The 57,671-nt window shown below is 36.4% G+C and carries 50 protein-coding genes and 1 other annotated feature (2 of these 51 cut by a window edge); of the genes, 3 read left to right on the forward strand and 47 right to left on the reverse strand.

Features of this window, described 5'->3' with window-relative positions; genetic code table 11:
* From MKY94_RS12580 to MKY94_RS12655, 16 genes are all read right to left on the reverse strand, one after another.
* Positions 1-277 carry the start of a hypothetical protein gene (locus MKY94_RS12580; RefSeq protein WP_191696829.1) on the reverse strand. Its footprint begins 380 nt before the window's first position, so the window shows 277 of its 657 coding nt (coding positions 1-277); its start codon is at positions 275-277; its stop codon lies beyond the left edge, outside the window.
* 85 nt (positions 278-362) lie between these two features.
* The gene (locus MKY94_RS12585) at positions 363-1,118 is read right to left on the reverse strand and encodes a prepilin peptidase (protein WP_342577129.1); all 756 of its coding nucleotides are present in this window, start codon (positions 1,116-1,118) and stop codon (positions 363-365) included.
* A gap of 9 nt (positions 1,119-1,127) precedes the next feature.
* Positions 1,128-2,687 carry a diguanylate cyclase gene (locus MKY94_RS12590; RefSeq protein ID WP_342577130.1) on the reverse strand — a complete coding sequence of 520 codons (1,560 nt, stop codon included), beginning with the start codon at positions 2,685-2,687 and terminating at the stop codon, positions 1,128-1,130.
* An 80-nt stretch (positions 2,688-2,767) separates the two neighbouring features.
* Positions 2,768-3,454 (reverse strand): potassium transporter, encoded by a 687-nt coding sequence (locus MKY94_RS12595; protein ID WP_342577131.1) that lies wholly within the window; start codon positions 3,452-3,454, stop codon positions 2,768-2,770.
* Positions 3,451-4,041, reverse strand: coding sequence for a hypothetical protein (locus MKY94_RS12600; protein WP_342577132.1), 591 nt, complete (start codon positions 4,039-4,041; stop codon positions 3,451-3,453). The genes MKY94_RS12595 and MKY94_RS12600 overlap by 4 nt, the downstream gene beginning before the upstream one ends.
* On the reverse strand, positions 4,041-5,015 hold the full coding sequence (pilM, locus tag MKY94_RS12605; RefSeq protein WP_342577133.1) for a pilus assembly protein PilM: 975 nt from the start codon (positions 5,013-5,015) through the stop codon (positions 4,041-4,043). The genes MKY94_RS12600 and pilM overlap by 1 nt, the downstream gene beginning before the upstream one ends.
* A 136-nt stretch (positions 5,016-5,151) precedes the next feature.
* On the reverse strand, positions 5,152-5,604 hold the full coding sequence (locus MKY94_RS12610; protein WP_342577134.1) for a prepilin-type N-terminal cleavage/methylation domain-containing protein: 453 nt from the start codon (positions 5,602-5,604) through the stop codon (positions 5,152-5,154).
* 88 nt (positions 5,605-5,692) lie between these two features.
* Positions 5,693-6,898 (reverse strand): type II secretion system F family protein, encoded by a 1,206-nt coding sequence (locus MKY94_RS12615; RefSeq protein ID WP_342577135.1) that lies wholly within the window; start codon positions 6,896-6,898, stop codon positions 5,693-5,695.
* On the reverse strand, positions 6,898-7,938 hold the full coding sequence (locus tag MKY94_RS12620) for a type IV pilus twitching motility protein PilT (RefSeq protein WP_151109310.1): 1,041 nt from the start codon (positions 7,936-7,938) through the stop codon (positions 6,898-6,900). Before MKY94_RS12620 ends, MKY94_RS12615 begins: the two co-directional genes overlap by 1 nt.
* A gap of 10 nt (positions 7,939-7,948) precedes the next feature.
* Positions 7,949-9,607, reverse strand: coding sequence for an ATPase, T2SS/T4P/T4SS family (locus MKY94_RS12625; protein WP_191963908.1), 1,659 nt, complete (start codon positions 9,605-9,607; stop codon positions 7,949-7,951).
* 25 nt (positions 9,608-9,632) lie between these two features.
* Positions 9,633-10,964: a VanW family protein gene (locus tag MKY94_RS12630; RefSeq protein ID WP_191963845.1), complete on the reverse strand. Its 1,332-nt coding sequence runs from the start codon at positions 10,962-10,964 to the stop codon at positions 9,633-9,635.
* A gap of 434 nt (positions 10,965-11,398) precedes the next feature.
* Positions 11,399-12,973: a hypothetical protein gene (locus MKY94_RS12635; protein WP_151109304.1), complete on the reverse strand. Its 1,575-nt coding sequence runs from the start codon at positions 12,971-12,973 to the stop codon at positions 11,399-11,401.
* 1 nt (position 12,974) lies between these two features.
* On the reverse strand, positions 12,975-13,394 hold the full coding sequence (locus MKY94_RS12640; protein WP_151109302.1) for a prepilin-type N-terminal cleavage/methylation domain-containing protein: 420 nt from the start codon (positions 13,392-13,394) through the stop codon (positions 12,975-12,977).
* Positions 13,395-13,400: 6 nt separating this feature from the next.
* The gene (locus tag MKY94_RS12645; protein ID WP_191963844.1) at positions 13,401-13,841 is read right to left on the reverse strand and encodes a prepilin-type N-terminal cleavage/methylation domain-containing protein; all 441 of its coding nucleotides are present in this window, start codon (positions 13,839-13,841) and stop codon (positions 13,401-13,403) included.
* 152 nt (positions 13,842-13,993) lie between these two features.
* Positions 13,994-15,697, reverse strand: coding sequence for a sensor domain-containing diguanylate cyclase (locus MKY94_RS12650; protein WP_342577137.1), 1,704 nt, complete (start codon positions 15,695-15,697; stop codon positions 13,994-13,996).
* A gap of 96 nt (positions 15,698-15,793) precedes the next feature.
* The gene (locus MKY94_RS12655; protein ID WP_342577138.1) at positions 15,794-17,014 is read right to left on the reverse strand and encodes a folylpolyglutamate synthase/dihydrofolate synthase family protein; all 1,221 of its coding nucleotides are present in this window, start codon (positions 17,012-17,014) and stop codon (positions 15,794-15,796) included.
* An 86-nt stretch (positions 17,015-17,100) separates the two neighbouring features.
* On the opposite strand from MKY94_RS12655, the gene MKY94_RS12660 reads away from it, so the two are divergent.
* Entirely contained in the window at positions 17,101-17,979 is an 879-nt protein-coding gene (locus MKY94_RS12660; protein ID WP_144535677.1) for a RimK family alpha-L-glutamate ligase, read from the forward strand.
* Positions 17,976-18,785 (forward strand): ATP-grasp domain-containing protein, encoded by an 810-nt coding sequence (locus MKY94_RS12665; protein WP_342577139.1) that lies wholly within the window; start codon positions 17,976-17,978, stop codon positions 18,783-18,785. Before MKY94_RS12660 ends, MKY94_RS12665 begins: the two co-directional genes overlap by 4 nt.
* Positions 18,786-19,046: 261 nt before the next feature.
* Here MKY94_RS12665 and MKY94_RS12670 read toward each other — a convergent pair whose 3' ends face one another.
* Positions 19,047-21,689 carry a valine--tRNA ligase gene (locus MKY94_RS12670; RefSeq protein ID WP_342577140.1) on the reverse strand — a complete coding sequence of 881 codons (2,643 nt, stop codon included), beginning with the start codon at positions 21,687-21,689 and terminating at the stop codon, positions 19,047-19,049.
* Positions 21,690-21,733: 44 nt separating this feature from the next.
* Positions 21,734-21,960, reverse strand: a binding site (T-box leader).
* A 73-nt stretch (positions 21,961-22,033) separates the two neighbouring features.
* Between MKY94_RS12670 and MKY94_RS12675 the strand changes: the two genes are divergently transcribed.
* Positions 22,034-22,225, forward strand: coding sequence for a hypothetical protein (locus MKY94_RS12675; protein ID WP_144535671.1), 192 nt, complete (start codon positions 22,034-22,036; stop codon positions 22,223-22,225).
* Here the strand turns inward: MKY94_RS12675 and MKY94_RS12680 are convergent.
* From MKY94_RS12680 to MKY94_RS12825, 30 genes are all read right to left on the reverse strand, one after another.
* Positions 22,202-22,975 carry a hypothetical protein gene (locus MKY94_RS12680; RefSeq protein ID WP_342577141.1) on the reverse strand — a complete coding sequence of 258 codons (774 nt, stop codon included), beginning with the start codon at positions 22,973-22,975 and terminating at the stop codon, positions 22,202-22,204. The genes MKY94_RS12675 and MKY94_RS12680 overlap by 24 nt on opposite strands.
* A gap of 297 nt (positions 22,976-23,272) precedes the next feature.
* A complete protein-coding gene (gene hemL, locus MKY94_RS12685) occupies positions 23,273-24,559 on the reverse strand; it encodes a glutamate-1-semialdehyde 2,1-aminomutase (protein WP_342577142.1) in 1,287 nt (428 codons plus the stop codon).
* Positions 24,559-25,542, reverse strand: a complete 984-nt coding sequence (gene hemB / locus MKY94_RS12690; protein WP_191696816.1) for a porphobilinogen synthase — start codon at positions 25,540-25,542, stop codon at positions 24,559-24,561. Before hemB ends, hemL begins: the two co-directional genes overlap by 1 nt.
* A gap of 5 nt (positions 25,543-25,547) precedes the next feature.
* Complete coding sequence (locus MKY94_RS12695) at positions 25,548-26,303, reverse strand: uroporphyrinogen-III synthase (protein ID WP_342577143.1); 756 nt, start codon at positions 26,301-26,303, stop codon at positions 25,548-25,550.
* Positions 26,296-27,225: a hydroxymethylbilane synthase gene (gene hemC, locus MKY94_RS12700; protein ID WP_144535661.1), complete on the reverse strand. Its 930-nt coding sequence runs from the start codon at positions 27,223-27,225 to the stop codon at positions 26,296-26,298. Before hemC ends, MKY94_RS12695 begins: the two co-directional genes overlap by 8 nt.
* A gap of 16 nt (positions 27,226-27,241) precedes the next feature.
* Positions 27,242-28,072, reverse strand: coding sequence for a cytochrome c biogenesis protein CcsA (gene ccsA / locus MKY94_RS12705; protein WP_144535659.1), 831 nt, complete (start codon positions 28,070-28,072; stop codon positions 27,242-27,244).
* 82 nt (positions 28,073-28,154) lie between these two features.
* On the reverse strand, positions 28,155-29,519 hold the full coding sequence (gene hemA / locus MKY94_RS12710; RefSeq protein ID WP_191696813.1) for a glutamyl-tRNA reductase: 1,365 nt from the start codon (positions 29,517-29,519) through the stop codon (positions 28,155-28,157).
* Positions 29,520-29,819: 300 nt separating this feature from the next.
* Positions 29,820-30,401, reverse strand: coding sequence for a ribosome biogenesis GTP-binding protein YihA/YsxC (yihA, locus tag MKY94_RS12715; RefSeq protein ID WP_144535655.1), 582 nt, complete (start codon positions 30,399-30,401; stop codon positions 29,820-29,822).
* Positions 30,402-32,738, reverse strand: coding sequence for an endopeptidase La (gene lon / locus MKY94_RS12720; RefSeq protein WP_186318091.1), 2,337 nt, complete (start codon positions 32,736-32,738; stop codon positions 30,402-30,404).
* 138 nt (positions 32,739-32,876) lie between these two features.
* Positions 32,877-34,148 carry an ATP-dependent protease ATP-binding subunit ClpX gene (clpX, locus tag MKY94_RS12725; protein ID WP_144535651.1) on the reverse strand — a complete coding sequence of 424 codons (1,272 nt, stop codon included), beginning with the start codon at positions 34,146-34,148 and terminating at the stop codon, positions 32,877-32,879.
* A gap of 314 nt (positions 34,149-34,462) precedes the next feature.
* A complete protein-coding gene (tig, locus tag MKY94_RS12730; RefSeq protein ID WP_144535649.1) occupies positions 34,463-35,743 on the reverse strand; it encodes a trigger factor in 1,281 nt (426 codons plus the stop codon).
* Between the two features lie 295 nt (positions 35,744-36,038).
* Positions 36,039-37,208 (reverse strand): anhydro-N-acetylmuramic acid kinase, encoded by a 1,170-nt coding sequence (locus MKY94_RS12735; protein ID WP_342577144.1) that lies wholly within the window; start codon positions 37,206-37,208, stop codon positions 36,039-36,041.
* Between the two features lie 44 nt (positions 37,209-37,252).
* The gene (locus MKY94_RS12740) at positions 37,253-38,200 is read right to left on the reverse strand and encodes a GNAT family N-acetyltransferase (protein ID WP_191696812.1); all 948 of its coding nucleotides are present in this window, start codon (positions 38,198-38,200) and stop codon (positions 37,253-37,255) included.
* 17 nt (positions 38,201-38,217) lie between these two features.
* Positions 38,218-39,186, reverse strand: a complete 969-nt coding sequence (locus MKY94_RS12745) for a BadF/BadG/BcrA/BcrD ATPase family protein (RefSeq protein ID WP_151109278.1) — start codon at positions 39,184-39,186, stop codon at positions 38,218-38,220.
* A gap of 64 nt (positions 39,187-39,250) precedes the next feature.
* On the reverse strand, positions 39,251-40,117 hold the full coding sequence (locus tag MKY94_RS12750; RefSeq protein ID WP_222123055.1) for a MurR/RpiR family transcriptional regulator: 867 nt from the start codon (positions 40,115-40,117) through the stop codon (positions 39,251-39,253).
* Between the two features lie 77 nt (positions 40,118-40,194).
* On the reverse strand, positions 40,195-42,021 hold the full coding sequence (locus tag MKY94_RS12755; protein ID WP_151109276.1) for a metallophosphoesterase: 1,827 nt from the start codon (positions 42,019-42,021) through the stop codon (positions 40,195-40,197).
* 11 nt (positions 42,022-42,032) lie between these two features.
* Entirely contained in the window at positions 42,033-42,953 is a 921-nt protein-coding gene (gene murQ, locus MKY94_RS12760) for an N-acetylmuramic acid 6-phosphate etherase (RefSeq protein WP_151113626.1), read from the reverse strand.
* Positions 42,954-42,963: 10 nt separating this feature from the next.
* On the reverse strand, positions 42,964-44,112 hold the full coding sequence (locus MKY94_RS12765) for a DUF1343 domain-containing protein (RefSeq protein ID WP_191696810.1): 1,149 nt from the start codon (positions 44,110-44,112) through the stop codon (positions 42,964-42,966).
* Positions 44,113-44,128: 16 nt separating this feature from the next.
* Positions 44,129-44,746, reverse strand: a complete 618-nt coding sequence (locus MKY94_RS12770) for a YesL family protein (protein WP_151109274.1) — start codon at positions 44,744-44,746, stop codon at positions 44,129-44,131.
* 55 nt (positions 44,747-44,801) lie between these two features.
* On the reverse strand, positions 44,802-45,692 hold the full coding sequence (locus tag MKY94_RS12775; RefSeq protein ID WP_144535639.1) for a carbohydrate ABC transporter permease: 891 nt from the start codon (positions 45,690-45,692) through the stop codon (positions 44,802-44,804).
* 12 nt (positions 45,693-45,704) lie between these two features.
* Entirely contained in the window at positions 45,705-46,583 is an 879-nt protein-coding gene (locus MKY94_RS12780; RefSeq protein ID WP_144537129.1) for an ABC transporter permease subunit, read from the reverse strand.
* A 166-nt stretch (positions 46,584-46,749) separates the two neighbouring features.
* Positions 46,750-48,351, reverse strand: coding sequence for an extracellular solute-binding protein (locus tag MKY94_RS12785; RefSeq protein ID WP_151109272.1), 1,602 nt, complete (start codon positions 48,349-48,351; stop codon positions 46,750-46,752).
* A 99-nt stretch (positions 48,352-48,450) separates the two neighbouring features.
* Positions 48,451-50,043, reverse strand: a complete 1,593-nt coding sequence (gene nagZ, locus MKY94_RS12790) for a beta-N-acetylhexosaminidase (RefSeq protein ID WP_151109270.1) — start codon at positions 50,041-50,043, stop codon at positions 48,451-48,453.
* A gap of 374 nt (positions 50,044-50,417) precedes the next feature.
* On the reverse strand, positions 50,418-51,947 hold the full coding sequence (locus MKY94_RS12795; RefSeq protein WP_340844563.1) for a family 10 glycosylhydrolase: 1,530 nt from the start codon (positions 51,945-51,947) through the stop codon (positions 50,418-50,420).
* Between the two features lie 362 nt (positions 51,948-52,309).
* Positions 52,310-53,302, reverse strand: a complete 993-nt coding sequence (locus MKY94_RS12800) for a DUF3196 family protein (protein ID WP_151109267.1) — start codon at positions 53,300-53,302, stop codon at positions 52,310-52,312.
* Between the two features lie 605 nt (positions 53,303-53,907).
* Positions 53,908-54,141 (reverse strand): hypothetical protein, encoded by a 234-nt coding sequence (locus MKY94_RS12805; RefSeq protein ID WP_151109265.1) that lies wholly within the window; start codon positions 54,139-54,141, stop codon positions 53,908-53,910.
* A gap of 243 nt (positions 54,142-54,384) precedes the next feature.
* Complete coding sequence (locus MKY94_RS12810; RefSeq protein ID WP_191696808.1) at positions 54,385-54,942, reverse strand: integrase; 558 nt, start codon at positions 54,940-54,942, stop codon at positions 54,385-54,387.
* Positions 54,943-55,255: 313 nt separating this feature from the next.
* Positions 55,256-55,558: a KGG domain-containing protein gene (locus MKY94_RS12815; RefSeq protein WP_144535633.1), complete on the reverse strand. Its 303-nt coding sequence runs from the start codon at positions 55,556-55,558 to the stop codon at positions 55,256-55,258.
* 89 nt (positions 55,559-55,647) lie between these two features.
* Positions 55,648-55,890 carry a KGG domain-containing protein gene (locus MKY94_RS12820; protein WP_144535632.1) on the reverse strand — a complete coding sequence of 81 codons (243 nt, stop codon included), beginning with the start codon at positions 55,888-55,890 and terminating at the stop codon, positions 55,648-55,650.
* A gap of 108 nt (positions 55,891-55,998) precedes the next feature.
* A protein-coding gene (locus MKY94_RS12825; RefSeq protein ID WP_225215944.1) for a DNA ligase D crosses the window boundary here: on the reverse strand, positions 55,999-57,671 show its 3' portion. The gene runs 166 nt beyond the window's last position; the window shows 1,673 of its 1,839 coding nt (coding positions 167-1,839); the start codon falls outside the window, past its right edge — the gene reads right to left on this strand; it ends in the stop codon at positions 55,999-56,001.

Raw genomic sequence — 57,671 nt, forward strand, 5'->3', positions numbered from 1 at the left:
TTGCACTTTCTTTCGTGGAAAACATTCCATATTGCCTAGCCTTGAAAGTCAGCGATGGATTTGCAGATACATCTATCTTATCTCCCTCGGGTGCATTTTCCTTTCCGGTTACTGGGGTCTCTGTTTCGTTCTTTTCTTTTCCCTCTCCCTCTAACTTTCGATCGTTAGCCATATTCAAAAATAAACCAAACAATAAAACACCTACCACACCTATAACAAGTCCTTGTAATCCTGCCAGCAAAACCATTTTTTTAGGATTTTTTTTTCTAAATGGCATACAATCACCTCTTTTTGACCACTTTACCATTCACCATATAAAAAAGGACAAGACCTTTGTCGGCCTGTCCTTAAAATTTATCGAGTTAAAAAAACAAATTGATATACCAATCGACAATTGACTCTGCGTAAAAATAAGAAATAATAGCGGCAACTGCAATAGACGGTCCAAATGGAATAGGTGTTTTTCTACCTTGCTTAGAGATTCGAAGCGTGATAACCCCAACCACAGTTCCAATAATAGAGGCTAAAAATAATGTCACTAAAGTAGGAGTTGTTCCTAACACAAGGCCGATGACGAAAAACAGCTTAATATCACCACCGCCCATTCCTCCTTTCGACACAATAGCGATTAAAAATAAAATCCCGAACCCAATGACCGCTCCAACAATGCTATCCCACCACGGGGTTAAAGGTGAAAAAAACCTACCAATCACCAATGGTATTAAAAAGAACAAAAGGATTTTATCCGGTATAAGCATATACGCGATATCTGAAACGGTGATAATTATTAATAACGAAATAAACAAAAGAGCAACAAGCAATTCCCATGTAAAACCAAGCTGAATATAAGCAAAGGTAAAAAATAGGCCAGTAGAAAGCTCAATAACAGGGTATACCCAATGGATTTTAGTTCCACAACCTCGACATTTCCCCTTCAAAAAGACATAAGAAAATACAGGCACTAAGTCTTTTGCTGTTAAATTTCTATTACATATAGTGCAATGAGAAGGTGGCCGAACAATAGACTCACCCTTAGGTACTCTTAGACCAACCACATTGTAAAAGGAGCCAAAAATCAATCCATATACAAAAATCAACACTGCAATTACTATTTCCATCCAAACACCCTATTTCCTGCTTTTTAAGCTTTCTTTATCTTCGTACATATTCAAGTCAGCTTCGTGAAAAAGATCCTCAAAAGTTACTCCTTGATCGGGGCAAAAGGATACTCCGATACTTGGTGTTATCTCAATCTGAATATTATTATATGTAAATTTATTTTCGCTAAATGTTCTACGCAATCTCAAGAGCCAAGCGTCAAATACTTCACGCGTTGGAAAATTGTCTAAAAATAATACAAATTCATCGCCACCAAAACGTGCTATTAAATCTCTTTCACTTACTGCATCTTTTAATAATTCCGCAGTATATTGGAGCACCTGATCCCCAATATTGTGACCAAAGCTATCATTAATCGTTTTAAAATGATTTAAATCTAGCAAAATAAAATATGCCTCAATTGATGGTCTTCTTGATAACTCTATGAGTCTCTTATTAATATGAGTGACAAAAAATGCCCGATTATGCAAATCCGTAAGCACATCATGGTAGGCCATATGCATAATCATCTTTTCCTTTTCAACCTCGCTAGTTACATCTCGAAGCATAGCGTAGTATGTTCTTTCCTTACCCGTGACTACATACTTAGCATCTATAGAAAAATGTAAGATTCCATCCATAAATAGATTATCTAATGCTAAGGGGTAATCTCGAAGCGTTCCTGTTTGTTGAAGTTCGTAAATTAGCCTCCGAACTACATTTTTGTTATGATCCGTCTGAGCATATTTCAGTAAGTTCTTATCTATACTATCACTCATATTAAGGAGAAATCTGCCTTGTTTATTAATCTCTAATATATCTAAGTTTCCATCTACAATTATGATAGGAATAGGACTAATATCGAACAGTGTTCGGTAACGCCTCGATATATTCGGTAACAAATCATTATGCAGGAAGGAAAATGCGATAAAAACAGAGAATACGATTCCTTCGTAGAGAAACGGATAAGGTGGTATATACTCTCCAAAATTTGGATACCCCAGCCCAATCTTTATTGTAAGAGATAATACCGTGCAAACTATCAAGAAATGTAACATTTTGTGTCGCTGTATATTCTTCGCCTTACGCAACCCGAGTAATAAAATTACTAACATCGATATATTCAAGATACCTGAAAAGGTCAACATGGTGTAATATACCCCGTTAAATACAGGCACATACCAAATACCTTTATGCTCATGTATAAAAGAAGGAAGCTCTCCCCATAAAAGTACTTGAACAACCAGCATCAATAAAAGAGGGAAATAAAAGATAAATGGATAACCAAACTTATGTAACCGCTTTTGTATGTTGGCAACATGGATATACAAATGAAAGGAGAACCCCACTATTAACAAACCAATAAGGCTAAAAACAACCCCCGATATTGGAGAGCTATATTCAATGGGGAGAAGATGCCGAAAGAACTCGATGAAAAAAAAGATACTGTAGGTTGTCAAAATGGCAGCTACCAATCTATTTTCCAGCCGCCTTGACTGCCGGGACATTACGACACATGCTAAACCAAACAAAAATAGGGCCGGAAGGATATATACAGCTATATAAATACACAATTGAGATATCGACATATATATTCTTCCAATCCATGCTTTATTATCTATTAAAATGAGAGAAGAGAAGATAAGATATACACAAGAAGAAGGTATAATTATTCATCCCCATAATAGAATGTGGTGACTTGAATAGTTGCACTTACAGCCTCCTGAGTATCTCTATCATAGAGTTCTTCTTCTCCAGCTAGTGAAAATTCAATTTCATCTATCCGATAAATACGCTCTAAGCTTTCAATCTCTTTGATAAATGTACTTAGGTGATCATAGTCCTTCGCCCACACTGTAATTTTAAATGTGATTAGCTTTAATTGGGGTGGGAGTGTAGTATTAGCTACTGGCGAGACTGGCGTATCAGGCGCTAACTCTCCATCTAAAAGTTCCTCCTCTGTTATAACTGGTTCATTTGAAGGTACCGCTGTTTCAGTAGTTGCCAATGAAGAATCCGCCACGATTTCATCATAATTATTAAAATCAATCGACTCTATCCTTGCCTCGCTAATTAGTTCAACTTTTTCAATTGATTGAACAAGCCTATCTAGTTCACGTGTAAGAGGAACTTTTTTTTCTAAAAGAAAAGTATTTTCTTCCTCCACTACCGATGTACTTAGCTGCGTACTAAGCAAGTCTATTTCATTACGGACATTGCTGATAATAACTTCTTTAGATTCCTTTTCTTCCTTCAATGGATTAATGAGAAAAAAGTATAAGGCACCGAGTAATACTGCTACTAGAGCAACTAACAGAAGATACCCTGTCTGTTTGTTACTTACTAATTCATTCACTTTTTGGGACCCCCTTCTCGTAAATAAGCATTCTCGATTTCTAAATATAAAATCACAGAATTTCTCCATTGTACATCAAAGTCAATCGTTTCACTTTCTGTATCGTGTTCTCCTAAGGGCTCAAAGCTAGAAAGTTTTTCAACCTTAACATCATGAAAATAAGAGCTATTTAACAGCTTTTCAATAAAAGCAGATATCTCACTCATTGTCTCAAAATCTGCCTTTAGTAAAACTCCTTCTTCATTAAACTCATAATTACGTAAAAAAGTGTTTACTACTAGTAAGGATTGAATTTCATCTATTAAAGGACTTACAGGGTATGAAACACTCTCTACAAAGGTAACGGAAGAAGAAAGATTTCCTTGATTTCCTGTTTTCATTGCATCAACCTCAGAGCTCAGCAAGTTCCTTTCCACAGAAATTTCTGTTTCCTTACTACTCAAAGTTTTCAAATCACTCTTTAAAGAAAAATATTGAATGCATAGAAAAATTAAAAGTAATCCTACTAAGATAGCTCCTATGATCACTAAAAGATTACTAGATTTTCGTCTTTCTATTGGAGGCAATAAATTAATTTCAGGAACCATTATAATGCCTCCTTATGTACAAGTCCGATAAGAGATATATATTTTGCTTTCAGATTTGGGTAAATCGCTTGAACATCACTATCATCTACAAATCGAATAGGAGTATCATAATTAGCACGCATTTGCGAAACAATATAATCGATTTCGGGAGAATCACCTAAAATAATAATTTCATTTACTTCTTTTTCTCCTTTATATAAAGAAAAACGATAGAAGTTTAATATACGGTCAATTTCTGCAATTTGATCGATCAGCTGAGCACGATATTCTTCCAAGTCACCTTCAAAATAAAATTCTAGATTTTGCTCCGTTTGCTCTCGAGGTTTCCAATCTAGTATTGAGGTTTCTATCGATTGGTAACGTAAAAATTCAAGCCTTCCAGGAGTATAAATAGAAATATTTATACCGTTAATCGACCAATCCGTAATTAGATAAATTTTACCTGTTACAAAACTTTTACTTTTATCCAAAAAGCGAATAGTTGAGAGAGCTTTTACATCTGCATGAGTTGGATGCAAAGACAAATCATCTAAAATGCCTGCCATTTTAGTCACTTCCTCAGAGGGAGCTGCAAAAAGTGTAGCTTCTCCATCGTTCGGTGTATCATCGTACACATCTATAAGAGGTTGCGTAAAAGGAAGATGTATTGTACGGCCAAGCTCCATTTCCACATATCCTTTTAACCTAGAGGATTCCATGTCACCCGGATGCTCAAATGTCTTCATCATAATAGAGCTATCTGGAACAAAAAAACGAACGTCAGCCTTTTTTATCCCCCATTTTTGGATAAGCTCTTTTAATAATTCAAACAAAGCCATTTCATCTTTAATGACATCTCCATCTATAATTCCAGGTGGTATACTAGACTCAAAAACCTCTCCTTCACTCACATTTGAAGTACTCATAACAATGGCTCTGATAACATATTCATTTATGTCTAAAACGACAAAACGCTTCTTTTTTTTATTGAACAATTTGGTCAATCCTCCATGGTTTACGTAAGTATGATTAATTTCACGTTTCAACAAATGAATGATTTCACTTGCTCAAAGGAGAGATTAATTGAATATTAATAGAAGTACAGCAGACTAATGCCTGCTGTACCATTTTTTATTGGTTCATTGCTTCATTAAGATTTTCTTCAGTAATTGAATTATCAGTACCTGCCACAAACCCATCAACTGAGAATTTTTCACTGTTATTAATATTCACAAGGTTTTCATATGTTACTGTCCAAACTCCATCAGCGTTCTTCGTAACAGAAGCCCCAGTCAATTCATCTTGAGGTATTCCTTCTACTACATCTTCCAACACTCCAGCTTCACAGGTAATAACACCGCTAGCGTCTGCTTCACCACAAGCACCATCAATTACTGCTAATTTTGCACCAGCTAATATATTTGATGCATCTGCTAAAATTGCTTTATCTCTAGAATTACTTATAATATTACCTATTGCTGGTACTGCGATTGCTGCAACTATGGCTAAAATTACGATAACGGCTAAAAGTTCAATTAAGGTTAAACCCTTTTGGTTTTTCAATAATTTTCTTGTCTTTTTCATTTTATTTCCTCCTTTAGTTGTTAACTCTAAATTTTCATGCATTCTATTCTTAGTAATTTTATTTCACCTCCTTAAATGGGAATTTACATCAAATTTGCTCGTACATACTAAACATCGGTATCATGATCGCCATTACAATTGTTCCTACTATTGCAGCTAAAAAGACAATCATTAATGGTTCAATTAAAGATTTGAGTGTATCAACCGTTCGATCCACGTCATCCTCATAAAAGTCTGCTATTTTTTCTAGCATGTAATCAAGTGATCCGGTTTGTTCTCCAATAGCTGTCATCTGCGTTACTAAAGGAGGGAAAATCCAACTTTTTTCCAAAGGAGCTGATAAAGTGCTTCCTTGTTCAAGGCTTGTCCTAGATTCACTAACTACTTTAGCCACAACAGGGTTACCTATTACTTTTTCAACTATTGTCAGTGCTTGTAATATAGGCACTGAGCTACTAAACAATGAGGAAAGCGTTCTAGTCATTCTTGCAATAGCTGATTTCTGAAGTAGATTCCCAAACACTGGCATTTTCAATAAAAAAACATTAAAAGAATAATAGAATTGTGTGTTCTTGTTGTAAAGCAAGTAAAAGCTTATTAATATGATAAAAATTGCGGCAAAATAGAAATACCAAGAGTTTTGCAGTGATTCACTGAATCCCATTACCATTTTCGTTATTAGTGGTAGCTCTGCCCCCATGTCATTGAACATGGTGACAAATTGAGGAACAATTGTAAGCATTAAAAATACAGATACAATAATCGTAAGTACTAGTAAAATAACAGGATACGCAAGTGTAGATTGAACCTTCTTTTTCAAGTTAAATTGCTTTTCATAAGAAAAGGCCAGTCTTTCTAATGATTCATCTAGGTTACCCGTCGCTTCTCCAGCTCGAATCATATTAACAAACAAAGCAGGGAAAACCTTAGGGTATTTAGCTGCTGCTTCTGAAAAAGAAAGACCTGAACGTACATCTTCTTCTACATCTCTCAGACCTTTTTTCAAAGGCTTGCTGGAGGTTTGGTCAGCTAAAATTTTGGTAGATTCCAAGATGGAGACTCCAGCACGGATTAGTGTAGCAAATTGTCTAGCGTAGATAACAAAATGTTCATTTTTAACCTTGCCACCAAGGGATAATTCTTTGTGAAGAATACTTTTAGACTCCTCAAGCTCCCTAGGATTAATTCCTTGAGATCGTAATTTAGCTACAGCTGCTTGTTTATTAGTGGCTTCGATAATGCCTTTTTTTAAACTTCCATGAGAGGTTCGACCGTTATACTTGAAAACTACCATTAATATTCACCTACATTTAAAAAGGGCTTAGCTACTTCTAGAGAAATCTTTCCGCTATTCAATAATGATTGAACTGATGCCTCTAAAGTATGCATACCTAATGCTCGACTCGTTTGCATGACGTTCTGGATTTGATGTACTTTTTCATTTCGGATAAGGTTTGCTACAGAAGGTGTTTGAACTAATATTTCTGTTGCCGCCACACGCCCCATGCCGTCATTTTGGATAAATAATCTTTGAGAAATAATGCCTTGCAAGACATTAGCTAGCTGAATACGAATCTGCCCCTGCTGGTGTGGAGGAAACACATCAATAATTCGGTCGATTGTAGTAGGAGCACTACTCGTGTGAAGCGTTGCCATTACTAAATGTCCCGTTTCCGCTGCCGTAATAGCGGTGGAAATTGTCTCCAAATCTCTCATCTCTCCAACTAAGATTACGTCTGGATCTTGCCTTAAAGCAGCTCTTAATCCATTAGCAAAACTTAAAGTGTCCGACCCTACTTCTCGTTGATTGATTACTGATTTCTTATGCTTATGAACATACTCAATTGGATCCTCTAACGTAATAATGTGCATAGCTTTTGTAGTATTAATATAGTCAATCATAGATGCCAATGTTGTAGACTTACCTGAGCCAGTTGGTCCTGTTACAAGAATTAAACCCTGAGGCTTGTCCGCCAATGAATATAAAACATTCGGCATTCCCAAGCTCTCTATTGCAGGAATCTTAGATTCAATCATTCGAGCGGCAATAGATACCTGCCCTTGTTGATGATATGCATTTATACGGAATCGACATAGACCTGGCAGCTCATAACTAAAATCGATTTCTCCTTTTTCTTCAAATTCCTCTATCTTAGAAGGCTCTAATACTTCTTTTAACATATCTGCTGTATCGATTGTGTTTAGCTGTATGTCTCCAAAAGCTTTTAATGATCCGTTCATTCGAAATACAGGAGGCAACCCAACAGTAAGATGTAAATCCGAAGCTTTGTCCTCAAAAGATTTTTCGAGTAAATAAATAATAGAATTTTTCATTTTTCACACCTCAATTTACAGTTGCCACGCGTAACACTTCTTCAGTCGTAGTTAATCCATTTTTAACCTTAAGCAGCCCATCCTCTAGCAGACTAGAGAACCCTGTTTTTTTCATATGCTCTTTAATTAATGATGGGCTTTTAGAAGTTAAAATAAGACCCTTAACAAATTCATCCACCACTAAAACCTCGTGAATTGCTAAACGGCCTCTATACCCAGTTTGGTTACAGGCAGGACAGCCTCTACCTTTTCGAATTTGTTCAATCTGTATGCCTCGTTCAGCAAAAATTTCTTTTTCTCTTTCATTTGGAGCTTTCATCTCTCCACAATCTCTGCAAATTTTACGTACTAAACGTTGTGCTACTATTCCTACTAATGACGAGGAAAGAAGGAATGGCTCAACTCCCATATCCTTAAGGCGAGACACCGATTCTACTGCGCTATTCGTATGAAGAGTACTTAAGACCAAATGGCCAGTCAATGATGCTCTTACTGCAATTTGAGCTGTTTCTAGATCTCGGATTTCACCAACCATTACTATGTCTGGGTCTTGACGTAATATAGATCTTAGCCCAACAGCAAAAGTTAAACCTACTTCTTCCCGCACTTGAATTTGATTGATCCCATCCAATTGATATTCCACCGGATCTTCTACCGTAATAATATTCACATTTTCATCATTTAACTGATTCAATGCAGCATATAGAGTGGAAGATTTACCAGAGCCAGTAGGACCAGTTAAAAGAACAATCCCATTTGGACGCTCAATCATTTTGCTAAAAGCAGTTAAATTACTATCATTGAAGCCTAGCTTTCCTAAGCTATTTAAAGCACTGCTTAGATCTAATATCCTCATTACAACCTTTTCACCATATATTGTTGGAAGAGTAGCTAATCGGATATCAATTGCTTTCATATTGACTGTCAGCTTGATACGTCCATCCTGTGGAATACGATTTTCGGTTATATTCAAATTCCCCATAATTTTTATACGAGCTAACACGACATTTTGCATATATTTTGGAAGAGAACGCTCTGACTTCAACATTCCGTCTACTCTGTAACGTACACGGAGATCATTCTCCTGTGGGTCAAAGTGAATATCACTTGCCCTTTGAGCAACTCCATTCGCAACGATTTGATTTACTAAACGTACGATAGGTGAATCCTCATCAGTAATCTGAGTATCATTTTCTATCTCTTTTGGTGACATATCGATCAATGCTTGTTCCATTGATTCCTGCAAGTCATAATATTTAGTTATAGTTCGATATATATCATCCTTAGCGGCAATACTTGTTTCGATTTGGCAGCCAGTTGCCATTCTAACTTCTTCAATTGCAAAATAGTCCATTGGATCAGCCATCGCAATTAATAATTTATTTCGGTCCTTTTTAAGTGGCATGATATATGTCCGCTTCGCCAATTCTTTAGGGACTAATTGAATCAATTCAGGTTCTATTGAATATTGATTTAGATTCACATGTGGAATTCCTAATTGGAATTCTAATACTTCTATTAATTGTTGTTCTGTTAAGAGGTTTTCTTTAATAAGAAAATCCCCTAACTTTTCTTCACGACTTTTATGTGTTAATGCATATTCCAACTGTTGATTGCTAATTACATTTGATTCTACTAATAAATCTCCTAAGCGTTTACGGGCATTCATTTTCACAGTTTACCACCCCTAAAAATTATTTAGATCCATCTATGATGTTTCCTGCCTTGTCATAATAACTTCCCTCAGGTAGTTCCTCTGTGTTTTCATTATTTGTTGTATTGGAAGTAGAAGGGGCTGTCGAGACCTCATCGCCCTCTTTCGAAATATCTGCTAAGCCATCTCCATTTAAATCAATTTCCAGGTCTGGATCCTGAACAGTCGGTGTTTCTGGTACAATCACTGATTTAATAATAATTCTATTTTTAGGAGGATAATAATCTTGTGATACGAGCTCTTCATTTTCAAACGGCCCTACTTTATCTGAAATTGTACGATAAACAGATACTCTCAATCCTGGCTTTCCCTCTTCTACTAGCTGTTCTTCACCTGGTGCTAAGTCAGGCGAATATCTATAAATGGTTCTTGGTTTAATTTCCTGCCGTCCTCTAACCTGATACTTTCCTTCAGTTTCAGTGGGGACAGCATAGATTTCTACTAAGAAACTGTTGTCCTTCACACTAAATTTTAAGCTAGCCGGTTGATCAGTCGTATTTATAAACTTAAAATCTTTACTATTACTAATTTCTGCTTCGATTCCTGCCTCCAAATAAGGTGGAAGCACTCCTTGAGAATGACGTTCCACTATATCAAAATCAGTTTTAAGTACTACACTGTATAGAACGGATGCCACAAAATTTAACGTTTCATCAGAGGGGGCAATATTTATTTTCTCTATTCTCTCTTTTAGAGAAAACACTTCCTCACTCCCGATAATTTGTTCATTAAGAACGGTAACGATATCATTTAAACTCGTAGTATTTATCAAAATTTCTTCGAGAGTAAAAGCAACACGCTCTAATGGTATTAGGGATAAGTCTATTGGAACGCTTTCTATAGGCTCACTAGAAAGGATTCCTACTTTTTCTCTTATATTCATTAAAGTTTGCTCTGCATTTAAGTGAGACTGTTTTTCTATTACCCTATTAACCTCTTGACTCATAGTAAATTCTATTGGTAAATGAACTACTGATGAAGTTTTCCAAAAAGTGAACCAGGATTTCTCTGTTCTTGACAAAAATTTATCGACAGTTTCTTCTACATTAAAAGTGAACCATTCTGCTTGCAGAGTTAATTCTTCTCCATTGTCATTAACTACAGGAATATTAGCCTCCCATTCGTTGATCTTTTTATTTAGGAAGGAAATTATTTCTGCCTTTTCTGAGGAATGGACCTCGAATCCTCCAATGGAAGAAGCAGGATTATTGTTAGCCTCGGCACTCAAGGGAGACAAACTTCGAATAGGAATTGAGATTAAAAAGAAAATGAATAGAAAATATAATAACTTTTTTTTAAAATTAAACTTCATAAATCGCACTCCTTTAAACCTATCCATGAAATAGTTAAAAAGAACCTCATAATTAGTCTTTTTAACTACATTCCTTCGAAATGAAGTACAGAATAATTTTTTTGATTCCATCTTTATAAACCTTTTTACTTATTTATATACGAATAAGCTGTCGAATACAAGTAATTTATGGAATATATAATACTATGATTACATAAAAAGCATTTAATTTACAGCCATATACTTCTTGTGCTAGAAACTATAGTAGTAAAACTAAATAGGAATAAGTTATAAATTTACAGTAATATATCTAATAACTTTCTATTGTGAGAAAACAATTATGTATATCGGATGTATATCTACATCAAGGAACTTTTATTGAATAATTATGAACAAAAAAAAAAGGAATTAAAGTTATGAACCAGAAGGTTAACAACATAATTCCCATTTCCCTTTTATTTTTCTATCAATACTTCTCTTTCTATTAAATCAACTTCATTTTGTTTAGCAGGGATAAAAATCTCTTTTTTAGGTTCAAATTGAGGTATTACTTTTCCATGAGTAAGAACGGTACCACCACTTGCCGAGAAAGTATTTGCAACTATCAATCCATTAACTTGTCCGCCACCTGAAAGATCAAAATGAGCATTAGGAGCAAGATATAAATTAGTATATCCTTTTACACCACCGCTGATTTTAAAGCTAGAACCACCTGTATAAATATCCCCAAAGTATCCACCCCCACCAGCCCCGAGGTTAATATTTGCCCTTTTAGCATAAATGGAACCATAAATGTATTCTCCACCTGAAGTTTTAATTTCTTCAGCTCCACTGTAAAAGATTTTAATTTTGTCTACGTTTTTACTATTATCATTAATCTTACTAGAGCTATATATTCCAATGGAGTTTTTAACATATAACGTAAGTTTCCCTGTTCCTATAACTTCTATATGCCCACTTAAATCTAGTTTATCAATTACTAAGGCTTTATCAGTTGAGCCGACGTCAATAATTAATTTATTATTGCTATTAATGATTAGGTTTTTAAACTGTAAATTCCCGTTATTGTCACCTAATTCACTCATTTTCAATATATAATTATTTGTTAAGTAGTTATTGATTAGCAAATTACCATCTTTAATAACATACGTTGATTCATGTGGGTTTTTCGACACTACCAAATCTTTCGGTATATTATAGGTGGGTATGACTGGATAATCTGGAAGTTCATATATTCTCTTTACGTTTGAAATAATTTCTCCGTTATGTTTTGTACCACCGCACATAATTACTTCATTTTTCCAGTCTAAGCATTTTTTGAAATTATCTTTTGCTCCTCCTAAAGCAACATTCCCATTGATAGTAGCACTTCCGGACAATTCAATTGTTTTATTCACATACAAGGCTAAGTTTTCATACTCATTATCATCAGGCAACGGATCCTCGGGTGACCCCTCTTCAGTATCTCCAAGTCCTAAATCGACGATAAAGTCTTGACTAGCCTTTCGGACCTGTTTTCCAATTTTCCCTGTAGATTCAATTGTATATTTAAAGGGATCTATACTTTTTTTAATAAAATTAACTGTAGCTTGTGGTCTTACCAAGCTATTATTGTCATCATAGTTTTCTTCAAAAGAGTCAACTATAATTACTTCCTTATCTTTAATTTGAGTATTAATTCTATTATTGAATTCATTCTTTAAAATTTCTTTAAAATTAAATCCAGTTTGTTGCTCCAAAGGTAGATTCTCATATATATTTTTTTTTCTAAGTGTTTCATCATAAGCTTCGTTATATATTTTTTTAATTTTTTCTTCCATAGCTGTTCTAGTCGTAACTATACCAGCCTCTGCAATATAAAATGTTGTTTGATCAGCCCTCTCACTGCTAGATAATTTTGATACATTCCACGTAATTGATAAAATTGCAAGTCCGAGAACTGAAGTTAAGATCAGCAATAGCAAAGCACTTATGAGAGTAAAACCATTTTCCTTTTTAGTAAGATGTGCTCTATATTTATATTTAAACAATTCAGTCACCTTTTCTAATAATTATCTCAGTTTTTTCACTTTTATTTTGTAAATTAGTAACTTCTATATCCCATTTGTTATTTGTTACCGAAACTTCAAAACCTTTAATATGATTGACAAATATTTTGTCATCTTTATTTATAGCTTGCTTATCTTCATCAAATGAATATATAACTCCATCTAAATCTATTTCCTTTTCACTAATCCAAACAGGGTTTTTTGATTTCCTTATATCCTTTGTTATTGTTTTCAAAGCGAAAGATATATCTGTTAAATTCATATTTTCATTGAGTTGTTTTTTATGCTGTGTAGAGATAGAAAATAAAATATTAGAAAAAAGCCCTATAAACAAAGAAATAATGATAATTACTGCAAGTATTTCAATTAGAGTGAATCCATTATTCTCTTTTAGACGTTTCAACTTTTACTACCTCCATTCTATTATATTTTCCATTTTCACACGTAGAGGACCCTCTTTATTATCATAAACTTCAATAACTAAGTGGTATAAATAAGTAGATTTACTTTGCCGTTTTAATTTAACTTTTATAAAACCATTATTTGTAACGTCAGCTTTTTCAAAAATTTCTTCTTCAGTATTTGCACTTACTACACTGTATCCTAAATTTTCAATTCCTAATATTCTATCACTGTTATTTATACGTACACTTAACTCATAAAATCTTTCCATTTCTGTCTGGGCTAGATACGTGGCATCTACTATTTTTTCTGAACTTTTACCCGTTTTTGCTGATTGAAGAACAAAAGTTAAAAATGACAATAAAATGATAGTAACTATAATTATAGCTACTAATAATTCAACTAGGGTTAAGCCTTTTTCATTATGTATATCTTCATGAATAAACACAATAATCAACCTTCCATGATAGTAATTAATGTTATTATTACAGATAAATGTAGCTATTACTATTGTAATCCATCATTTAAATAAAAAGACGAATATAGTCACAATTAAAGTGACAATATTCGTCTCCTATTCTATATTTTAAATAAATGTTTTTATTTCACATACTCCGCAACTCTATTTCGACCCGCCTGTTTTGCTCCGATGTATAGAGCGCGATCGGCATTACGTATAAGGGAATTCCCCTCATCACTATCCTCAGGTGCTGTTGAAACTCCAATACTCGCTGTGATAAAGATAATCTCTTCTCTAGCTATGTCTGCTAAACCCTGCTCTACTATGAAAGGAGTTTGCTCAATTTTCATACGGAGCTGCTCTGCTAAATTAATAGCTTGTAATTTGGTGTAGTTTGGAAGGATAACGACGAATTCCTCTCCGCCATATCTCCCAACCGTGCCCTCTCCACCTATTTCTTTTTTTATAAGTTGGGCAAATTCTTTTAAGATTATATTACCACTGTGATGACCATAAGTATCATTAACAGCTTTAAATTTATCGATGTCCAGCATGATTAATGACAGTGAATGATACGCCCCAGCTACTACTTTTTCCATTTCAGTAGCAATTTGTCTATCTAAATATCTATAATTATATAGCTTAGTAAGTTCACATATTTCACTTTGAGCTACTGCTTCTCTTACATATCTTGCTTTTTCTAAGGAAACTGCAAAGTAAGAACACAATAAATGAACAATATTCAATTGGTAAGGCTCAAATGCAAATTTACTTTTAGTTGCAAGAACCAATACACCTTCAATTTTCTGATTTCGATAAATCGGTACAGCCATCACGCTTTGCATCTCCATTGATAAAAACGAAGGTTTCATATGAAGCCATTCCGTTTGTTTATTATAGAGGATCGGTTCTCCTTTTTGATAGACGTTCCCAACAAAGCTATATTTTATTTCTTCATGTGAGGATTCTAATTCTTTCTTAACCCCATCTTCAACTGCTCGTAAAATTATAAATTTATCGATCACATTGTCAACTATATAGGCAGTATCAATAGGAAACATTTTAGAGACTCGCTCTACAAACATATCTAATATTTCAGCAGAAGTTAATCTTTCCGCCAATTCGTGCCCAAACTCGCTTGCCTTGTTCAGATCATTATTTACTTTTTCAGAATCACTATACAATCGAACTATTACTGTGATTGTTATTAACGGTATTCCCATTAACAACAATGCGATTGGTCCAGTTGCCGTTTCAAATAAATATAGGCTTAAGCCAAATGGTAGTGTCATTAATAGGCAAGCTGTTTCCCAATAAAAATCCTTCGTTAGAAAAAACGGCTTAAACCCACAAATAAGCTCTCTAATATACAAAATCACATGGTTTAACAATATATATGAGATAGCATATAGAGAGCCGTATAAGATTACATCCATTATAGCTATACTGCCGACTTCAAATCCTAAGCCCAAAATAAGAGATCCACAAATTACTGAAAGTAAAAAAAACATAAATGAATTGAAGAAGTATTTAAATAAGGTTTCACGGGTAATTTTCATATGGTATATAACAGGAAACATACTCAGCTGCATAGAAATTAGTTCAGCTAATAGACCATACTTCATAAATATCGCAGCATTTACCCATAATACAAGAATAATTGTAGAACCGGCTATAACAAATGGAAATACGCTAGATAGTAATGCTAATAGCAAATAGTATCCGTAATTTTCCCATTCGGTAGGTTTGGTTGGGGAGTTTATATATACTAAAAAAGTCCCAATTGGAACAAAAATGAACCAAAGTGAGATCATTATATTTTTAGCTCTCTGAGTAAATACCATCAACCATATCCCCCTTCCTTTTAGGCCATTACTTTTTTCGCAGTTATATTATATAAAAATTATATCACAAGAAAACAGAATAATTAAAATTACATTTTACCTGTTTATTCCTTTTAACTCGGTAATTAGATACAGAGAACCAGTGACTATAGTAACAACTTCTTCATTTTCTGAAATTAGGTCTATATTATTTATATCTTTAGTTATACGTTTCTCACTGTGTGTACAGTGTTTAAACAAAATTTTAGCATCTAAAGCTCTTTCATGTTTAAAATCTACAAACTCAAAACTTGCAGCAATTTCCTCTAGTCTTTTTAAAATATACATATAATCCTTATCTTTTAATATACCTATTATAAAATGAATACGTTCGTTAGGAAAGTATTGCTTGAGAGTCTCTACTAAGGCGTCAATGCTTGCCTTATTGTGTGCCCCATCCATATACGTTCTCTCACTCCACTTTTCCATTCTTCCAGGAAGAGATGCCATACTAACTGCTCTTTGTACTTTCTCTTCAACTAAAGTAAATTCACTTTCAATTAATGCAGTAATAGCTAGTGCCATATTCGATAACTGATGGTGTCCAAGCATTTGGGGCATTAAATCACTAAATTGATTGTTTCTATATGTATAGCTTTTGCCAGTCATTTTAAAATCTTTGTTTATTTCAATAAGCTCCGCCTGCTTCTCTTTTACCTCTTTATCTACTACCTCTTTGGCACTTTTGGGAATTCCCCCTATTATCAATTTCCCATGTTCTTTTAAAATTCCTGCTTTATGCCAGCTTATTTTCTCGATAGTGTCACCTAGGAAGTTCGTATGATCAATAGATATACTCGGTATAACTGCTAAAGAATGTTGAATTACGTTCGTGCTATCAAGTCTTCCACCCATTCCGCTTTCCAGGAATACAATATCTAAATCTTGTTTCTCAAAAATTAAAAATGCAACTACTGTTAAAAGCTCAAAGTCAGTAAGCATACCACTAATTCCTGCTAATTTAAGCTGTTGAAACGCCTTGTCCATTTGATCCTCGGTAACATTATTTCCATTTATTTGTATTTGATCGTGTACATCGATTAAACAAGGAGATGTGAAGCTACCATATGTTAAGTTGTGCTCCTTTGAAATCGCTCTCATAAAGGCAATCGTTGAACCTTTCCCATTTGTGCCAGCAACATGAATTATTTTGTGTTTTTCTTGCGGATTTCCTAGTCTATTTAAAGCTTCCTGAATACGCTCTAGACCAGGTTTAATCATAGTTTCACTAGTAATATCCCATTTTATCTTATAGTTATTAAATTTTTTTATTTCCAAGTCATTCACCCTATTCCGTCTTCGTTACTTTTCTGCTAAACTTCTTGTGAACACATTATAACACGTACCCGTGGAGGTCATTAATTATGCAAACTTGTTGGATCGTTTACAATGGTAGCCTTACTCATGATAAGTTTCTCGATCAGGCTCTCCTCCTGAAAGAAGCAGCAGAAAAAAAAGGCATACTAGCAGTTTTAGTAAAAAATTATGAGCTTCTGATGAATGTTCATGAAAGCTTATCAACAAGGCCTGATTTTGTCGTCTTTCTAGACAAAGATATTTTGCTTGCAAAATATCTAAAGAATGAAGGCATACCAGTGTTCAATGATCCAAGCGTGATTGAGATTTGTGATAACAAGGCGCATCAATATCTCGCGCTGGCAAAAGCTAACGTGCCAATGCCTCTGACGATTATAGCACCTAAAGTCTATCCTGAGTTCTCTATTTTGAACACTGGCTATTACGAGCAGGTTTTACAAGTACTTCAGCTACCTATGATTATCAAAGAAGCACATGGCTCATTTGGTCAAAGAGTTTATTTGATAGAAACAAGAGAGCAATTTTTTGAAAAGGTGGAAGAGCTAAAAGGGATTGAATATGTCTTCCAGCAATTCATCCATACGAGTAGAGGAAGAGATATTCGCGTCAATGTGGTGGGAGGTCAAGTTGTGGCTTGCATGCACCGTCAATCAGCTACTGATTTCCGTGCCAATATCACAAATGGTGGGACTGCAACTGAAATCGTTTTAACAGAAAAACAAAAAGAAGTAGCTATTCAAGCTGCTGCTGCATTGAATGCTGAATTTGCTGGGGTCGATTTGCTCTTTGGTGAAGACGAAGAACCACTAGTTTGTGAGGTTAATGGAGTAGCACATATTCGTAACATTTATAATGTCACTGGAATTAACGTAGGAGATGCCATGATTAGCTATATATTATCTAAAATCGGAGCTGTTGTTATATGAATGGCTTGTTGATATATGAATTAAAGGAAATCGAGAGAAATCAAAATTTCATCGATCGCCTTATTAAAGCTGCAAGGAATCACGGACATACATTGAATGTGATAGATGATCAACAGCTAGAATTTCCAGAAGTAGATTTTATCTTTTTTAGAGCTCGTAATCCTGAGCTTTCCAAAAAGCTTGAACAACGAGGATTACCTATGTTCAACCGTGCTGAGGTCAACGTCATTGCAAATGATAAATACAAAGCAATTCAGCTAGTTCAAATGCTAGGAATTGCAACAGTACCAACAAAAAAAGTAAAAGATATTCATGATATCGATCAGTATCCTATCGTTTTAAAAACTATTGAGGGACATGGCGGCTTACAGGTAGAGCTATTAGACAATAAAGAAGCTGCGGTAGAGTTTCTAACAACGTACGGCTCACAAGAGATTATTGCCCAAAGCTATATAGAAACGAATGCAACTGATATTAGAGTATTTATGCTGGGCAGCGAGGTCATTGGAGCTGTAAAGAGGATCGGTGCTCCAAATAGCTTTAAATCCAATTTTAATTTAGGTGGAACTGTTGAAAAGTATGAGCTTTCTGCAAGCCAAGAGGCAGACGTAGTAAAAATTGCAAAAGCGATTAAAAGTGATTATATAGGAATCGATTTCCTCCTTTTACCCGATGGGAGATGGCTTTTCAATGAAATAGAAGATCCGGTTGGTGCAAGATCATATTTCCAAACAACAAAAACGGATATTGCTATACCAATCATGGATTACATCGATAAACAGTTAAAAAAGCACGTTGAGCATTGAGCTCAATGTGTTTTTTTGTGTTTGAATGCTATGCTATGCGGTCTCTGCAAGTTTCTGCTCCATCTGTGCAACATTTCATTCGTTCTCTGCAAGGTTTTACTCCTCCTCCGCAATGTTCTTCCTCTTCTCTGCAAGGTTCTTCCACACTATCCGTGCTAAAACCCATTTCTAAAATGGTTCTCAATTACTCCAGTAGCTCGACTTGTATTTATTCATAAAAATAGCGTGCAAACACCTCTAGGGTGCTTGCTACGCTTACTATTACAAGTTATTTAATTCCTCAAGACGTTTTAACACAGTTGCGTGTTTTTCTAGGTAATCTTGTTCTTTGGCACGCTCTTCTGCTACTACTGCCTCAGGTGCTTTTGAAACGAAGCGTTCGTTGGATAGCTTACCTTGAACTAACTTCACTTCTTTTGCCCATTTTTCTAATTCTTTTTCTAAACGACCTTTTTCAGCATCAATATCTATTAAACCTTGTAGTGGAAGGTACAATAGAGCACCTGTAACTACTGCTGACATCGATTGACCTGGATCTTCTAGGTCTTGACCGATCACTAGAGGCTCTGGGTTACAGAAACGCTCTAAGTATTTCGCATTAGCTTCTAACACAGCAAGCGTGTCGGCATCTTTCGCTGAGATGTATAGAGGTACTTTTTTGCTCATTGGAGTTTGTACCTCTGAACGTATATTACGTACCGAGCGGATAATCTCTGCAAGTAATTTCATGCTTGCTGCTTGGCTTTGATCAGAAAGCTCTTCGTTTACAGTCGGCCATGGAGCTACTGTAATCGACTCCCCTTCATGAGGTAGGTTTTGCCAAATTTCTTCTGTGATAAAAGGCATGAATGGATGTAATAAACGCATCGTATTGTCTAATACATATGCTAGAACGGAACGAGTCATATGCTTCGCTTCCTCGTCCTCTCCGTTTAGCGGTAGCTTAGCCATTTCGATATACCAGTCACAGAAGTCATCCCAGATGAAATTATAAAGTGCACGGCCAACTTCACCGAACTCATACTTTTCAGAAAGTCTTGTTACTTGTTCAATTGTTTCGTTTAAACGAGTAAGAATCCAAGCATCTGCTACAGACTTTTTGCCCTCTAAGTTAATTTCTTCGTATTTCAAGCCATCCATGTTCATCAAAGCAAAGCGTGATGCATTCCAAATTTTATTGGCGAAGTTCCAAACAGCCTCTACCTTTTCTACTGAGAAGCGTAGATCCTGCCCTGGAGATGAGCCAGTGCTTAGGAAGTAGCGTAGTGAGTCTGCACCGTACTTTTCGATTACATCCATAGGATCAATGCCGTTTCCAAGAGATTTCGACATTTTACGACCATCTTCTGCACGTACTAAACCGTGAATTAGTACATCGTCAAATGGGCGAGTTCCTGTAAATTCTACTCCTTGGAATATCATACGAGACACCCAGAAGAATATAATATCATAACCTGTAACAAGGGCATTAGTTGGATAATACTTTTTCATTTCCTCATTTTCTACATCAGGCCAACCAAGAGTTGAGAAAGGCCATAGAGCAGATGAGAACCATGTATCTAAAACGTCTTCATCTTGCTTCCAATTTTCTTCATCTGATGGAGCCTCGTGCCCAACATAAACTTCTCCAGTTTCTTTATGGTACCATGCTGGAATACGATGTCCCCACCAAAGTTGACGGGAGATACACCAATCATGAATGTTTTCCATCCAACGTAGATAAGTTTTTTCAAAGCGATCAGGTACGAAGTTTACCTTGCCCTCTGATTCTTGAAGCTTAATAGCTTCTTTTGCAAGTGGCTGCATTTTAACGAACCATTGTGTAGAAAGGTATGGCTCAACTACAGCTCCACTTCGCTCTGAATGTCCAACGGAATGTGCATGCTCTTCGATTTTGAATAATACTCCTGCTTCTTGAAGATCCTTCACAATTTGCTTACGACATTCGAAGCGATCCATACCTTCATATTTACCAGCATTTTTATTCATAGAGCCATCTTCATGCATCACTAGTATTCTTTCTAAATCATGGCGGTTACCAATTTCAAAATCATTCGGGTCATGAGCTGGGGTAATTTTAACTGCACCTCTACCAAACTCCATATCCACGTAATCATCTGCTACGATTGGAATTTCACGGCCAACGATTGGTAATTTTACTTTTTTACCGATTAAATGCTTGTAGCGGTCATCCTCAGGGTGTACAGCAACAGCCGTATCCCCTAGCATTGTTTCTGGTCGAGTTGTTGCAACATCGATCGAACCAGTACCATCTGCAAGTGGGTAATGCATATGATAGAATGCACCCTGTATATCCTTATGAATTACTTCAATATCCGAAAGTGCTGTTTTAGTAGCTGGATCCCAGTTAATGATGTATTCGCCACGGTAAATCAAGCCTTTGTTATATAGATTAACGAATACTTCTTTTACTGCGTTAGAAAGGCCTTCATCTAATGTAAAACGTTCACGTGAGTAGTCTAAGCCTAAGCCTAACTTTGCCCATTGCTGACGAATATGCCCTGCGTATTCATCTTTCCATTTCCATGTTTCTTCCACGAATTTTTCTCGGCCAAGGTCATATCTAGTAATATTATCAGCACGAAGTTTTTCTTCCACCTTTGCTTGAGTAGCAATTCCTGCATGGTCCATTCCTGGTAACCATAGGGCATCATAGCCTTGCATACGCTTCATACGAATAATAATATCTTGAAGCGTAGTATCCCAGGCGTGACCTAAATGTAGCTTCCCAGTTACGTTCGGTGGTGGAATCACAATTGTATATGGTTCCTTTTCACTCTCTGGATGCGCTTCAAAAAATTTGCCTTTTAACCACCACTCGTAGCGACCTTTTTCAATTGACTGCGGATCATACTTGGTAGACATCGTTGTCTCATTTGTCATATCGTTTCCTCCTAAAAAAGAATATAAAAAAACTCCTATCATCACTAAAGGACGAAGGAGTTTGTTCGCGGTACCACCTTTATTCGCAGATGCAATAAAACACATCACGCTCTCAATTAGATAACGGCTTCAAACCGGCAATTGCTACTGTTAGTTCACAAAAGCTGCTCTTGGGCTACCTTCAAATGGTGGCTAACGGAAACATTTCAGCAAATTGTTTCCTTTCTTTAGATAACCGTGTCATTTTACTCTTCCCATTCATAGCATCCATATATAGTTGTTTTTATTGTATAGGATATTATTATATGCCGTCAAGCATAGTCTTGTGAAAGGAGGAAAACACTATGAAAAGAGGATACAACCCCTATCTTCTGCCAGATTGGCTACGAAGAACTCGTTTTTACGTAAAAGGCATCATTATACCAATCGGTTGCTTTCAACTTGTTCGTGTATTGATCGTTCCTACTACATGGGATTTTATCTTGCTAGTCTTTTTGGCATTTCTCGGATTCTTATTGTTTAAGGACATTATTTGATGGAAAGGAAAGCTTAGTATATCCGTCCTCTAAATCTAATATAAATTGCAGTTCTGACTCACCTTCGACTGAGCTTTCCGTTTCATTATGTTTTATAGCAACTTTGGGCAGATCCTGTTGATCATCCTCATTTGTAGATTGTTGCTCAGCACTCACTACTTTTTGTGCTGGCTTAAACGGCTCTACTGATACTTCTTCTAGTTCTTCATTTTCTAATTGAACTTGCATTGTATCTTCACTTGACTCTTCATCCTGGATAAAATTAAATGGTAAAACCTCTACCACTTCTGGTTGTTCTTCTTCCTCTTCTATTAAATCTGTCATTACCACTTCTGTTTTCAGTGGTCTTGACGTTTCGTATTCACAATTCACAAACCAGACAATTTCAATTCCATCCGATTCTGCTTTACAATTTATATTTTCTACACTAATACTAGGAGACGTATCCTGTTGTATTCTCTCCTTACTGATTTCTACGCTCATCGGAACAGCATATTCAAAATATCCCAGCTCTCCTTGTAAATCTAAATCCTCTATTTCTGTAAATTCGCTTGTTGCATGGTGCTCAACTTCTCCCTCTTCAAACTCCACATGACATGTAATATGATAAATACCGTTTATATGCACCATTTCGTCTATTTCCTCTTGAAAATATTGTGGAGTCACCTTAATTGTCTTAACTTCCTTTGGTACACCAAAACTTTGCGGAAAACAAAACTGTTCCTTTACTTCCCAACTTTTCACTTCCATTTTTCATCCTCCTTCGTATAGGACAAATTATGTTTCAACGTAAGAAAATATGAAAAATACCTTTCATTTATGCTTCGCTTTCCAAAACTTTGACTAAGGACTTATTCAGACGAGACCGCTTAGTGCCAAATCGAGCATTTCTTGTTATTTTTGCTGTATTGTCATAATAGACCAGCCACGAATAGACCGCGTATCCCTTGTAAAGCAGATATATTTTCAAATAAAAAAATACCCCGTAAAAATTAGATTAGTGTCTAACTTTTACGGAGCAGTTAAATTTTTTAGTATGTTTGTCAGTTATCTAGCTAGCTTTTCAAAAACAGTATGGAAAGCTTGGATTGTTTTATTGATATGTTCCTCTGTATGTGCAGTGGATAGGAACATCCCTTCAAATTGAGAAGGTGGTAAATAGATACCTTCCTCAGCCATTAAACGATAATATTTTGCAAATAAATCAAGGTCAGCTGTTTTAGCTACGTCATAGTTAATAACGTTTTCGTTAGTAAAGAAGAAGCCAATCATAGAACCAGCACGATTTACTGTATGTGGAATATTGTACTTGCTTGCCGATTCTCTGAATCCTTTTTCAAGCATATCTCCAAGCTTAATAAAATATTTGTACGTGTCTTCATTTAAGCGAGATAATGTTTCATATCCTGCTGTCATTGCTAAAGGATTTCCAGATAAAGTACCTGCTTGATATACAGAGCCTGCCGGTGCAATCATTTCCATGATTTCTCGTTTTCCTCCGAAAGCACCTACTGGTAGGCCTCCCCCGATTACTTTTCCTAGACAAGTTAAATCTGGTGTAATACCGAAAAAGCCTTGTGCACAGTTATAGCCCACTCGGAAACCAGTCATTACTTCATCAAAGATTAAAACTGTTCCATTTTTCTCTGTCAACTCACGCAATGCTTCAAGGAATCCTTCAATTGGAGGCACAACGCCCATGTTTCCTGCCACTGGCTCTACAATTACTGCTGCTAAATCGTCACCGAAGTTTTCAAACACATAGCGAACGCTTTCGATGTCATTATAAGGAACGGCAATTGTGTTTTTAGCGATAGACTCGGGTACACCCGGGCTGTCTGGAAGACCTAAGGTAGCAACACCAGATCCAGCTTTAATCAGTAGACTATCTCCATGACCGTGGTAACATCCTTCGAATTTTAATATTTTGTTACGTCCTGTATAACCACGTGCTAATCTCAATGCACTCATGGTTGCCTCCGTACCAGAAGAAACCATACGGACCATCTCAATAGATGGAACACGTTCCATTACTAATTTGGCAAGCTTATTTTCGATTAAAGTAGAAGCTCCAAAGCTAGTCCCAGTTGCAGCTACCTCTTGAATAGCTTTTACTACGTTCGGTTCAGTGTGACCTAAAATAAGTGGTCCCCATGAAAGTACATAGTCGATGTATTCATTGCCATCAATATCCTTTAAGATGGCTCCCTTTCCACTCTCCATGAAAATTGGATCCATGTCTACAGATTTAAATGCACGAACAGGACTGTTAACCCCACCAGGCATTAGTTCCTTTGCTTCTGTAAATGCTTCTTTAGATAATTTATATGACATTATTTCTCCTCCAACCAACGCGCTACATCTTTAGCATGATACGTTAAGATAATATCGGCTCCTGCACGTTTCATTCCTGTTAAAGTTTCTAGAACTGTTTCTTTTTCGTTTATCCAGCCGTTGATTGCAGCGGCCTTCACCATTGCATACTCTCCACTTACGTTATACGCAACGATTGGAGCATCAAAGTTATTTCTAACATCGCGGATAATATCCAAATATGCTAGTGCAGGTTTTACGATTAAGAAATCTGCTCCCTCTTCCATATCAGAAGTTGCTTCACGAATTGCCTCCATACGGTTAGAATAATCCATTTGATACGTTTTACGATCTCCAAATTTAGGAGCTCCGTCCGCAGCCTCACGGAATGGACCGTAATAAGCTGATGCATATTTCACTGCATAAGACATAATCGGCACATCTTGAAATCCAGCTCTGTCCAATCCTTGACGAATAGCAGTAACAAATCCATCCATCATGTTAGAAGGTGCGATGATATCTGCTCCTGCTTGAGCTTGACTCACAGCAGTTTTTGCTAGTAAGTCCAACGATGGGTCATTTAAGATTCTTTCATGCTCATCAACTACTCCACAGTGACCATGATCTGTAAATTCGCATAAGCAAGTATCTGCGATAACCACTAGGTTTGGATGACGATCCTTGATAAAGCGGATAGCCTTTTGTACAATTCCGTGATCATGGTACGCTTGAGTTCCTTCAGCATCCTTTGTCGCAGGCAAACCAAATAAAATAACTGATGGTATCCCTAATGTAACGACCTCGTCTACCTCTTCTCCCAAACGGTCTAAAGAAAATTGAAAAACTCCCGGCATAGAGTTAACGGGATTTTTAATATTTTCTCCATCCATCACGAAAATTGGATAGATTAAATCCTCTTTATGTAAGTATGTTTCTTTTACCATTGATCTGATACCAGCCGATTGTCTTAAACGGCGATGACGTCGAAAATATAAATCTGCCATTTCATTCATCCCTTCCATTGAGCTAGCGCGTAAACTACCTCTGTTAAAGTATAGGTTCTTGGCATTACTTGTGCAGTAATACCTAATGATTTTAAATGATTCTTCGTTACATGGCCAATAGCACATACCGTAAAACCATGATAGCCTAGATCCTTGCCTATCGTTTGATGGAAAGCATTGACCGTAGAAGGACTAGTGAATACAAGTGAACAGTTTTTCCCACTATTGAGCATTTCCTTAACCTTTTCTACGTTATCTTCCAACGTGACTGTCTCATAGACTGTCCATTCGTCAACTGGATTGACCAAACCATCTACGATTGTTTTCTTTGCAAGATTACCTCGAAAGAACAAGCAGGACTCCTCTGGTGCTGCAACCTGAGGAAACTCTCGAATAAATACATCGGCACTAAAGACGCTCGGCATAAAGTCAATCGAGAAACCCAATTGCTCTAGTGCTGATGCGGTCCTAGATCCAACAGCAGCTATTTTCACTTGAAAATATTCAATCTCTAAATTGTTTCTAAGTATTTTTTGATGAAAGGCCGCGACACTTGCCTGACTAGTAAATATAAACCATTTAAAAGCATTACTGTTTAAGAGTTTATCTTTGTCATCGGTCTGTATAATCTCCTTAGTGGCTATAAACGGGGCTAGAATTGGTACCCCTCCTAAACTAGCAGTTAGTGCTGCTGCCTCTTCTGATCTATTCACCCCTGTAAAAATGACATGTTCATTTTGTAGAGGTGAACTTTCAGACATTTAAATCAGCCTTAACCTTCTGGATTAAATCATAAGCTCCCTGTTCCGTTATAATACGTGCTGCTTCTTTGCCTACTGACTCTGGGTTTGTTCCGGACACTACTTCTTTATATACAACAGAAGCATCTGGTGCAGCTACAAGTCCTGTAAATGTTATTTCATCGCCTTTAATGATAGCATGTCCGGCAATCGGCACCTGACAACCTCCATCCATGGCAGCTAAGAAAGCACGCTCTGCATGAACAGCATCCCAAGTCTCTTTATCTGATAGCTTTTGAAGCTCAGTTAATAATTCTAAATCATCCTCACGACATTCAATCGCTAATGACCCTTGTCCTACTGCTGGGACGCAATCTTCTACAGAAATATATTCGGTTACTACTTCATCGCTCCAGCCAAGTCGCTTAAGTCCTGCTGCAGCTAAAATAATCGCATCATATTCTCCGTCTTGAAGCTTTTGCAATCTAGTATCCACATTACCTCGTATCCATTTAATCTCGATATCTGGACGTAGTAATAGAAGCTGAGCGCTTCTACGTAAGCTACTTGTCCCAACAACTGCTCCTTTTGGTAGGTCGTTAAATTTAACATGACCCGTGGAGATGAAAGCATCACGTTCGTCTACACGTTTTGGTGTACACCCCATTACTAATCCTGGAGGCAAGACTGATGGCATATCCTTCATGCTATGTACAGCAAAATCAATTTCCTTGTCATATAATGCTTGTTCAATTTCTTTAACAAATAATCCTTTTCCTCCAACCTTGGAAAGCGTTACATCTAAAATTTGGTCACCTTTAGTGACAATCTCTTTCACTTCAAACTCAAATGGAGCCCCCATATCCTTCATTTGTTGGATGAACCAGTTTGTTTGTGTTAAAGCTAACTTACTTCTTCTTGAACCTACAATAATTTTACGCATTGACTCGCTACCTTTCTTAATACCATAAGTGGAATTGTGATAATCGACTACCTAGTAAGAAATTTATTAAAACAAATAAAAATGCATATACGTGAATCCACGCATAGTTCGTCCCTTTAAACCTTGCGCGCCTTCTTATTAATAAAACGACAATATATATAACTAATAGAATAAAGGAATTAACAATCTTAAAATCAAATATTGAAAACTCATTTAAAGATATATAAGCCCATTGTAACCCAAGAACGAGACTTACAAACAATAAAGGGATTCCTGTAATGATTGACGTCGTCATTCCAGTTTCCGTATGCTGCAGAGATGGCAATCTAGTGAATTGCTTTGTCCATTTTTTCTGTTTCAATACTCTATACAATATCAAATATAGTACAGAAAAAACAAACGAAAGAGCAAATGCAGCATAAGCTAAAAATGCAAAAGTAATATGAATAAACAATAACTCTGAACGTAGGGCATCACCCACAGGCGATTGCTCCAATTGGCTTGGGGCAAATGTATGGATGGTCATAAATATAAATCCAATAATATTTAAAAAGAATCCTGGTAAATCTGACTTAAAGACCAGCTGCATGATCAAAGAAAGCAATATGATGAGCCATGCATAGAAATATATACCCTCAAATAGCGATAGAATAGGAAATCGCTTCATCTCTATCATATACATGACTAAAAACACCGTTTGTAGTAGCCAGACGATGGATAATAGTCCTACCGCCAAGCGATGAACTTGCCGATCTTTGTTGAGGTAATCGATGAAATAGAAAACAAGGCTAACGGATTGGAGGACGACCATAATCTCGTGAAGCCGTGTCATCGTCAAATCAGCCATATCATTTCTCCCTTTATACAATAAAAAAGGTGCTTTTATATCTCTCTAGTTTCGATAAAGATACAAAAACACCTCCTGTAGATTAATTGAACGATAAGTTCTCTTTTAATTCTTGATTCAATAGCGATTGTTTTAAATTAATTTTAGCTTTTTCTGCTTGAATTTCTACTTCCTTCTTTACATCTTCTTCAATTCCAAAGATTTGTTGGAACAATTGGAGCTGTTCAGCAGGATTCTTAGATGTAGAAAGTTCTTTTGCTTGTAGAATCGGCTCTTTCAAAAGTTGGTTAACAATCGATTTCGTATGTTTATTTAATATCTTGCGCTCGCGATCCGTAAGGTTAGGCATTTTGTTTTCAATAGAACTCATTGTCTCTACTTGAATTCTATTCGCTTTTTGGCGTAGTGCGGAGATAATCGGTACAACCCCAAGAGTAGTTACCCACTCATTAAATTGCTCGATTTCGGTCTCAATCATTTTATTGATTTGGGCAGCAGCACGTTCACGCTCAGCAAGGTTCGCTTCGACAATTCCTTGTAAATCATCGATGTCATATAAGAACACGTTTGGTAAATCACCTATTTGTGGATCTAAGTCACGTGGCACAGCAATATCGACCATGAACAAAGGCTTGCCTTTACGTAATCTGTCTACGAATTGCATTAGCTCATAGTCAATTACGTATTCAGTTGCACCAGTAGAGCTGATTAGAATATCAGCCTCAAGTAATGCACATTGAAGCTCATCCATAGGTTTAGCATTGCCTTCAAATTTTGAAGCAAGCTCCTTCGCTTTTTCATAAGTACGGTTAATAACCGTTACTTTTTCAGCACCGCTGCCGTGAAGGTTTTGGATAGCTAGCTCGCCCATTTTTCCTGCTCCTAGGATTACTACATGCTTGTGGTTTAAAGAACCAAATATTTTTTTCCCTAGTTCAACTGCTGCATAAGAAACTGATACTGCATTTTCCCCAATAGATGTCTCAGCATGAGCGCGCTTTGCAAACGTCACAGCTTGTTTAAATAATTGGTTAAATATTGTACCCGTTGTCCCATTTTCTTGCCCGCTTAAAAAGCTTTTCTTCACTTGTCCAAGAATTTGAGTCTCTCCAAGCACCATGGAGTCAATACCAGCAGTAACACGGAATAAGTGATTATTCGCTTCATTGTCTTCATGAATAAATAAATATCTAGAAAGGTTCTCCATTGGGATATCGAACCAATTCGCTAGAAATTGTTTTACATAGTATCTTCCTGTATGCAATTGATCTACAGTTGCGTATATTTCTGTACGGTTACATGTAGATACAATGACGTTTTCTAAAATACTCTTCTGTTCCTGTAATGCCTGCATCGCATTCGGAAGCTCAGCCTCGATAAAAGAAAGCTTTTCACGAATCTCAACTGGGGCAGTACGATAATTGACACCTACCACGAGTGTATGCATGGAGTCATGTCACCCTTTCACGTTCATTTCATAAGTCCTATTATAGCATAGGTTCACAAGTAGATAATTTGTCATTTGTGAACAAGCTATGAAATCTTAATTAGAATTATTATAAATTAATAATAACAAAAAGTATTACTCAATACAAACATTCTGTCCAAAATTATTAAAGATTAACTATTCACATAAAAAAAGATTAACTAAGGATGGTATTCCCTAATCAACCTTTTTTAATCTTAAAACTGTAACATTAACTTCCACCGTTTTTATTAGCTCTTTCTGATGGAAGATAGTAAAATATTACATTCTGCTTTCGATTTCTGCCCAAGCTGCATCGAAGCCTAAACCTGTTTCAGAAGAGAAGATTACTAGAGGATCATTTTTGTCCATTTGCAGCTCTTCTTTGACAATCTTCTTATGCTTATCCCATTTACCTTTAGGAATCTTATCAGCTTTTGTAGCTATAACAATACAAGGTATATTGTAATGCTTTAAAAAGTCATACATCATACAATCATCCGTTGTTGGGGGATGCCTTAAATCAACAATTAATAAGACAGCCTTCAGAACCTCACGGGAGGTAAAATAAGTTTCAATCATTTTACCCCACGCTGCGCGTTCTGACTTTGATACTTTTGCATAGCCATAGCCAGGTACATCGACAAACAATAAATCCTCTTCCAGTTTGTAAAAGTTTAACGTTTGTGTTTTCCCTGGCTTAGAAGAAATACGAGCCATACTCTTACGACCAATCATTTTATTGATAAAGGAAGACTTCCCTACATTGGAGCGCCCAGCAAGAGCAAATTCCGGTAAATCTCCCTCTGGATATTGAGCTGGTCTAACAGCACTTATTAATAGTTCAACGTTATGAATTTTCATTTATTTTGCCTCCTCTAATGCCAGTTGAAGCACCTCTTCAGCATCGGAAACAAAATGGAACGTCAATACTTCGCGAACACTTTCTGGTATATCTTCAATATCACGCTCATTGTCTTTTGGACAAATAATTGTCGTTAGACCTGCGCGATGTGCACTTAATGTTTTTTCTTTTAAACCACCAATAGGTAGCACTCGTCCTCTTAAAGTTACTTCGCCAGTCATACCAACTTCCCGAAGAATTGGGCGTTTAGATAATGCTGAAACAAGCGCGGTAACAATAGTAATACCTGCTGATGGGCCATCCTTAGGAACAGCACCTTCCGGAACATGAATATGGATATCCTTGTTTTCATGGAAGGTTGGATCAATTCCAAAATCATTGGCTTTCGATCGTACATAGGACAAAGCAGTTTGAGCAGACTCCTTCATAACATCACCAAGCTTACCAGTAAGCTGTAATTTACCAGATCCAGCAGATAAAGACACCTCTATTTGGAGTGTATCTCCCCCTACCGTTGTATAGGCAAGACCTGTTGCTACGCCTACTTGATTTTCTGACTCAGCTTGTCCATAACGAAACTTGCGTTTACCAATCATGTCTTCCAAATTCTTTGCAGACACAGTGACACGTTTTTTGTCTCCAGATACGATTTGAAGAGCAGCCTTACGACAAATATTTGCCAGTACTCTCTCTAAGCTTCTGACTCCAGCTTCACGAGTATAATAACGTAAAACATCTATTAGGGCATCATCTTTAACTTGTAGCTGAGTTTTCTTTAAGCCATGTTCTTTAAGCTGCTTTGGCAGCAAGTGATTTTTGGCAATAGAAAGCTTTTCTATTTCTGTATAACCAGCAATAGAGATAATTTCCATACGATCTCTTAAGGGACCAGGAATTGTACTTAAGTCATTAGCAGTAGCAATGAAAAGTACATTCGAAAGATCATATGTTTCCTCAATATAGTGATCACTAAAGGAATTATTCTGTTCAGGGTCAAGTACCTCTAGCATGGCTGCGGCAGGATCTCCGCGGAAGTCATTAGACATTTTATCGATTTCATCTAGCAAAATAAGCGGATTAATCGTTCCTGCCTTCTTCATCCCTTGAATAATTCTTCCTGGCATGGAACCTACATATGTTCTGCGGTGTCCACGAATTTCAGATTCATCTCTTACTCCTCCAAGGGAGATTCGTACAAATTTACGTCCTAGTGATTCAGCGATAGATTTGGCTAGAGAGGTTTTCCCTACTCCTGGAGGTCCAGCCAAGCAAAGGATTGGTCCTCTTAGCGATTTAGTCAATTGGCGAACAGCCAAATATTCTAAGACACGCTCTTTTACTGTTTCAAGTCCATCATGATCACGATCTAAAATTTGTTCAGAACGTTTAATATCTAATTGATCCTCAGTAGACTTAGACCAAGGGATAGAAACAATCCATTCAATATAATTGCGAATGACTCCACTTTCTGGAGCTTGAGTTGGAAGCTTCTCATAACGATCTAACTCTTTTAACACATTATTTTTGGTTGTTTCCGGTAAACCAGCTTCTTGGATGCGCCTTTTTAACTCAGCAACCTCACCTGTCTTACCTTCTTTATCTCCGAGCTCGGTTTGAATGGCCTTCATTTGCTCACGAAGATAAAACTCTTTTTGCGTTCTTTCCATAGCATTTTTAACACGATTATTTATTTTTTTCTCAAGATTCAAAATTTCTTGTTCATTATAAAGCTGCACGATTAAGGTTTCCATGCGCTCTTTAACATCCATGATTTCTAGAATCTCTTGTTTGCCAGATATTTTGAGCGGTAAAGCTGCCGCAATCATATCAGCTAATCTACCTGGTTCTTCAATATCTGCTACAGAACGGTAAGTTTCCTCTGACACTTGCTTGGAAGCCTTCGTATACTTTTCGAAATTATGTAATAAAGTACGCATTAACGCTTGATCTTCTTGATCAGCTTCTTTTGGCTCGATATATGCTGACACGGTTACTTCATCCATTTTGTTTGTAACTTTATATTCATCCCAAATTGCACGCTGAAGTCCCTCAACTAATACCCTCATCGTTCCGTTCGGTAACTTCACAACCTGTTTTATATGCGCAAGAATCCCTACAGGATATATATCCTCTTGGCTAGGATGTTCTACACCCAAATCCCTTTGTGCGGAAATAAAGAGTTTTTCTTCGCGTTTCATTGCTGTATTTAAAGCATCAATTGAACGCTCGCGCCCTATATCTATATGTAAAACCATAGTAGGAAATATAAATAAACCACGAAGGGGTAAAACTGGGTAATATGTTTTTTCTGCCACTTTGGAATTCACCTCCATCATATTGTATCCTTTATGTATCCTAATAATACAGTAAACCTCATGATAAAAAGAGGTAGTTTTCATCTTATAAAGAGAAATAGCTGACATCCTTGCTCGCGCCTATGCACGTAGTTTGGAAGCCAGCTTTTTCAATGGCTATTAAGCCGATGTTTTTTCGTTATCTAAATCTTTTAGTTCAGAACCATCTTCTAATAAAAGTTTAGGACGTGCGTGCTCTGTAATTGTTTCTTTAGTAATCACACATTCTACGATATCTTCTCGTGATGGTAATTCATACATTACATCTAGCATTGTATTTTCAATGATAGAACGTAATCCACGAGCACCAGTTTTACGCTCAATAGCTTCCTTCGCAATTTCCACTAAAGCTTCATCTTCAAATGTTAACTTCACATTATCCAACTCAATCATTTTTTGATATTGCTTAACTAGTGCGTTCTTAGGCTCTGTAAGGATTTGCACTAACGCTTTATCATCCAACTGCTCTAGACTTGCTAATACAGGTAAACGACCGATGAATTCAGGGATTAGACCAAATTTCAATAAGTCCTCTGGAATTAACTGAGATAACACAGATTTTGCATCTTCTTGAACTTTGTTAGGATCTGCACCGAAACCAATTACTTTTTCACCTAAACGGCGTTTAATAATCTGTTCGATTCCATCGAATGCTCCTCCAACGATAAACAAGATGTTCGTTGTATCAATTTGAATAAATTCTTGATGAGGATGCTTACGTCCACCTTGTGGTGGAACACTAGCTACAGTACCCTCAAGTATTTTAAGAAGGGCTTGTTGTACCCCTTCACCTGAAACGTCTCTAGTGATAGAAGGGTTTTCAGATTTACGTGCAACTTTATCTATTTCATCTATATAAATAATGCCTTTTTCTGCTCTTTCAATATCATAGTCTGCTGATTGAATAAGCTTTAAAAGGATATTCTCTACATCTTCCCCTACGTATCCAGCTTCTGTTAAAGAAGTAGCATCTGCAATAGCAAATGGAACGTTGAGAATTCTAGCTAAAGTTTGAGCAAGTAATGTTTTACCGCTACCAGTTGGTCCGATTAAAACTATATTTGATTTAGATAATTCTACTTCATCAATTACGCTATTAGAGTTAATACGTTTGTAATGGTTATAAACAGCTACTGCAAGTGATTTTTTTGCTCGCTCTTGGCCAATTACATATTCATCTAAAATAGCTAAAATTTCTTTTGGTTTTGGAACTTCTTTGAACTCTACTTCTTCCTCTGTGCCAAGTTCTTCTTCTACTATTTCAGAACATAAATCAATACACTCATCACAAATGTAGACACCAGGCCCCGCAACAAGTTTACGAACTTGTTCCTGTGGCTTGCCACAAAAAGAACATTTTAAGTTCCCTTTTTCATCATTGAATTTGAACAAAATATTCACCCCTATTCAAGCCATTATCTTACAAGATTCTTTGTTCGGAATCAAATAATAAGTTTGGTCAAGTTTTTTTTACATCAGACGCTGTTACGTCTTATTGCAACACTTAGGTATATACAAAAGCACCATTACAAAAAGAGCCTCTGAATTTCTTGCAGAACAATATGCAATTTAAACTACTATACCACATAACATTGGGTAACAAACAAACAACGGTAACAGCGCCATACCTTTAAAAATATGTATGTATAAAACAAGGCACAGACAGATGCTGTACCTTGTTATATATTATAACGCGTTATGTGTAATTATGAAATTTTAGCGTTTTCTACTAAGAATTCCACAGTTTTTTGGAAGCGAAGGTCATTTGCAAGAACTTCTGTACCACCAAGTGCACGTTTAATATCGTCAGCTGACATATTGAATTGTGCACTCATTTTTTCTAATTCAGCGTTGATATCTTCTTCAGACGCTTGAAGATTCTCTTTCTCAGCAATTGCTTCAAGAGTTAATGATACTTTCACACGATTTTTAGCATCTTCTGCCATTTGTCCGCGTAAAGCAGCCTCGTCTTGACCAGAGAACTGGAAGTAAAGATCTAAATTCATGCCTTGTTGCTCTAAACGTTGACCAAATTCTTGTAGCATACGATCAGTTTCTGTTTCAATCATTGCTTCTGGGATATCGATAGTAGCGTTTGCTGCAGCAGCTTCTACTAAATCATCACGTAGGTTTTGTGCTGACATTTGTTTTTTCTCTTCAGCAGTAGTTTCTTTAAGTTTAGCACGTAAAGCATCAATGCCTTCTACTTCAGCATCAATTTCTTTAGCTAGGTCGTCATTAAGCTCAGGAAGTTCTTTTCCTTTTACTTCTTTAACTGTAACTTTGAAAGTTGCTGCTTTCCCTGCTAATTCAGCTGCATGGTACTCTTCTGGGAATGTAACTTCTACATCTTTTGAATCGCCAGATTTAACTCCTACAAGTTGACCTTCAAAGCCAGGGATGAAAGAGTTAGAACCGATTTCTAATGGGTAGTCTTGACCAGCTCCACCTTCAAACGCTTCTCCGTCTACAAATCCTTCAAAGTCGATTACAGCAGTATCGCCTTCAACGATTGCATCTTCTTTTACTACTAATTCAGCTAAACGAGCTTGTTGAGCTTTTAATTGCTCTTCAATTTCTTCGTCTGTAACTGTTTCATCTACTTTAGTTACTTCAAGTCCTTTGTATTCACCAAGTGTTACCTCTGGTTTTACTACTACATTAGCAGTGAATACTAAAGGTTGACCTTTTTCCATTGATACGATGTCGATTTCTGGACGATCAACTGGGTCAATACCAGCTTCTTCAACTGCTGAAGCATATGCATGTGGAAGAATGAAATCTAATGCATCTTGGAATAAAGATTCAACTCCGTACATTTTTTCGAAAATTTGACGTGGCATTTTCCCTTTACGGAAACCAGGTGCATTAATTTGCTTTACCACTTTTTTGAAAGCTTGATCTAAACCGTTGTTTACTACATCAGCAGCAACTTCAACTGTTAAAAGACCATTATTTCCTTCTTGTTTTTCCCATTTAACTGACATTTATTCTACCTCCAATAAATAAATTACAATAATTTAGTAGCCTGTATATTAAAAGTTTGAAACTTAACAGGACAGTTTTTCACTAATTATATTGACAACCTGTATATTATAGCATAATTGACTAGACTTTCAACATTATTGATATACAAGTATGTTCGTCCGATTACCTTTCGAAAAAAGAAAGGTTATCTTATTTCCTTCATACTTTATAATCCTTTAAATCGGATAGGTATGTCAACTATAAACAAAGAAAAAATCATTCGCTAATTTCGTGAAAAAAGCTTCTTTTCTTTTTTCACCATGCAATTTTTCCCATCACAACTTCTTTTGAAGCACCAGTTACAGATGGAAGATTGTTCGTTCTTTTCTTAAAGCATTGGTAACCCAACAGAGCAAAAATGACAGCTTCTTTAGCATCGGCAACCATTCCATACTCTTCAATTCCAACTACAGAGATATCCTTTGGAAGATATTCTTGAATACTATTAAATAGTGTTTGATTATTTCTTCCTCCACCGCTGATTAAAACTTCTTTTACATATGCAGTTTTTCCATGAGTTAAGATTTCTTTAGCTATAGTTTTTGCAGTTAACGCGGTGACAGTAGCTATTCTATCTACTTGATTAATATATAAACTCTCCGCTTCCTGCCAAAGTTTCCTAGCAAAACCCACTCCGAACATCTCTCTACCCGTACTTTTAGGGTAATTCTGTTCGAAATAAGGGTGATCAAGTAGCTTATCTAGCCACCTTTCATCCACCATACCCCTACGTGCAATATCTCCATCTCGGTCAAAGGATTCCCTACCTGCAGTTGCCCATGACACGAAAGCATCAATAATCATATTTCCAGGACCAGTATCATACGCGATAACATTTGCTGCTATAGCACCCTTAGATAAGACGGTTATATTAGATATGCCTCCAATATTAACGAGGACTCTTCCATAATTTTCTTTTGCATAAAGCATGTGGTCTGCGTATGGTACCAATGGAGCACCACTTCCTCCTACAGCCATATCACGTGTTCTAAAATCCCCAACTGCAGTTATTCCCGTACGCTCGGCCAAGACTGCTATATCACCTATTTGTAAGGTAGATATTATATCCGTTCCTTCAATTTTAATAGGATCAGGTTGATGGAAGATCGTTTGGCCATGTGAACTTACAAGTAATATATCACTGGGCGTTAATCCTGCCTGTTGAATAACAGTTAAGGTAACTTCAGAAAAAACTTCTGCTAAATACATATTCATTGCACTAATGTTCTCTATCCTAGCCAGTTCAGGTATACAAAGCTCTCCAAGCTGTTCTTTTAGCTCTCTAGAGTATGGGACAGACAAATAATTCACTAGATCTATTTGTAAATAGTCCTGAGCATCCGATATTTTAACGAGTGCTGCATCTACTCCATCCAAGGATGTTCCCGACATAAGACCTACTACATAGCTTGTTTGTCCTTCCAATTGCCTCTCTCCCCATATGAGATTTATGTGCCCATCAAAACATATTAAAGCAGCTTTCGATATGAGGTATATCCTTTCCATACCTCATAATCTAATTTACGATAAAAATCGACAAGCCCAGTCCAATCTATGACAATATTTTTAATATTTCTGCTTCGTAGAAAAGCTATAGCAGCCTCAACAATCGCAATGCCATATCCACTGCCTCGTTCCCTAGAATCAACTCCTAATGGACCGATTCCTCCTAATTCTCGGTTAAATAGAGGAGCCCAATAAACGTTTTGTGCAATCATAGGTGAAGAAGCATCATTTATTCTTGAAAAACCAATAATTTTGTTTTCTTTTTTGAGAACGATAAACTCTCGACCAGTACCTCCTCTTTGGAAATAATGAAGAGCCTCGTACTCCCATCTACCTGGGAAACAACGATGAAGAAATGCAAGGAAATGCTCTCTATCCTCAAGATTTAATAGAGAGAATTCTACGTTGTCGAAGGAAGGCAATACTTTTGTGTCCTCATCCTCATACCTACAAAGCATGTCGTACTCCTTTCCGAATGCTTGATATCCCCTCTTTTCAAACCAAGTCTCCTTACTTTGAGAAGGTACACCAGGGAAATAATGCCACGGATCTTTACCTAACAATATCTCATGCATACCAGCTGTGTGTAGAGCTTCCTCTGCATGTCTCAATAGAGCAGATCCGACCCCCTGGTTACGGTATTCATGATGAACAAGAATTACTTGTATCCATCCCGTTTTGTCTTTCATCGGGACTGACAATTCTTCCTGCCACCTTTTGCCTACAATAAATCCGATTACTCTATCCTGCTCATCGACAGCAATTCGCGAAGCCTCATGACAGACATTTTCATCATGAAAACTATTTTGTTCAAATAGCTCCTTACGCATAGGAAACTCACTACCTAGCTCTATATTCCATAAATTCACCAGTTCATCTAGCCTTTCCACATGCCACGCTATAAGTTTCATTATTTCACCTCTTCTACTTAGTTTGTTCTATTAAATGTTTCTAAAAAAAACTCATCGATGTCCACTTTTTCTTCTAAGAGAGCAGCGACCACAGCTCCACCAGCCGGCAATATTTTAGGGAAAATCATTTCCACCCTGACACCTTTTTCTTTAATGGTTTGCCCAATGGATTCCTTCAAAATGTCATATCTACTAAACAAGCCTCCTACTAAAACAACTGAAATGGCCTTGTCTCCTTGAGTGAATAATTGACTTACAACTGTAGAAATTGCTATACCAAGCTCTGCTCCATTTTTTTGTATAATCTTTTTGGCTGTTATGTCATCTTGCTGTACTGCCTCCATAACTAACATGGTTAACGAAGATATTAGCTTTTTAGGGTTTTCAGACTGATAAATATTTGGAATAATATCTGGTAATTCATCTTTGCCAAAATGCTTCGTAAGGAGTTCGCACAAGAGCGTTGGTTTAGTAATACCATCTCTTGCTTTAAATGCTTCCTCTAAAGCATCTCTACCAATTGCATAGCCGCTTCCCTGATCCCCAAATAGGTGGCCCCAGCCTCCTACACGCGCTCTTTCGAATATTTGGTTAACACCATATGTAATTGCTCCTGTCCCTGCAATTTGTACTATTCCAGGTCTACCTATAGTTCCGGAGTACAGTGCTGTAATAGCATCATGATCTATAGTAATATTTACTCCTGATGGAAAGAGGGAAAGGAGCATTATTTTCAAGGCTTCTTGATTGGAGGTATTGCCTGCTCCTGCCATGCCAGCAAATACTCGTTTTACCTGTTTGAAATCATCTGGTGCAGATTCTTTTAAATTAGTTACAAGCTTTACTAATTCTGCTTGGACAGCTTTCTTTCCTGTGCTATTTATATTGGTTCCACCAACTGTTGCTTTTGCTACTACTTCCCCCTTATATGTAGCAATAATTCCGGTTGTTTTCGTTCCTCCACCATCAATTCCTATTACATACATTTTGTCTCCACCCCTTTTTGACAATAAACAAGCCAACTCCTAGGAGAGTTAGCTATGTAATAAATTATTTTTTGGAATCCTTCGACAGAAAATTGACCGCATCTCGTGTGGCATCAAGATACTTAACAGTTTCCTCGTATTGTAGAGATGCAACTCCCATAAATAGAATATCCACCACCTGAAGCTGTCCAATTCGAGAGGAAGTAGCGCCACTACGAAATGTTGACTCTCTTGTTGCTGACGTATAAAGCTTTATATCCGCTATCTTAGAAATAACTGAGTTTCCATATTTGGTTATACTAATAATAGAAATGCCTTTTTGTTTAGCTAGCTCCAATACTTTAGCTACTTCTGCTGTTTCTCCAGAAAATGAAACAGCTACTACAACGTCTCCTTCCTCCGCTGTTGCTACTAAGGTCATCGCCAAATGAATATCTGGAAAGGCATAAGCATTCTTGTTAATCCGCAAAAACTTTTGTTGGGCATCTTGCGCAATTATATTAGAGGCTCCTACTCCAACAAAATGCACTGTATTTGCAACTTTAAGAAGTTGAATAGCCTTTTCTAGTTCTTCTGTATTTAACATTTCTGCAGTTTCACGTATCGTTTTGATACTATTATTTGTCATCTTGTCAATAATGGATAAAATAGGTTCATTGGGCTCAATATCTCTAAACCCGTGCTCTGTCGTCTTTTGCAAATCTCCTGCAATACGTAGCTTTAGGTCTTGTAAACCTTTTAAGTCTAATGATTTACATAGCCTAATGACTGCGGCTCCACTTGTAGAGCTTCTTTTACCTAATTCGATTGCCGTTAAAGAAATTGCCTCTTGAGGATGATTTAATATGTACTTTGCAATTTTTCTTTCAGAGGGCGGCAATGTGTTCACCATTTCGTTTAGCATAACTAGTCCACCGTTGGCAGATGACATAATAATCAACTCATTTCTTTATAAAATATGGCTTTTTAGCTAAGGCACTACAGCATCTTTCTTACTGATGAAGGACTTCAAGAATATGGTTTGTATTCATAACATAAACCTTCCGCTCTAATATGAAGCAACCCATAACCGATTGTATTTCCTTGGTTTTTACTTACATATCCTTTTGGCGCAGAATTACCTGTAATAATAAAACGAACTCCTCCATACTCCCACTGATCAAGCGTATGTAAATGTCCAAACAAAACTACAATGTCACTTGAGGGCACTTGTCTCTTATATTCAATTAGAATTTCTTCTAATTTCTTTGTATCTTTCCTATCCATTTCATGGGCAGTTCCAAATCGATCCTTAGTTGGAACATGTGTAAGAATGACAATTCGCTTTTCATTGTTAGATGCTAAAACTTCCTTTAAATAAGTAAACTGGGACGAATCAGATTGTGTAATACTTTGCTCTATCGCACTGTTTAATATAATAAATAGTACATTCCCATAATTGAAATGATAGGCTGGGGAACCCATGAAGTTCCGATATAGTTTTAAATTGCCTTGAAACGCCTCATGATTGCCTGCTAGAGTCAATATCGGCTTCTTTGCGTTAGCCAGCAGAAACTCTTTAAAAAGTATGTATTCCTCTTCTGTTCCTTGATCTACAAAGTCACCCATATGTATCACAAAGTCCGAGGAGGCTTCCATAGAATGTCCTAGCGCAGCCTTCCCGTATTCAAGTGAATGTGTATCGGGAATAATTGCTATTGAATAGCAGTCTTCAACCTTTGGTGAATTGAGAGTTTGGATAAAAAACTCTTGCTGAAAGAGGTCCATTTCATTCCCAGCTCGATCCCTTGCATAAATTGAGAAATGATGGTTCCCATCTTCTAATCTAACGTTAGCAATTGCGTAACCCCAGCCAGTTTCTTCATCATATATAACTTGTTGCTGTCTATTGTTAATAGTGATGATAATTTCTTTTCCTTCAATCCCACTTTGATCATCTAACAGTCGAAAATTTATCCGGGGTGTGGCTGTGTACACCACGGCTGAATTGGTTGGCGTTACATTTGATAATATAGGTTTTTCAAGATCTTGACTTAAATCTACTCTATAAGTTTTCTCTAGATGTGGTACTGACCAATTACCTGCCAGATCCTTTGCATGAACACTTATAGTATAGTTCCCTTCAGGAAGATCTTGTAAAAGATAAGAAATCTTGTTCTTTTGAATGGAATGAATAACTAATTCATTGTTTACCTTCATTATAATAGAATTCAGGTCTACTCCTGACATAAAATCACTCACTACGGCAGAAAAAACAAACGAATTTGAATAGACCTTTTCTTTTTCAGGTAATATGTCACTAAATACGGGTCCAGAAAGATCCTGATCATCCACATACACAAAAAGAATTTGATCTAAATAGAACTTTCCATTAATACTGGAGTCTTTTTGGTAAATCATATTTGTTTCTACCGCATATATTTGCTCCAACCTTAATGGAAGCTTCCAGTTTTGCTCTATCTCTGCGTCTAAGTACTTCCAACCTCTCCAGCTAATGTTACCGTCTGTTAGGTTTACTACTTTTCGCTCATTGTCCCCATCTATAATAGTTGCTCGGAGCCATGGTGTTTTCCCATCACTATGTACCCACATAGCTATCTTTTTAGGTCTCTGCTCTGTCAGTAATTCCTTCTTAAACTTAATATACATGGCTCCATTCCCTGTAACCCAGCCTCCGAAGTTAAAGTTAATTTGCAAACTATGATTACCATGTTTTACGTAATCCTTACTTAGAGATAAATCATAGGAGGAGACAAAAGAACGGTTAGTGTCATAGTCACTAAGTTTGGCACAGTCAAAATCATCCAAGATTAGCTTCTTTAGTTCCTTCATCATGCTCCCTCCTCTTATGATTTCGTTCCGGCCAATTCAATTGCCTTTCGAACAAATCCATTTGCTTGTTCAATATAATCCTTAGCCGCTTTATAATCTACATTCGCTTTCATCATTACTATCGCAGGTTTTACTTCCTTATTTGTTAGTCCTAAATATTTCTCTGTCTCTTCATAAGACTGTTGAGTAATAGTTTGGATGATTCCCTTCGCTCGCTCTTCTAGCTTTTCATTACTAACTGAAACGTCCACCATTAAATTTTCATAAACCTTTCCTAGCTTGATCATTACGGTAGAGGAGATCATATTTAGGATTAACTTATGAGCAGTTGCTGCCTTCATTCTAGTAGAGCCAGTAATTACCTCTGGTCCTGTTTCTACTTCAATTTTTATAGCTGCATATTCACTTATAATGGAATTTTTGTTTGCAGTTAGACTGATGGTTTGTGCTCCAATCTGACTAGCATACTCTAATGCTCCTATCACATATGGTGTTCTGCCACTCGCTGCTATTCCCACTACTACATCACAACTAGCTAAGTTTCTTTCTATTAAATCTTCTTTACCCATTACCGGGCTATCCTCAGCGCCCTCTACAGCTTTTTCAAAAGCGTTCAATCCGCCAGCCATAATAGCTTGTACTAAATTTGGTGATGTTCCAAAGGTAGGAGGACATTCCACAGCATCTAATATTCCTAGCCTTCCACTGGTTCCTGCACCAACATAAAATAATCTTCCACCAGACTTCATGGATTCATATACAACATCTACTGCCTTTTCAATTTCCTCCAAGACTTCCTGAACACATTTAGCGACATTTAAATCCTCATCATTAATCAAGGTTAAAATGCCTTTGGTAGACATATTATCAATATTAGTCGACCTATCATTTCTCTGTTCTGTTGACAGCTTAGTTAAATTAGCCAAATCCTTCATTTTAATCATCCTAGTTATATAAGTCGTATATTTTCTTTTCCTTCTGAAATCCTTCGATAAGAGCTAGACAGTTCTCTATATATACCTCGGTGGTTCCTCCCCACACTCTGTCCCTCAGACCTTTAGTTCCAGCCAATAAATCGAAAAAGTACTTCTTTTGCTCATTTTTTATGAATGAGAAGTCAGTTGGGTACATTTCCGCTATTGTTTCTAAAAGCAATAGCCCAGTTTTCCAGGAATTCAATGTATTACGATTTACTACATGTAACTGTATGCCACTACAGATTACATCCTTATACTTTTGATACGTCGGCTTAAAAGAAACTGGCCTTGCTATAACTCCTTCTACCCCTCTATCATTAAAAGCTTTTGAAAGACTATTACCGTCAACATAAGGAGCGCCAATCCATTCAAATGGTCTCGTAGTTCCACGGCCTTCAGATAAATTGGTACCTTCTATTAAACAAGTTCCAGCGTATAAAATATTCATATCAATGTTAGTTGTATTTGGAGATGGAGGGACCCAGAACAAAGGTGTATCATCGAAGTACATCGATCTCTTCCAGCCCTCCATTGGTACAACAGTTAATTCACAATCATAGCCAAATTTGTATTTAAACAGCTGTGCAAGTTCTCCAACTGTCATGCCATGTCTGTTCGGAATCGGTAATAGTCCAACAAAGGAACGGACATCTTCTTCTACTAAATTTCCTTCCAAACGCTCCCCAGAAATAGGATTTGGTCGATCCAAAACGACAAATTGTTTTCCTTGCTCTGCACAGGCTTCCATCACATAGGCCATTGTATAAATGTATGTATAGTACCTCGAACCAATATCCTGCAAGTCAAAAACTATTACATCGATAGATTCCAGCATTTCCTTCGTCGGCTTTCTGGTTTTACCGTACAGACTGTATACAGGAAGATTAGTATATGGATCGAACGAAGACTGTACCTCTTCCCCCTCCTTGGCATCCCCACGTATACCGTGCTCTGGACCATATAAGGCTTTGAGAGAAATGCCCGGATGTTCATAAAACAAATCAATCGTAGGAGTAAGCTTTTGATTCACTCCCGTCATATTCGTAACAAGACCAATACTTTTTCCAGTAAAGCGTTTATATTCTCTGTCTAAAAAGACTTCTAATCCTAGCTTCATTTGTTTCCTCCACTATTTAGACATTTGAGGGCTCATATTTTGTAAAGGTTTTAGATGCACCCCACGTGAGGATATAGGCAGTAACACTTCCTCCAAAGAAAAAAAGTAGTGCAGGGATGGTCATGAAAGCTACATAGTGAACAAAGCCCAATATAGCAATCATTGCAATTGTAAGTACTGGATGAATAACGCCTATTACGAATGCCCATTTAATATTTTGTAAAGCATTAACATTAAAATGAACAAAAATTGGAAAAGAATATAACAACACTATCAACAACACTATATAGAGCGCAATAACCCCATAGCTTGCAACAAAATAAACCATATTTTCCTGTGCTCTTAATATTTGGAGCTCAATATATAAGAGATAGCCTACTCCAGCAAGGAGGTAGCCAAGCAAATTTGCTTTAAAAAATTCCTTGCTATACGATTTCCAGAAGGTTTGAAATATTTTAATATCTGTATCTCCCGAAACCCATTTTCTCACAACTGCAAACATGCCAGCTGTAGCAGGCATCAGCCCAAAAAAGAACAAACCTACTAATGTGAAGACAAACCATAATATGTTAACGTAAGCTAATCTCATCGCCCACAAGGAAAACTGATAGTATCCATTTACAAAACCATTCATAGTAGTCTCTCTCCCTTCATGGATGGTTTGAAGTTACTTAAGTTAAGACAATCTATTATTCTTTAATAGAACCGATTAATACACCTTGAACAAAGAATCTTTGTAAAAACGGATACACGATTAAAAGTGGTAACGAGGAAATAATAATAACGGCGTATTTTATTAATCCGCCTGTTCTCACTTGCTGGATGAGAGACTCAGTTTGCTCTCCTGAACCTTCCCCTAATTGGGCCTGATTCACTACTAAAATTTCCCGCAGTATGAGCTGAAGTGGGTATTTGTCACGGTCTGACAAGTATATTAATGCATTAAAATATTGGTTCCATAAACCAACTGCATGGAATAATGCCATAACCGCAATAATCGGCATAGAAAGTGGTAATACTATCTTGATAAACATATAAAAATCTGAGGCACCGTCTATTTTTGCAGCCTCTACTAATTGGTCAGGTATACTGCTCTGAAAGAATGTTCTAGCAACTAGAATAGACCAAGCACCAACTACTCCCGGGATTACTAATGCCCACATTGTGTCTAGCATTCCTAATGTTTTAATCACTAAATAGGTCGGGATTAAGCCACCGCTGAACATCATAGTGAATAGCACTAACCATAAAATATATTTGCTTCCCATTAATTCTTTTCGAGAAAGCGCGTATGCACATGGTAATAGTACAAACAAATGTAGGAGAGTCCCTACTGCTGTGTATAAAATTGTATTTCTATATCCTAGCCAAATAGAATCATTTTGTAATATTTTCCGATATCCTTCGAACGTGATATCTACCGGCCATAGCCACATTTTCCCTGAGCTAACCGCTAAGGGGTCGCTTATAGAAGCACTAATTACAAAAACAAGTGGATACACAATTAGGATTACAATAACTGCTAAGAAAATTTTGTTTAGCACATCAAAACCCTTGTCTGACAAACTAAATTTATTCATAGGAACCCCTCCTTACCATAAGCTATTATTACTAGTTTTTCTTGCAACATAATTGAAGGTAATTAGTAAAGCGATATTGATTAAGGAGTCAAATAAACCAATAGCTGCAGCAAAGCTATATTGACCTTCTAATAACCCTGCTTGATATACATAGGTCTGTATGACATCTGATGTTGCAGAGTTTAAGCTATTCTGCAATAGTAAGACTTTTTCAAATCCTACTGACATAAAGCTACCAATATTTAAAATAAGCAATACAATGATTGTTGGGAAAATGCCTGGTAAGTTGATATGTAATATGCGTTGAAATTTAGATGCTCCGTCGACTTCCGCTGCCTCATGTAGCTCAGGGTTAATCCCCGCCAAGGCTGCTAAATAGATTATCGAGCTCCAACCTAAAGTTTGCCATACTCCTGACCAAACAAATATATGTCGAAACCAACCTGCATCATCTAAAAAACGAATTTGGTCTCCACCAAATAGTGTTATTATTTGATTCACTAAACCATTTACTGGGTCTAAGAATATAACGATCATTCCTACTACTACCACTACAGATATAAAGTGAGGAGCATATGTAAGTGTTTGAGCCCATTTTTTAAACGCTCCATTTTTTAGTTCATTTAACGAAAGAGCTAAAATAATTGGCAAAGGAAAAAGTAGCAATTGATATAAGCTAAGTAATATAGTATTTTTGATTAATCTCCAAAAATAGTACGAATTAAAGAATCTTGTAAAGTGATCAAATCCAACCCATGGACTTCCCCAAATCCCTTGATTGGCCATAAAATTTTTAAAGGCTATTTGCAATCCATACATCGGAACATAATGAAAGATTAAAAAATATAAAAGGGCAGGAAGTAAGAAAACATAGAGTTGCCAGCTTTTCATAAAATTTCTTTTGAATTTAGCAAAACGGCTAACTTTTGGAATCACCACATGCTCCTGTAATTTTGTTTCATTTAATTGCATTTATTTACCCCCTTCTCCACTCCGTTGTTCTAGAATTGCCGAGGAAAAACATTCCTCGACAACTTTAGAAGGCTGCATATTCTTATTACTTTTTGTATCTTTCATATGCTTTTTGTTGAATCTCCATGAATTCCTTTAGTCCCATTTTTTCAATAGTTTTCACATAAGAATCCCACTCATCTAGAGAAGTTTCACCAGTAATGAATTTTGCCTGCATTTCCTGTACATATTTATTGATATCAGCTTTCAGGACATTTACTTGATCGTTTTCTTCAGCTGTGTAAGTAAAATTAGGCCAAACTTCATCAATTAGATATGGCTCAAGCTCTTTAGTAGCCTCGATATCTCCTGGTGCATTTTCAGAACCAGTGAAATAGTCATCTGTAATCATTACAGGGTGATTTCCACCTGGATTGATTAAATATTTTGCAAGCTCCTGTGTCATCGTTAAGCCATCTTTACTGTTTGTAATTTTTTCTAATAGCTTCGGTCCATCTGCAGTCTCTTCATAGGTCTCTCCTTCGATACCCATAAAGAACATCAATGCTCCTTCATCGCTATAGAAATGATCTAACCATCTAACCGTTTCAGCAGGATACTTGTTCTCACTCGTAATAGCAAAGTTCCCTAAGTCTCTTAGTGGCGACGTAACTCCTGTATATAGCTTTTCTCCATCTGGTCCAACCAATGCGTTACCTACCACGTAGTCCTTACCAATTTCCTCACCAAACAATTCTACAGGATTATAGAATTGAGTAGCTCCGTATAATTCCTCTGCTGCACCAGCCAAATATTTAGGTACGTCAATGGAATAGATGCCTTGATCAATCAAACCTTCTGAGTACAATTTATGCATATACTCTAACATTTCTTTATATTCTGGAGCAGTAGAGAAGAAACGTAGTTCACCAGCTGAGTCTGTATCTACCAATGTATGAAGTTGTCCTTTGTTTTGTATTCCGAACGCCCCTGAAATCCAATGTAGGATACGGGTCATAGAGACACTACTTAAAGGAATCTCATCGTTTTTACCATTTCCATTTAAATCTGTTTCTTTTACAGCTTTCAAATAAGCATATAGTTCATCTGTCGTTTCAGGATTTTTCATCCCTAATTGATCAAGCCAATCTTTTTTTATCCATGGTTTAGCTCCTATTAATAGAGATGTAAACTCAGGAGAATAAATAGTAGGGAAGGAATAGATTTTACCGTCTGGGAAAGTAAGTCCTTTTTTAATTTCAGGATTGGCTTCCAATACCTTGTTTAGGTTTGGTGCATACTCCTCGATTAAATCATTTAATGGGATAAACGTTCCTTGCTGACCGTATTTTTGTAAATCCCCTACGGGTATCGTCGCTGCATAAAAAACATCTGGCAATGTTCCACTTGCTAAGGCGAGATTACGCTTTTCTTCTAACCCATCAGCAGGGACTTGTTGCCATGTTATGTCCATATTTGTCATTTTTTCATATTCATTCAATATTAAAACGTCATTCCAATCATCAGCTGTAGTCGCTGACTTACCAGCAAAAATATCCAGTTTAATAGTTTCGTTGACTATTGGCATTCCTGTTTTGTTAAAGTTTTTACTGTCTGGTTCAACTTTACCTTTCGCTTCATCATCCGAACAAGCTGCTAAGGCTAAAGCTGCGATTAGAGCTAACGATACTATTTTCTTACCTCTCATTTGTGATACCCCCTAGTTTTTTTGAAATAGTTTTGTTACTACATGACCAACTATTTTGTAAACACTCTTCCCTCCTTACACTATGTATCCCTCACCCCCTTAAAGAGTCCCATTTACCGTTAAGGTAACTGGAAGGTCTCCACTAACCAAGGATTTTCCAAATATTGCTTTAGCAGCGGTTCTCAAAGCGAGATAAGTAAATTCATAGGTTGCTAAGTATGCTGCTACTTTTGGAAAGTACCTAAGATCATAAGGATTTCTCATTGCTACCCCTACCACTGGTATGCCTAATTTTAAAAGCTTTTCATATAAATCTATTTCGTAACTCTTAGATGAAACTGATAATGTGCCAATAACTATCACTTCAAATTTCTTTGCCCTTTCAATGAGCAATTTCATTTCTGTTATATTAAATGTCTCAGAAATATCATAACCCTCTACATGATCACTAATTTCCTTCATCGCATCACTAAGTGTTGCTTTTATTTCTTTCGTATCCTCTACCCCGTATATATAATGATTTACAGGATTAATAACTAATATCTTTTGATTCGTTTTCAAAGGTAATAAGCTTTCATTTTTTACAATCGTAACGCTCTCTTGAAATACTTTCTCGGCTAGCTGTCTATGTTTTTCGCTCCCTAAAGTCGCAAATGTAGCATGGAAGGGAGTAGTTTCCCATGACAAATACTTTTCCTTAAGCTTATTGAGTCGGTCAAGGGAAGCTTTAATAGTTTCTTCTTTCAACACACCTTCAGCTAACGCTCTTTTTATTTCTTTTATCGTACTTATCTGGACATCAAGTGTATGAGAGACCATTACCAAGTCTACACCTGCGTTAAGAGCCTCCACGGCACCTTTTTCAGTCCCGATAGTTTCTGAAATAGCCTTCATTTCCATACAATCTGTTGTTACCACCCCATCAAATCCTAGTTCCTCTCTCAGCAAACCATTAATAACTTTTTTGGATAAGGTAGCAGGAACATTCTCTCTATCTTCTATTGCCGGAAAATAGACATGGGCAGACATAATAGTATCTGCTCCTTCGTTAATACATTCTATAAATGGTACTAGTTCTACTTCATTTAACCTTTTTCTGTTATGACTGATAACAGGTAGCGCTAGATGAGAATCAACATTCGAATCTCCATGTCCAGGGAAATGCTTAAGAGTCGTTATTATTCCCGCTCTTTGCAATCCTTTCATCGATTTTTTCCCAAATTCAGCAACTAAGCGAGGATCCTCACCAAAAGAGCGAACTCCAATAACAGGATTATCTGGATTATTATTAACGTCTAATACAGGCGCTAAATTCCAATTTACCCCTAATTCCTTCAGTTCTTGTCCTGTTGCAAAGCTAACGTTGAAAGCGTTTTCAATATTTCTTGTAGCCCCAATAGCCATGGCCCCCGGAAATGCTGTAGTACCATTTCCCAACCGACGAACTACCCCATTCTCTTGATCCAAGCATATAAGAAGAGGATATAGGTATCCTGCTTTTTTTGCCTCTAGTTGAAGAGTAGAGGTTAAATCTAAAAGTTCATTAGGTGAACCAATATTGTGACTAAACAATATAATTCCACCAATACGATTCTCATGTATAAGTTGAATAATACTTTCTGGTACTGTCTTACCTTTAAATCCGACGATCATTAATTGCCCGACCTGAGTAGATATATCACTTTTCCCCAAATAAACACCTTCTTTTTCATAATAAAGAAATTTAATTGTTCATAATCTAATGAAATATCATTTTATCGATAAAATCTGAATATTTAATAACATAACATATTTATTTTTAAAATGAAACATAATTTTTGAATTTATATATTTTTTTCGTTTTAATATTTCAAATAAAACAAGATTGATTACTCTTTAGGTGAACGCTAGTGCGAGAAAGGACCAATAAGCCTCCACCCACTCCAATTACCATAGGAGTCTGTTTCAAGTACTAACTCCTATATTTTATTGTTAATCCACTTTCACTAAATTAGAATGACTTTTAGCTCGTTAAACAACAAAAACCTAAAGTCCTTTTTCAAGGCTTTAGGTTTTTGTTTAATCGCTTACTTTTTAATCTTTGTTTCTTCGGCATTTTTACTTTCAACACCGGTGTATGAAATAGTTGTTACGCCATAAGTGTATTGCTTATTCGTATCTATCTTTTGATCGGTGAATGTTGCAAAACCATTTTTGTCATATACAACACCAACTATATTCTTTGGATTACTATAATCACCTGCTTTATTACCTTCAAAGCGATAGATCACATATTTTCTAGCATCAATACGTTTTTTGTTGTCTATCGTAACTTGTATAGATTTTCCTTGTTTTTTGGCAGTTACTAATATAGGTTTTTTAGGCTCTGCGGGACCATTCCACGCCGTAGAAGGGGTCAAGGACTTCGTTTGATAAATTTCATTTTCAACTATATCAGCGTATCCAATCTTGTTTGCCAGAATATCTCTGAGAGTAAAATGCATCTGGCCTTTCGTCTTTCCGTTTGCTCGGTTGTCCAAAATCTGCTCTGGCAATTCATATGGATTATTCCATGCAGTATCAAAATTAGCATTTACCTTATAATCTGCCATTCCAATGTAAAGGTTGATTGGATAGCCCTCTGTCTGGCTGCTCCACCAATCCAAAAGTACAGAATAATTCGCTATAGCTAACTGTCGAGACCAGTATACCTGTGGGGTAATATAATCGATATATCCTGATTGTATCCACTCTCTACTATCAGCAAAAAGTGAATCATAGTGAGCAGACCCATTGGTATCGCTACCTTCCGGATCATCCTTGCTATTTCTCCAAATTCCTGATGGAGAAATACCAAACTGTACCCACGGCTTAATATTTTTGATGTTAATATTGATATTCTGAACAAGCTCGTTTACATTATTACGTCTCCAGTCGCCAATATCATCAAAATTACCGCCATATTGTAAATAAGTTGCTGCATCATCAAAATTTACGCCTGGATAGAAATAATCATCCATGTGAACAGCGTCTACATCGTATTTAGTAACTAGTTCTTTTACAGCGTCTATTAAGTAGCTTTGAACACCTGGAATGCCCGGATCCAAATAATATTGAGTTCCATTTTTCACCACCCATTCAGGATGAAGAGAAGCAATGTTATTTGATGCTAATTCGTCTAGTTTTTGATTTGCCATTGTAACGCGATAAGGATTAATCCAAGCATGTAATTCCATACCATGTTCATGTGCTGTATCTAGCATTATTTGCAGAGGATCATAGCCAGGGTTTGTCCCTTGTTTAGACCCAGTTATATAACGAGACCAAGGCGCCAGCTCAGATGGATATAGAGCATCTGCTGTCGGCTTTACCTGAAAAACAATTGTATTAAAATTTTTTCGCTCCAACTCTTTTATTGTAGAGCGAGCCCATGATGTATAAGCAGCTTCATCCATCCCTGGCTTCAAATCAATATTTGCGACGGTAGATATCCAAGAAGCCCTCATTTCCACTTTAGGAGAAATTGTTCCCACCGCACTTCCTGTTTCTATACTTGTAAAGACTAGGGTGAACATAAGCAACACAGCAAAAAAGGTTTTAATATACCCCTTATTCATTCTTTTCCTCCTTTTTTATACTTCCTTTTTTCTTTTTTTAACTTAACCTATGATTTAAGACCTCCCTTTGAGCTAAACTTTATATAATACTAAGTTAATAGTTTGAAACCAGAAGAAAATTGCCATAAAACTAAATTTAAATATGTAAAATTATTGCATTTTATTAAATATTAGCAATAATTTGTATGTTATTTTAATCGGTAATAAAAGTCAATGTAATTTTTGTCCTTAATAAAATGTAATTTCAAATTCTTTCAAAAAAAACTCATTAATTACTACTGAATTCCAGTAATAACTAATGAGTTTTCCTATTCTTATGAAAAGATATTTTGAATAACTAAAAAAAGGATTTGAAAAAGAATTTATTTTTCAATCGAACTTTCTACTGTCTGTATAAAATCCAATAATGGATTAGTGTTCAGATTTTCTTCCCCAAACATTATTTGTACAAACTGAATGTAAGCCGTAGCAATCTCTTCATCTTTATAGCCTTGCCAATCAAATGGAAATAAAGCATATGCATGACGATGAACAAGTTCAGTCGTAAGCATTAGCTTAGTAGGGTCTTTTTGAAGATATTCTTGGATATGCTGGTTTATCTCTTCCATTCGATCAACACCAGTATGTGGAGGTGGTGAAGAAGGAATAACCTTTTGTGATAAACCAAACTTGCTAATAGAAACTTCTTCCGTCACACCTGCACTACCTAATAGCAATAGAGCTAAGGTTTGGACTGTTGGAGATATGTCTGTACATTCTGTAATAGCTTTAATCTCAGGAATTGCTTGTAAAATATTTTTGTAAAAAGCTTGTTGCAAAATCTGTTCTTGTTCCGTGAAACTTAACTGTGTGAATGACTTTAACTCAAGTTTGTCCTTTTCGATAGGGTCAAGAGGAGCTTCATCCTCCTCTTCTAAAATATTCGTTTCGTTTGAAAGTCTATTGCTTAAATCTCTCAGCTGATGAAAATTTATCTTCCGTTCCTCTGAAAAATTATATTCCTTTAATATTCTGTTTATCACTCTATTTAACTCTCCGTACTCCTTCAAATCTAACAGGATTGTCAAATAGAGTTCAACAATTTGTTCAAATACGGGAGATTTCTCTTCTAACAAACCTTCGCATATTTCCTTCGCTTCAATTGCTCTTCTAGTTTCTAGCAAGGTAAGTACATATACACTTAAAATTATGTCGTCCAGCTCTACATATTTCTTAGCCTCATCGAAGCAAGCTGCTGCTTTCATATAATTATTCTCTTCAGCAAATGCAAGGCCGTCACTTATTAAGGTTTCCACCATTCCCGGAAACACGATCAGATTCTCATTTGTCTGGAGGTTATGTTTTTTCTTTTTCACTATGTTCAGCCGCCTTTTGTATTCTATGTATATGTTTTATTTTATACTAACTCTTACTTATGTTCTAATTACAAGATGAATTATTTGTAAAATCAGTAATTACATTCAATCTTCTATGCATAATTGCGTTAATTTCATAATTCCTATTATTATATAGAAACACGAACAATTGAGAAGAGAATAATGAAATCTAAATGCTTTCAACGAGTAAAATGTTATTGATTTGCACTTTAGGCGGACGCTTTCCATGGCGTGAGTGATAAGCCACCACCGCCCTCTACGCGCACGTTTGTGATACCTTATCTTTCTCACTCACCCCACTGGAGTCGCCGCCTGCCGCTCCAATCATCCATGGACAAAAGTTCGTGTTTTACTGGTAAAGTGCTAGTGATGAAATTAACTAAATTAAAAAGGATATTCCTAATTTTTTTTATGGAATATCCTTTAAAATCTAATTTGTTTTGCTGTCTTTTTGTCTGCTAATTGTATCATTCATCGAGATTTTTTTTATTTGCTATCTTTAGGAAGAGATTTTTCAGGAATTGTATGATTTAAATCCTGTTCTCTTGAAAGCTATTCGGCTGCCTCATATCCATATCTTCGCTTTATTTATCTGTGTTTGAGTTACTTGGATCCTGCTCCTGAAAGCTATTCGGTTGTCTCATATCTTTATCTTCGCTTTGTCCAGCTGAGTTTGAGTTACTTGGACCCTGCTCTTGAAAGCTATTTGGTTGTCTCATATCTTTATCTTCGCTTTGTTTATCTGAGTTTGAGTTACTTGGATCCTGCTCCTGAAAGCTATTCGGCTGTCTCATGTCTTTCTTCACTTGTTTGTCCATTTAAATCTCCCTCTTTTCTATATGGATTTATTATATATATTCCCTTTAATACCAGTGTGAAACCTGACCTTTTTTGAGTAATGTATAATTTGGGAGAAATAAAATATAATTGTTTTCCTTTTGGACCTACCAGCACGCAAGATAGGACGATTTAAAATAAACTATGTACTATTATGAAACTAATCAGTTTCTTATACTAATAAAAGCCATCTGCTAAACTACTATACAGATGGCCATCAATAATTATGCAATTTGTTCACTTGTTTCTTCTATAAGAAGGTTATACAGGGATTGATCTGCTTGGTATGAATCTGTATAGGTAGACAAGCTATGTTTCTTTACTTTTTCAAAATACATAGGTTCTACTATATTGTATATTTGATTGAGTTTCTCCGCATTCGACCAAGCAGTTTGCTCAAATGAGAGATTCATTTCATGTTCTTCCAGAAGTATCTCTAATAGATTTACATCATTATAGAGCTCTTTTAGAGTATGAGTTTGCTTTATGTTATATATTTCAATTGTACGGTCTAAAGTACTCATTAATGCATTGCGATCAATAGCATGACCTAATTCATGAATCGTCAATATTTTCACATATAATTCCAAAGAAATTAATGCCGGCATTTCACTTTTGGCTATAAGTAGCCTATTCATATCTACTCCAATATAGTTTCCTATAAAGTTGTAGCTCATATTAATTCCAGAATTATCTTTTCTAATTTCTATCTCCATATCTACCGCTTTTACAGTAGATTTGATCAGTTCTTCAATTCCATAGTTTATTTGAAAATCGTTCATTTAGTTATCTTTTCCCCTTACTTGAATTTTTCCAAGGACAAGTTGACCAACGACTTATACTATATAATGATAAATGCATTTTTACAATTAGTTTGCATCGATATTTCAAGTATGTGTCGTTATCCTGATATCATTTCCAAGGAAATAATAAGAAGACTCCAATGCATGATTTTACTAATGCAAGGAGGAAAATAGCTCCTATCCATAATATAAAGTTCCTGTTATAGGCATAACTAAAAAAATACCCAAGTCATTTAAGACTTGGGTATAACATAATTAATTTTGTTGTAAATTATTAATTTTAAATGGAAAGTTAATTGTTTGAGCCCCGTCGACTCGCTTCGCCGCCTTTGCGACCTGCTTCTTCTCGACTCATTTTGCCATTACTTCCATTATTACCATTGTTGCCGGAGCCGCTGCTTGCTTCTCCGCCTTTACGGCCAATCTCCTCGTAGAAATCTTGGCCATGGTTTTGAGAGGTTGCTTCTCCACCCTTTTGACCAATCTCTTCATAAAACCCGCGATCATGATTATTGGAGGTAGCTTCTCCGCCCTTACGTCCCGCTTCCTCTACTGACATGCTTCGTCCACGTTTGTTTTGGTTGTTGTTAGCCATTTCAATCATCCTCCTATAGTGTGATCATTTTAGTTATTTTTAAAGACTTCTTCTAAGGTTCATCTGTTTCAAAGGTTTAATATTCTAATTTAGTTGTTGGAGCCTCGACGACTCGCTTCGCCGCCTTTGCGACCTGCTTCTTCTCGACTCATTTTGCCATTACTTCCATTATTACCGTTGTTGCCGGAGCCGTTGCTTGCTTCTCCGCCTTTACGGCCAATCTCCTCGTAGAACTCTCGATCATGATTATTAGAGGTTGCTTCTCCGCCCTTACGTCCCGCTTCCTCTACTGACATGCTTCGTCCACGTTTGTTTTGGTTGTTGTTAGCCATATAACAATTCCTCCTCATTCATGTTTTGAGCTATTGATTCGAGCTCACTATTCATATTCCCATCTGAAAATAGCTAAAACATTTAAAAGCAAAAATAGGAGGTTTCTCTTAGCTCTTATGAATATTTAATATGTTTTTTAACTGTTCTAGTACTTTTTTGAATGCTTCTCCGTTTTCTACATGCCAAAAGTTGTTAAATAGATTTCCGTGCTTTTCAATTCTTTCCAAAACAATTGGTATCGAAAAAAAAGTCGGACTTAGTTGTTTGTTAACCTCCTCCCACTTTAAGGGTGTAGCGACAAAACCACCGTCGTTTCCTCTAGTAGAATATGGAGCAATTATTGTTTTTCCTTCATGATGTTGCACATAATCCAAGTACAACTTGTTATTTCTATTCTTTTTCATTCGTTCCGTAGTAAAAATATCAGGATTTTGTTCACATAAGAAATCGCAGACAAACTTTGTGAAAATCCTAGTTTCTTCATAAGAAAATAAATTTTTAGGTAAAGGTATATATATTTGTAATCCCTTGCCTCCAGATGTTTTGACAAATGAAATAAGAGAAAAATTATCAAATATAGCTTTCATTTTAAGAGCTGCATCCACTGCCATCCAAAAATAATCCACTGATGGTGGGTCTAAGTCAAACACAATTTCTGTTGGCAATTCTGAATGAATAGTTTGAAATGGTATATGGAATTCTAAAGCTATCTGATTCCCTAACCATAGAAGTGTTTCGATATTATTACAAAGGACATACCTATTATCTTCAAAGAACTTAGTCTTCACATAATTGGGAACGTTATCCTCCCAGTTCTTTTGATAAAAAAGTTCATCTGAAATTGCACCATGAGGATAACGAATGACAGTAAGTAAACGGTCTCGTAAAAAAGGAAGCATATAGGACGAAACCCGCTGAAGATAGTATAGGTAGTCTTCTTTTTTTATATCATTTGAAATCCATAATGGCTTATCAGGATGGGTAACCTTCACATTTTCAGGAAGTGAATATAATTGTAAATAAAATTTTCTTCTCGTACAGTTTAACGGATCACATTCAAGATTAAATCGATGGAATCTAGGCTCTCTTAAGCTTTTTCCGTCAAAATCTATAGAGGCAATATCCACACATATAGAAGGTTCAATTTGCCACTTATTTCTCCCAATTTTTTGACCATTGCTATAAAAAAACTTTTGAAGAGTAACTAGCTCTTCTTCCATTAAACCATGACTAAAATTGACCACATCTACTAATTGTCCTTCATCATAAATCGCACCAAAAAAATAATTATTACTCTTATCAAAAACTGTTAAGATGATGGTTGTAATCTTCCAGTTTTTTATCTTTAGCCAATCAGTGGAACGCTTGTCACTTGTCCATCTGCTTTTTTCTTTCTTTGCCACCATTCCTTCTCCATTGTGAGCTACAATTTTCTCCCATAGTGGCTTACTATCCTTATGTAACTCAATCATTTGTAAACGATTATTATCCTCGCTATTTATGTTTAATGGCAGTTTAAGATTTTTGAATAAAAGAGAGAGCTTCTCCTTACGTTCAGCAAGTGTTTTGTTAGTAATGTCCTTGCCTTTATATATTAAAAGATCAAAAATAGCAAGATGACAAGGGAAATGTAATAGATGGCTTTCAATTGCCTCTTTTTTTCTCATTCTTCCTCTTGTTTGCACGATTGTAAAATGGCTTTTGTAACTATTAATCAAATGTACGATTTCTCCATCCAGAACTAAAGGTAAATGGGGTTTTACTTGCTCTTCAATGGTAT

It is taken from the genome of Psychrobacillus sp. FSL K6-2843 (assembly GCF_038626375.1).
Lineage (GTDB): Bacteria > Bacillota > Bacilli > Bacillales_A > Planococcaceae > Psychrobacillus > Psychrobacillus faecigallinarum.

Bases quoted from the DNA above. Each gene is read 5' to 3' on its own strand.
- MKY94_RS12775 (WP_144535639.1), bottom strand. From the start codon at position 45,692: ATGAATAAATTTAGTTTGTCAGACAAGGGTTTTGATGTGCTAAACAAA.
- MKY94_RS12615 (WP_342577135.1), bottom strand. From the start codon at position 6,898: ATGGTAGTTTTCAAGTATAACGGTCGAACCTCTCATGGAAGTTTAAAA.
- MKY94_RS12795 (WP_340844563.1), bottom strand. From the start codon at position 51,947: ATGAATAAGGGGTATATTAAAACCTTTTTTGCTGTGTTGCTTATGTTC.
- MKY94_RS12740 (WP_191696812.1), bottom strand. From the start codon at position 38,200: ATGAAACTTATAGCGTGGCATGTGGAAAGGCTAGATGAACTGGTGAAT.
- MKY94_RS12630 (WP_191963845.1), bottom strand. From the start codon at position 10,964: ATGAAGTTTAATTTTAAAAAAAAGTTATTATATTTTCTATTCATTTTC.
- hemB (WP_191696816.1), bottom strand. From the start codon at position 25,542: ATGGCAGATTTATATTTTCGACGTCATCGCCGTTTAAGACAATCGGCT.
- MKY94_RS12620 (WP_151109310.1), bottom strand. From the start codon at position 7,938: ATGAAAAATTCTATTATTTATTTACTCGAAAAATCTTTTGAGGACAAA.
- MKY94_RS12810 (WP_191696808.1), bottom strand. From the start codon at position 54,942: ATGAACGATTTTCAAATAAACTATGGAATTGAAGAACTGATCAAATCT.
- MKY94_RS12680 (WP_342577141.1), bottom strand. From the start codon at position 22,975: ATGGAAGTGAAAAGTTGGGAAGTAAAGGAACAGTTTTGTTTTCCGCAA.
- MKY94_RS12745 (WP_151109278.1), bottom strand. From the start codon at position 39,186: ATGTATGTAATAGGAATTGATGGTGGAGGAACGAAAACAACCGGAATT.
- MKY94_RS12785 (WP_151109272.1), bottom strand. From the start codon at position 48,351: ATGAGAGGTAAGAAAATAGTATCGTTAGCTCTAATCGCAGCTTTAGCC.
- yihA (WP_144535655.1), bottom strand. From the start codon at position 30,401: ATGAAAATTCATAACGTTGAACTATTAATAAGTGCTGTTAGACCAGCT.
- murQ (WP_151113626.1), bottom strand. From the start codon at position 42,953: ATGAAGGATTTGGCTAATTTAACTAAGCTGTCAACAGAACAGAGAAAT.
- MKY94_RS12660 (WP_144535677.1), top strand. From the start codon at position 17,101: ATGCAAACTTGTTGGATCGTTTACAATGGTAGCCTTACTCATGATAAG.
- MKY94_RS12815 (WP_144535633.1), bottom strand. From the start codon at position 55,558: ATGGCTAACAACAACCAAAACAAACGTGGACGAAGCATGTCAGTAGAG.
- hemA (WP_191696813.1), bottom strand. From the start codon at position 29,519: ATGCATACACTCGTGGTAGGTGTCAATTATCGTACTGCCCCAGTTGAG.
- MKY94_RS12675 (WP_144535671.1), top strand. From the start codon at position 22,034: ATGAAAAGAGGATACAACCCCTATCTTCTGCCAGATTGGCTACGAAGA.
- MKY94_RS12670 (WP_342577140.1), bottom strand. From the start codon at position 21,689: ATGACAAATGAGACAACGATGTCTACCAAGTATGATCCGCAGTCAATT.
- MKY94_RS12650 (WP_342577137.1), bottom strand. From the start codon at position 15,697: ATGGTATTTACTCAGAGAGCTAAAAATATAATGATCTCACTTTGGTTC.
- MKY94_RS12695 (WP_342577143.1), bottom strand. From the start codon at position 26,303: ATGTCTGAAAGTTCACCTCTACAAAATGAACATGTCATTTTTACAGGG.
- hemC (WP_144535661.1), bottom strand. From the start codon at position 27,225: ATGCGTAAAATTATTGTAGGTTCAAGAAGAAGTAAGTTAGCTTTAACA.
- MKY94_RS12590 (WP_342577130.1), bottom strand. From the start codon at position 2,687: ATGTCGATATCTCAATTGTGTATTTATATAGCTGTATATATCCTTCCG.
- MKY94_RS12665 (WP_342577139.1), top strand. From the start codon at position 17,976: ATGAATGGCTTGTTGATATATGAATTAAAGGAAATCGAGAGAAATCAA.
- ccsA (WP_144535659.1), bottom strand. From the start codon at position 28,072: ATGGCTGATTTGACGATGACACGGCTTCACGAGATTATGGTCGTCCTC.
- lon (WP_186318091.1), bottom strand. From the start codon at position 32,738: ATGATGGAGGTGAATTCCAAAGTGGCAGAAAAAACATATTACCCAGTT.
- MKY94_RS12780 (WP_144537129.1), bottom strand. From the start codon at position 46,583: ATGAAAAGCTGGCAACTCTATGTTTTCTTACTTCCTGCCCTTTTATAT.
- MKY94_RS12755 (WP_151109276.1), bottom strand. From the start codon at position 42,021: ATGATGAAGGAACTAAAGAAGCTAATCTTGGATGATTTTGACTGTGCC.
- MKY94_RS12805 (WP_151109265.1), bottom strand. From the start codon at position 54,141: ATGGACAAACAAGTGAAGAAAGACATGAGACAGCCGAATAGCTTTCAG.
- MKY94_RS12585 (WP_342577129.1), bottom strand. From the start codon at position 1,118: ATGGAAATAGTAATTGCAGTGTTGATTTTTGTATATGGATTGATTTTT.
- MKY94_RS12765 (WP_191696810.1), bottom strand. From the start codon at position 44,112: ATGAAGCTAGGATTAGAAGTCTTTTTAGACAGAGAATATAAACGCTTT.
- MKY94_RS12625 (WP_191963908.1), bottom strand. From the start codon at position 9,607: ATGAATGCCCGTAAACGCTTAGGAGATTTATTAGTAGAATCAAATGTA.
- MKY94_RS12750 (WP_222123055.1), bottom strand. From the start codon at position 40,117: ATGTCATCTGCCAACGGTGGACTAGTTATGCTAAACGAAATGGTGAAC.
- MKY94_RS12610 (WP_342577134.1), bottom strand. From the start codon at position 5,604: ATGAAAAAGACAAGAAAATTATTGAAAAACCAAAAGGGTTTAACCTTA.
- hemL (WP_342577142.1), bottom strand. From the start codon at position 24,559: ATGTCATATAAATTATCTAAAGAAGCATTTACAGAAGCAAAGGAACTA.
- MKY94_RS12820 (WP_144535632.1), bottom strand. From the start codon at position 55,890: ATGGCTAACAACAACCAAAACAAACGTGGACGAAGCATGTCAGTAGAG.
- MKY94_RS12770 (WP_151109274.1), bottom strand. From the start codon at position 44,746: ATGAATGGTTTTGTAAATGGATACTATCAGTTTTCCTTGTGGGCGATG.
- tig (WP_144535649.1), bottom strand. From the start codon at position 35,743: ATGTCAGTTAAATGGGAAAAACAAGAAGGAAATAATGGTCTTTTAACA.
- MKY94_RS12600 (WP_342577132.1), bottom strand. From the start codon at position 4,041: ATGGTTCCTGAAATTAATTTATTGCCTCCAATAGAAAGACGAAAATCT.